Annotated in this window: 52 protein-coding genes (2 of these 52 only partly in view); 27 read left to right on the forward strand and 25 right to left on the reverse strand. The window is 73.4% G+C overall.

Features of this window, described 5'->3' with window-relative positions:
• Positions 1–441 carry the 3' portion of a GtrA family protein gene (locus ABZ793_RS18115; protein ID WP_357458342.1) on the forward strand. Its footprint begins 288 nt before the window's first position, so 441 of the gene's 729 nt are visible here — the last part of the coding sequence; its start codon lies beyond the left edge, outside the window; its stop codon occupies positions 439–441.
• A 64-nt stretch (positions 442–505) separates the two neighbouring features.
• On the opposite strand, the gene ABZ793_RS18120 is transcribed toward ABZ793_RS18115, so the two are convergent.
• Together ABZ793_RS18120 and ABZ793_RS18125 are read right to left on the reverse strand one after the other, a co-directional pair.
• Positions 506–1,078 (reverse strand): PH domain-containing protein, encoded by a 573-nt coding sequence (locus ABZ793_RS18120; protein ID WP_357458344.1) that lies wholly within the window; start codon positions 1,076–1,078, stop codon positions 506–508.
• A 173-nt stretch (positions 1,079–1,251) separates the two neighbouring features.
• A complete protein-coding gene (locus ABZ793_RS18125) occupies positions 1,252–2,127 on the reverse strand; it encodes a biotin--[acetyl-CoA-carboxylase] ligase (RefSeq protein WP_357458346.1) in 876 nt (291 codons plus the stop codon).
• 136 nt (positions 2,128–2,263) lie between these two features.
• On the opposite strand from ABZ793_RS18125, the gene ABZ793_RS18130 reads away from it, so the two are divergent.
• The gene (locus ABZ793_RS18130; RefSeq protein ID WP_350703448.1) at positions 2,264–3,847 is read left to right on the forward strand and encodes an acyl-CoA carboxylase subunit beta; all 1,584 of its coding nucleotides are present in this window, start codon (positions 2,264–2,266) and stop codon (positions 3,845–3,847) included.
• 48 nt (positions 3,848–3,895) lie between these two features.
• Here the strand turns inward: ABZ793_RS18130 and ABZ793_RS18135 are convergent, their stop codons facing one another.
• The 3 genes from ABZ793_RS18135 to ABZ793_RS18145 form a co-directional block, all read right to left on the reverse strand.
• Entirely contained in the window at positions 3,896–4,798 is a 903-nt protein-coding gene (locus ABZ793_RS18135; protein WP_357458349.1) for a hypothetical protein, read from the reverse strand.
• A complete protein-coding gene (locus tag ABZ793_RS18140; protein WP_357458352.1) occupies positions 4,791–5,291 on the reverse strand; it encodes a SigE family RNA polymerase sigma factor in 501 nt (166 codons plus the stop codon). Before ABZ793_RS18140 ends, ABZ793_RS18135 begins: the two co-directional genes overlap by 8 nt.
• A gap of 253 nt (positions 5,292–5,544) precedes the next feature.
• Positions 5,545–6,288 (reverse strand): M50 family metallopeptidase, encoded by a 744-nt coding sequence (locus ABZ793_RS18145; protein ID WP_357458354.1) that lies wholly within the window; start codon positions 6,286–6,288, stop codon positions 5,545–5,547.
• Between the two features lie 101 nt (positions 6,289–6,389).
• On the opposite strand from ABZ793_RS18145, the gene ABZ793_RS18150 reads away from it, so the two are divergent.
• Positions 6,390–6,959, forward strand: a complete 570-nt coding sequence (locus tag ABZ793_RS18150; RefSeq protein WP_357458357.1) for a Uma2 family endonuclease — start codon at positions 6,390–6,392, stop codon at positions 6,957–6,959.
• 81 nt (positions 6,960–7,040) lie between these two features.
• A complete protein-coding gene (locus ABZ793_RS18155; RefSeq protein WP_357458359.1) occupies positions 7,041–7,796 on the forward strand; it encodes a GH25 family lysozyme in 756 nt (251 codons plus the stop codon).
• A gap of 125 nt (positions 7,797–7,921) precedes the next feature.
• On the opposite strand, the gene ABZ793_RS18160 is transcribed toward ABZ793_RS18155, so the two are convergent.
• Positions 7,922–8,152 (reverse strand): hypothetical protein, encoded by a 231-nt coding sequence (locus tag ABZ793_RS18160; protein ID WP_357458362.1) that lies wholly within the window; start codon positions 8,150–8,152, stop codon positions 7,922–7,924.
• A gap of 90 nt (positions 8,153–8,242) precedes the next feature.
• A complete protein-coding gene (locus tag ABZ793_RS18165) occupies positions 8,243–10,168 on the reverse strand; it encodes a protein kinase (RefSeq protein ID WP_357458365.1) in 1,926 nt (641 codons plus the stop codon).
• Between the two features lie 92 nt (positions 10,169–10,260).
• Here ABZ793_RS18165 and ABZ793_RS18170 point away from each other — a divergent pair, with 92 nt between their 5' ends.
• From ABZ793_RS18170 to ABZ793_RS18190, 5 genes are all read left to right on the forward strand, one after another.
• Positions 10,261–10,473 (forward strand): acyl-CoA carboxylase epsilon subunit, encoded by a 213-nt coding sequence (locus ABZ793_RS18170; protein ID WP_357458368.1) that lies wholly within the window; start codon positions 10,261–10,263, stop codon positions 10,471–10,473.
• Positions 10,474–10,619: 146 nt separating this feature from the next.
• Positions 10,620–11,081 carry a hypothetical protein gene (locus ABZ793_RS18175; RefSeq protein WP_357458369.1) on the forward strand — a complete coding sequence of 154 codons (462 nt, stop codon included), beginning with the start codon at positions 10,620–10,622 and terminating at the stop codon, positions 11,079–11,081.
• A 1,525-nt stretch (positions 11,082–12,606) separates the two neighbouring features.
• Positions 12,607–13,662: a type VII secretion-associated serine protease mycosin gene (gene mycP, locus ABZ793_RS18180; RefSeq protein WP_357458503.1), complete on the forward strand. Its 1,056-nt coding sequence runs from the start codon at positions 12,607–12,609 to the stop codon at positions 13,660–13,662.
• A gap of 10 nt (positions 13,663–13,672) precedes the next feature.
• Positions 13,673–14,329: a nucleoside triphosphate pyrophosphatase gene (locus ABZ793_RS18185; RefSeq protein ID WP_357458372.1), complete on the forward strand. Its 657-nt coding sequence runs from the start codon at positions 13,673–13,675 to the stop codon at positions 14,327–14,329.
• Between the two features lie 9 nt (positions 14,330–14,338).
• On the forward strand, positions 14,339–14,992 hold the full coding sequence (locus ABZ793_RS18190; protein ID WP_357458375.1) for an O-methyltransferase: 654 nt from the start codon (positions 14,339–14,341) through the stop codon (positions 14,990–14,992).
• A 79-nt stretch (positions 14,993–15,071) separates the two neighbouring features.
• Here the strand turns inward: ABZ793_RS18190 and ABZ793_RS18195 are convergent, their stop codons facing one another.
• From ABZ793_RS18195 to ABZ793_RS18210, 4 genes are all read right to left on the reverse strand, one after another.
• Positions 15,072–16,328 carry an MFS transporter gene (locus ABZ793_RS18195; protein WP_357458378.1) on the reverse strand — a complete coding sequence of 419 codons (1,257 nt, stop codon included), beginning with the start codon at positions 16,326–16,328 and terminating at the stop codon, positions 15,072–15,074.
• An 89-nt stretch (positions 16,329–16,417) separates the two neighbouring features.
• On the reverse strand, positions 16,418–17,173 hold the full coding sequence (locus ABZ793_RS18200; protein WP_350703478.1) for an ABC transporter permease: 756 nt from the start codon (positions 17,171–17,173) through the stop codon (positions 16,418–16,420).
• A 21-nt stretch (positions 17,174–17,194) separates the two neighbouring features.
• Positions 17,195–18,154 (reverse strand): ATP-binding cassette domain-containing protein, encoded by a 960-nt coding sequence (locus ABZ793_RS18205; protein ID WP_357458381.1) that lies wholly within the window; start codon positions 18,152–18,154, stop codon positions 17,195–17,197.
• 132 nt (positions 18,155–18,286) lie between these two features.
• Positions 18,287–18,913, reverse strand: a complete 627-nt coding sequence (locus ABZ793_RS18210; protein WP_357458384.1) for a PadR family transcriptional regulator — start codon at positions 18,911–18,913, stop codon at positions 18,287–18,289.
• 133 nt (positions 18,914–19,046) lie between these two features.
• Between ABZ793_RS18210 and ABZ793_RS18215 the strand changes: the two genes are divergently transcribed.
• The gene (locus ABZ793_RS18215; RefSeq protein WP_357458388.1) at positions 19,047–20,798 is read left to right on the forward strand and encodes a biotin carboxylase N-terminal domain-containing protein; all 1,752 of its coding nucleotides are present in this window, start codon (positions 19,047–19,049) and stop codon (positions 20,796–20,798) included.
• Between the two features lie 33 nt (positions 20,799–20,831).
• On the opposite strand, the gene ABZ793_RS18220 is transcribed toward ABZ793_RS18215, so the two are convergent.
• A complete protein-coding gene (locus tag ABZ793_RS18220) occupies positions 20,832–21,722 on the reverse strand; it encodes a LysR family transcriptional regulator ArgP (protein ID WP_357458391.1) in 891 nt (296 codons plus the stop codon).
• Between the two features lie 96 nt (positions 21,723–21,818).
• Here ABZ793_RS18220 and ABZ793_RS18225 point away from each other — a divergent pair, with 96 nt between their 5' ends.
• Both ABZ793_RS18225 and ABZ793_RS18230 read left to right on the forward strand, forming a co-directional pair.
• The gene (locus ABZ793_RS18225) at positions 21,819–22,415 is read left to right on the forward strand and encodes a LysE/ArgO family amino acid transporter (protein WP_357458505.1); all 597 of its coding nucleotides are present in this window, start codon (positions 21,819–21,821) and stop codon (positions 22,413–22,415) included.
• 125 nt (positions 22,416–22,540) lie between these two features.
• The gene (locus ABZ793_RS18230) at positions 22,541–23,980 is read left to right on the forward strand and encodes a GuaB1 family IMP dehydrogenase-related protein (protein WP_357458394.1); all 1,440 of its coding nucleotides are present in this window, start codon (positions 22,541–22,543) and stop codon (positions 23,978–23,980) included.
• An 18-nt stretch (positions 23,981–23,998) separates the two neighbouring features.
• On the opposite strand, the gene ABZ793_RS18235 is transcribed toward ABZ793_RS18230, so the two are convergent.
• Positions 23,999–24,565 carry a TetR/AcrR family transcriptional regulator gene (locus tag ABZ793_RS18235; protein ID WP_357458397.1) on the reverse strand — a complete coding sequence of 189 codons (567 nt, stop codon included), beginning with the start codon at positions 24,563–24,565 and terminating at the stop codon, positions 23,999–24,001.
• Between the two features lie 85 nt (positions 24,566–24,650).
• On the opposite strand from ABZ793_RS18235, the gene ABZ793_RS18240 reads away from it, so the two are divergent.
• From ABZ793_RS18240 to ABZ793_RS18270, 7 genes are all read left to right on the forward strand, one after another.
• Positions 24,651–25,097: a DoxX family membrane protein gene (locus tag ABZ793_RS18240; RefSeq protein WP_357458399.1), complete on the forward strand. Its 447-nt coding sequence runs from the start codon at positions 24,651–24,653 to the stop codon at positions 25,095–25,097.
• A 25-nt stretch (positions 25,098–25,122) separates the two neighbouring features.
• A complete protein-coding gene (locus ABZ793_RS18245) occupies positions 25,123–25,587 on the forward strand; it encodes a MarR family transcriptional regulator (protein WP_357458401.1) in 465 nt (154 codons plus the stop codon).
• The gene (locus ABZ793_RS18250; RefSeq protein WP_357458404.1) at positions 25,581–27,314 is read left to right on the forward strand and encodes an ABC transporter ATP-binding protein; all 1,734 of its coding nucleotides are present in this window, start codon (positions 25,581–25,583) and stop codon (positions 27,312–27,314) included. The genes ABZ793_RS18245 and ABZ793_RS18250 overlap by 7 nt, the downstream gene beginning before the upstream one ends.
• A 76-nt stretch (positions 27,315–27,390) precedes the next feature.
• Positions 27,391–29,412, forward strand: coding sequence for an ABC transporter ATP-binding protein (locus ABZ793_RS18255; RefSeq protein ID WP_357458406.1), 2,022 nt, complete (start codon positions 27,391–27,393; stop codon positions 29,410–29,412).
• Positions 29,413–29,553: 141 nt separating this feature from the next.
• Positions 29,554–30,192 carry a hypothetical protein gene (locus tag ABZ793_RS18260; protein WP_357458409.1) on the forward strand — a complete coding sequence of 213 codons (639 nt, stop codon included), beginning with the start codon at positions 29,554–29,556 and terminating at the stop codon, positions 30,190–30,192.
• Positions 30,193–30,265: 73 nt separating this feature from the next.
• Positions 30,266–32,245 carry a GAF domain-containing sensor histidine kinase gene (locus ABZ793_RS18265; protein WP_357458412.1) on the forward strand — a complete coding sequence of 660 codons (1,980 nt, stop codon included), beginning with the start codon at positions 30,266–30,268 and terminating at the stop codon, positions 32,243–32,245.
• Positions 32,242–32,886 (forward strand): response regulator transcription factor, encoded by a 645-nt coding sequence (locus ABZ793_RS18270; protein WP_357458415.1) that lies wholly within the window; start codon positions 32,242–32,244, stop codon positions 32,884–32,886. Before ABZ793_RS18265 ends, ABZ793_RS18270 begins: the two co-directional genes overlap by 4 nt.
• Before the next feature lie 26 nt (positions 32,887–32,912).
• Here ABZ793_RS18270 and thrS read toward each other — a convergent pair whose 3' ends face one another.
• On the reverse strand, positions 32,913–34,130 hold the full coding sequence (gene thrS, locus ABZ793_RS18275) for a threonine--tRNA ligase (protein ID WP_357458418.1): 1,218 nt from the start codon (positions 34,128–34,130) through the stop codon (positions 32,913–32,915).
• 547 nt (positions 34,131–34,677) lie between these two features.
• Between thrS and ABZ793_RS18280 the strand changes: the two genes are divergently transcribed.
• Together ABZ793_RS18280 and ABZ793_RS18285 are read left to right on the forward strand one after the other, a co-directional pair.
• Positions 34,678–35,328 (forward strand): DedA family protein, encoded by a 651-nt coding sequence (locus ABZ793_RS18280; RefSeq protein WP_357458420.1) that lies wholly within the window; start codon positions 34,678–34,680, stop codon positions 35,326–35,328.
• Between the two features lie 90 nt (positions 35,329–35,418).
• Positions 35,419–36,066: a DUF998 domain-containing protein gene (locus ABZ793_RS18285; protein WP_357458423.1), complete on the forward strand. Its 648-nt coding sequence runs from the start codon at positions 35,419–35,421 to the stop codon at positions 36,064–36,066.
• Here the strand turns inward: ABZ793_RS18285 and ABZ793_RS18290 are convergent.
• The gene (locus tag ABZ793_RS18290) at positions 36,044–37,447 is read right to left on the reverse strand and encodes an NAD(P)H-quinone dehydrogenase (RefSeq protein WP_357458426.1); all 1,404 of its coding nucleotides are present in this window, start codon (positions 37,445–37,447) and stop codon (positions 36,044–36,046) included. The genes ABZ793_RS18285 and ABZ793_RS18290 overlap by 23 nt on opposite strands.
• A 106-nt stretch (positions 37,448–37,553) precedes the next feature.
• On the opposite strand from ABZ793_RS18290, the gene ABZ793_RS18295 reads away from it, so the two are divergent.
• Positions 37,554–38,009 carry a gamma-glutamylcyclotransferase gene (locus tag ABZ793_RS18295; RefSeq protein ID WP_350703507.1) on the forward strand — a complete coding sequence of 152 codons (456 nt, stop codon included), beginning with the start codon at positions 37,554–37,556 and terminating at the stop codon, positions 38,007–38,009.
• 91 nt (positions 38,010–38,100) lie between these two features.
• On the opposite strand, the gene ABZ793_RS18300 is transcribed toward ABZ793_RS18295, so the two are convergent.
• The 4 genes from ABZ793_RS18300 to ABZ793_RS18315 form a co-directional block, all read right to left on the reverse strand.
• On the reverse strand, positions 38,101–39,063 hold the full coding sequence (locus tag ABZ793_RS18300) for a GNAT family N-acetyltransferase (RefSeq protein ID WP_357458429.1): 963 nt from the start codon (positions 39,061–39,063) through the stop codon (positions 38,101–38,103).
• 131 nt (positions 39,064–39,194) lie between these two features.
• Positions 39,195–39,938, reverse strand: coding sequence for a hypothetical protein (locus ABZ793_RS18305; RefSeq protein WP_357458432.1), 744 nt, complete (start codon positions 39,936–39,938; stop codon positions 39,195–39,197).
• A gap of 37 nt (positions 39,939–39,975) precedes the next feature.
• Positions 39,976–40,926 (reverse strand): hypothetical protein, encoded by a 951-nt coding sequence (locus tag ABZ793_RS18310; protein ID WP_357458435.1) that lies wholly within the window; start codon positions 40,924–40,926, stop codon positions 39,976–39,978.
• A 5-nt stretch (positions 40,927–40,931) separates the two neighbouring features.
• Positions 40,932–41,561: an MBL fold metallo-hydrolase gene (locus ABZ793_RS18315; RefSeq protein ID WP_357458438.1), complete on the reverse strand. Its 630-nt coding sequence runs from the start codon at positions 41,559–41,561 to the stop codon at positions 40,932–40,934.
• Between the two features lie 117 nt (positions 41,562–41,678).
• On the opposite strand from ABZ793_RS18315, the gene ABZ793_RS18320 reads away from it, so the two are divergent.
• The gene (locus ABZ793_RS18320; RefSeq protein ID WP_357458441.1) at positions 41,679–42,674 is read left to right on the forward strand and encodes a DUF4349 domain-containing protein; all 996 of its coding nucleotides are present in this window, start codon (positions 41,679–41,681) and stop codon (positions 42,672–42,674) included.
• On the opposite strand, the gene ABZ793_RS18325 is transcribed toward ABZ793_RS18320, so the two are convergent.
• Both ABZ793_RS18325 and ABZ793_RS18330 read right to left on the reverse strand, forming a co-directional pair.
• Entirely contained in the window at positions 42,631–43,890 is a 1,260-nt protein-coding gene (locus ABZ793_RS18325; protein ID WP_357458444.1) for an amidohydrolase, read from the reverse strand. The two genes, ABZ793_RS18320 and ABZ793_RS18325, sit on opposite strands and share 44 nt — an antisense overlap.
• Positions 43,891–44,528: 638 nt before the next feature.
• Positions 44,529–46,112, reverse strand: coding sequence for a methylmalonyl-CoA mutase family protein (locus ABZ793_RS18330; RefSeq protein WP_357458447.1), 1,584 nt, complete (start codon positions 46,110–46,112; stop codon positions 44,529–44,531).
• 207 nt (positions 46,113–46,319) lie between these two features.
• On the opposite strand from ABZ793_RS18330, the gene ABZ793_RS18335 reads away from it, so the two are divergent.
• Positions 46,320–48,473: a protein kinase gene (locus ABZ793_RS18335; protein ID WP_357458450.1), complete on the forward strand. Its 2,154-nt coding sequence runs from the start codon at positions 46,320–46,322 to the stop codon at positions 48,471–48,473.
• Positions 48,474–48,520: 47 nt separating this feature from the next.
• Positions 48,521–50,245, forward strand: coding sequence for a phospho-sugar mutase (locus tag ABZ793_RS18340; RefSeq protein WP_357458452.1), 1,725 nt, complete (start codon positions 48,521–48,523; stop codon positions 50,243–50,245).
• A gap of 181 nt (positions 50,246–50,426) precedes the next feature.
• On the opposite strand, the gene ABZ793_RS18345 is transcribed toward ABZ793_RS18340, so the two are convergent.
• From ABZ793_RS18345 to upp, 4 genes are all read right to left on the reverse strand, one after another.
• Complete coding sequence (locus tag ABZ793_RS18345) at positions 50,427–51,104, reverse strand: GPP34 family phosphoprotein (protein WP_350703520.1); 678 nt, start codon at positions 51,102–51,104, stop codon at positions 50,427–50,429.
• A gap of 142 nt (positions 51,105–51,246) precedes the next feature.
• Complete coding sequence (locus ABZ793_RS18350; protein WP_357458456.1) at positions 51,247–52,308, reverse strand: hypothetical protein; 1,062 nt, start codon at positions 52,306–52,308, stop codon at positions 51,247–51,249.
• Between the two features lie 10 nt (positions 52,309–52,318).
• Positions 52,319–52,858, reverse strand: coding sequence for a sigma-70 family RNA polymerase sigma factor (locus ABZ793_RS18355; protein ID WP_357458459.1), 540 nt, complete (start codon positions 52,856–52,858; stop codon positions 52,319–52,321).
• A gap of 174 nt (positions 52,859–53,032) precedes the next feature.
• The gene (gene upp, locus ABZ793_RS18360) at positions 53,033–53,665 is read right to left on the reverse strand and encodes a uracil phosphoribosyltransferase (protein ID WP_357458462.1); all 633 of its coding nucleotides are present in this window, start codon (positions 53,663–53,665) and stop codon (positions 53,033–53,035) included.
• Positions 53,666–53,799: 134 nt separating this feature from the next.
• Here upp and deoC point away from each other — a divergent pair, with 134 nt between their 5' ends.
• Both deoC and ABZ793_RS18370 read left to right on the forward strand, forming a co-directional pair.
• On the forward strand, positions 53,800–54,759 hold the full coding sequence (gene deoC / locus ABZ793_RS18365) for a deoxyribose-phosphate aldolase (RefSeq protein ID WP_357458465.1): 960 nt from the start codon (positions 53,800–53,802) through the stop codon (positions 54,757–54,759).
• A gap of 6 nt (positions 54,760–54,765) precedes the next feature.
• Positions 54,766–56,100, forward strand: partial view of an aldehyde dehydrogenase family protein gene (locus tag ABZ793_RS18370; RefSeq protein WP_357458467.1) — the 5' portion only. The gene runs 96 nt beyond the window's last position; only the first 1,335 of its 1,431 coding nucleotides appear in the window; its start codon is at positions 54,766–54,768; the stop codon falls past the right edge of the window.

Below are 56,100 nucleotides of genomic sequence, written 5' to 3' on the forward strand. Positions count from 1 at the left end.
ATCGAGCTGGGCGTCCTCGCCGCCGCCAAGTACGGCCTGGGCGTGACCAGCCTGCTGGCCCTGAACGTGGCGAAGACCGGCGGCGTGCTGCTCGCGACGCTGTTCCGGTTCTGGTCCTACCGGACGTTCGTCTTCCAACCGGCACCAGCCCACGCCGCCGAGACGTGGCACAGCATCCCGCGCGACGAGTGGGACACGATGGCCGAGATGGACCCGGTGGCGGAGCTGGCCGAATCCATCTCCGAGCTGGAGGAGGCGCAGCCACCACCGGGCGCCGAACGGCGCGGCCCGGCCCCCGTGCCGGCGACCGGCCAGAGCGCCCCGCTCCAGGGCCGCCCCGTGCCGCTCGACGCCGGCATCGGCGGCTCCCTCGACCGGGAGCTGGAGGCCGAGCTGGCCGCCGAACTCCAGGCCAGCACCCGCCGCACCCCGCGCCGCTGACCCGCCACGCCCCGCGCCGCCGCGCCGTTACCGGGCGGGCGGGCGGACGGGCGTGGGGCCGGACTCAGGCGGTGGGGTCGCGCAGCGGCTTCCCCTCGTTCATGTCCGCCAGGATGTCGCGCATCTCGGCGTCGCCGAGGGAGTGCTTGTCGTGGTGGGCCTCGACCAGCTCGTAGAGCTTGGTCTGGACCTGGCCGACCCCAGGCACGTCGTGCAGGACGGACTGCCCGCGCTCGCCGGCGGACTCGATGGTCAGGGTGCCGCAACCGAGCAGGCGCTCGACGAACCGCTGGTTCATCGCGTGGTCGTTGACCCGGGTGAGCGGGATGTCCCGCCGGTCGCGGGAGAGCACGCCGTGCTGGAGCAGCACCCGCTCGTTCGTGAAGAGGTAGTGGGTGGTCCGCCAGACCAGGAACGGCCAGAGCGCCAGCCAGAGCACCGCCACCAGGGCCAGCACCCCGATCACGGCGAGCGCGATCGAGCCGCCCCCGCCGGACGGCAGCAGGACCATGCCGGCCACCACCGCCGCGACGGCGAGCACGAGCACCGCGACCGGCCGGATCAGCGCCTTCCAGTGCGGGTGCAGGTGCAGCACGACATGCTCGTCCTCGGTGAGCACGTCATCGGGGAACGCCACGGGAACCTCCTCGCAGAAACGGACGCGCTGACCGTAACCGCTCTCCCTCCCGCCGCGACATCAGCCGCGCGGCGATCCCGCCCCCGCGATCTTGCGGTGTCGGCCCCCGTCTCGCGGCTTTCGCCCCGTTCGCCAGGGCAAAGTGCAAGCTCGCGGGAAGGAGAGGCCGGGGGTCAGCGGAGGTGGAGGACGTCGCCGGCGGCCAGGGCGCGCACGCCCGTGGGGGTGGTGACCAGCAGTCGGCCGTCGGCGTCCACGCCGGTCGCGGCGCCGGTGATCTCCCCGCCGCCGGGCAGCAGTACGCGTACCTGGCGGCCGATCGTCGCGCAGGCGGCCAGGTAGGCGTCGCGCAGCCCGCTGGCGACCGCGTCCCCGCCGGCCGAACGCCAGCGGGCGTACCAGTCGGCGACCGAGCGGAGCAGGGCCCGCAGCAGCGGATCGCGGTCGGTGGCCGCCGCGCCGGCCAGTTGCAGCGAGGTCGCCGGCAGGCCGGTCGGGTGCTCCGGCAGCTCGTCGGCGCGGAGCGTGACGTTGAGGCCGATGCCGAGCACGATCGCGGGCGGCTGCGCCGGCGAGTCCCCCGGCACCGCCTCGGCGAGGATCCCGGCGCACTTCGCGTCGCCGATCAGCAGGTCGTTGGGCCACTTCAGGCCGGCGTCCAGCTCGGCCAGCCGGGCCACCGCCTCGACCAGGGCCACGCCGGCGAGCAGCGGCAGCCAGCCGTACCCCGACGGGGGCACCGGCGGCCAGCCACGGTCGGTGACGGCCTCCCCCGGCCGGAGCAGGACGCTGGTGGCGATGCCCGCCCGCGCCGGTGACTGCCACGCCCGGCCGCGCCGGCCGCGTCCGGCGATCTGCCGCTCCGCGACCACCACCAGCCCCTCCGGCTCGCCGGCCCGGGCCGCCTCGGCGACGTCCGCGTTGGTCGAGCCGGTCTCGACACGCAGCTCCAGCCGCGCCCACGGCCCGTGCGGGGCGACCAGCGCCCGCCGCAACCGGGCCGCCGACAGCGGCGGACGGTCCAGATCGGTGTACGGCGAGCCCGGCATCCCGTCAGCCTACGGCCCGCCCGACGCCCACCCGCCGGCCGCCGGGCGGGCGTCCGTGGGCGTCGTCGCCGAGCGGTCGCCGGGCTGAGGCGAACTGCACAGGGGCGACGGCCTGAACCATCGTTATATTCCCAGGGTGACTACCGAGACCGGGATCAACATCCACAGCACCGCGGGAAAGCTGGCTGACCTGGAGCGACGGGTCGATGAGGCGGTGCACGCCGGGTCGGCGCGCGCGGTCGAGAAGCAGCACGCGAGGGGCAAGAAGACCGCCCGCGAGCGGATCGAGATGCTGCTCGACGAGGGCTCCTTCGTCGAGTTGGACGAGCTGGCCCGGCACCGGTCCACCAACTTCGGGCTGGACAGGACCCGCCCGTACGGCGACGGCGTGATCACCGGCTACGGCACCATCGACGGCCGCCAGGTCTGCGTGTTCGCCCAGGACTTCACGGTCTTCGGCGGCTCCCTCGGCGAGGTCTTCGGCGAGAAGATCGTCAAGGTGATGGACCTGGCCATGAAGATCGGCTGCCCGGTCGTCGGCATCAACGACTCCGGCGGTGCCCGCATCCAGGAGGGCGTGGCCTCGCTCGGGCTCTACGGCGAGATCTTCTTCCGCAACGTCCGGGCCAGCGGAGTCATCCCGCAGATCTCCCTGATCATGGGCCCGTGCGCGGGGGGCGCCGTCTACTCCCCGGCGGTCACCGACTTCACCGTGATGGTCGACCAGACCTCGCACATGTTCATCACCGGCCCCGACGTCATCAAGACCGTCACCGGCGAGGACGTGGCGATGGAGGAGCTGGGCGGCGCCCGTACGCACAACTCCCGCAGCGGCAACGCGCACTACCTCGCCAGCGACGAGGAGGACGCGATCGAGTACGTGAAGGCGCTGCTGTCGTACCTGCCGTCGAACAACCTGGACGAGCCGGTGGTCTACGAGGCCCCCGCGGACCTCTCCGTGAGCGACGAGGACCGGGAGCTGGACACGCTGATCCCCGACTCGGCGAACCAGCCGTACGACATGCACCGGGTCATCGAGCACGTCCTGGACGACGGCGAGTTCCTGGAGGTCCAGCCGCTCTACGCGCAGAACCTGATCATCGGCTACGGCCGGGTCGAGGGGCGCCCGGTCGGCGTGGTCGCCAACCAGCCGATGCACTTCGCGGGCACCCTGGACATCGCCGCGTCGGAGAAGGCCGCCCGGTTCGTGCGCACCTGCGACGCGTTCAACATCCCGGTGCTGACCTTCGTGGACGTTCCCGGCTTCCTGCCCGGCACCGGCCAGGAGTGGGACGGCATCATCCGCCGCGGCGCGAAGCTCATCTACGCGTACGCCGAGGCCACCGTCCCGAAGGTCACCGTCATCACCCGCAAGGCCTACGGCGGGGCGTACGACGTGATGGGCTCCAAGCACCTCGGCGCGGACCTGAACTTCGCCTGGCCGACCGCGCAGATCGCGGTGATGGGCGCGCAGGGCGCGGTGAACATCCTCTACCGGCAGGAGCTGGCCGCCGCCGAGGACCCGGCCGCCGTGCGGGCCGAGAAGATCACCGAGTACGAGGACACCCTCGCCAACCCGTACATCGCGGCCGAGCGCGGCTACGTCGACAGCGTCATCCCGCCGCACGAGACCCGCACGCAGATCGTCCGCGCCCTGCGGGTGCTGCGTACCAAGCGCGAGACCCTGCCCCCGAAGAAGCACGGCAACATCCCGCTGTAAGGACATTTCCGGAGGTCCCCGCGTCCTCGTGGAGGCGGGGACCTCCGTTCAGCAGCCGGGGTTCGCCGCCGCGCACATCCGGTGCGCCGCGGTCCTGCCCAACGCCTCCAGCTCGGCGTGACTCAGGCCACGGCCGGGACGGACGCCGTCGACCGTGTCCGCGACGGCGCCCGGGCCGGTCGCGACCACGGTGACCAGGTCACCGACCCGCACCACCATGGTGACCTCGACCGCCGGGGTCGCGGCCACCACCTTCCCGTCGCCCGCGCTGCGGGGGGCCAGCGACACGTGGCGCAGCATCACGGACTCGTCGCCGGCGAAGCCGCTGGCCGGCGTTTCCCACCGGTGCGTCTGGACGGTCGGCACCGTGCGGCCGTCCACGAACGCGGAGCCGGCGAGCTGCCATTCCGCACAGGCGTTGAGCAGCAGCCCGACGAGGCCGAAGACCAGCCGCCCCTGGCCCGGGTCGACCCGGTACACGTCCTGGGTGAGCACCGGTTGTCGCGTCGTCGGGTCCACCGGCGCCCGGAGCAGGGTCCGGGACCGCGAATAGCGGGACGTGGCCGGGCCCGACGGCACACCCCGTTCGCGGCCGCAGGACTCCAGCACCGGGTCGACCCGTACCGGCTCCACCACGCCCGTCTCACCGAGCTGCACACCCGTCTTCAGGGGCACGTCCCGGGGGGTGAGCAGGGCCTCCTGCGGGACCTCGGCCGACGCGGCGTGCGCCGGAGACACCAGGGTGGCGGCGACCGGGGGCGGCGGCGACACCGGCCGCCCGGCCACCGCGTACGCGGAACCCGACATCACGGCGAGCACCGCGACCGCCGCCGTCAGCGCCGTACGCCGGCTGCGCCGGCGGGCCCGGGCACGGATCTCGGCGGGCTCCGGCCAGCGGACGTCCCGCAGGTCCCGGTGCAGCCGGTCGACGAACCTCGTCTCGTCACGCATCGGCGGCCTCCTTCAGATCAGAGACGGCGAGCAGCCCGGCCAGCGCGGCGCGCCCACGGGAGAGTCGGGCCTTGACCGTGCCCACGGGGGCGTCGGTCTGCCGGGCCACCTCGGCCACCGGCATGCCGACCAGGTAGTACAGGGCGATCGCGGTGCGCTGCTCCTCGGGCAGCCGGCGCAGCGCGGCGACCACGTCGACGGTGTCGGGATCCGGGCCGGGAACGGTATCGGTGGCGCCGTGCCGCAGGTAGGCGCGGGCGCGGCTGCGCAGGCTGCGCCAGCGGCTGACCGCGATCCGACTGGCCACCACCCGCACCCACGCCTCCGGCTCCTCGTACGCGCTCACGGTCGACCAGCGCTGCCAGGCGCGCACGTACGCCTCCTGCACGGCGTCCTGCGCCTCGGCGAGGTCACCGGTGAGCACGTAGACGAAGCCCAGCAACCGTTGCCGGCTGCCCCGGTAGAACTCGTCGAAGCCGTCGACGTCCGGCACCCTGCTACCTCCCCCGTGACGGTCGCAGGGAACACGCGCCGGCCGGGGCCGTCGGTTGCCCGGTCAACCGATCATTTTCGCCAGCTCCGCCGACCGGAACCCGCCGGCCGGAACCCGATCCCGCAGCGCGCGGCGGACCGCAAGCTCGGGCCCATTCTGCCCGCTCGCGCTTCCGCGCCCTCCCCGGCGACGGCGGACGGCCTGGTCAGGCGTGGTGTCTCCCCGTACTTTCCCCGTGCCGGGTCGGCGCCGCTCAGAGCGTGATGCCGGCCTCGGCGAGGATCGGGCCAGCGAGCAGCAGCGCGCCCGCGCCGAGGGCGACCAGGTTGACCAGGGCGAACACGGTGACCCAGAAGAACGCCGGCAGCGGAGTGATCCCGGCGAGCTGGTCGGCGTCGGAGGCGGGCATCCGTCCCCGGGAGCGCAGCCGTTGCAGCTCCACCACGGGTCGCACGCCGCCGAGCAGCAGGAACCACACCCCGGTGTACGCGAACGCCGCCTGCACCTGCGGCGTGGCGTACCAGGAGACGGCGAGCACCACCCCGCCGGTGACCAGCAGCGAGAGCACGCCGAAGACGTTGCGGATCATGACCAGCATGGCCAGTAGCAGCGCCACGGCGACCCAGAGCAGCAGGGTGATCCGGTTGCCGCCGAGCAGCCACGCGCCGGCCAGCCCGACCAGCGGGGGGGCGACGTAACCGGCCAGCAGGGTGAGGATCATCCCCGGGCCGGCGGGCCGGCCGGCGGAGAGGGTGAGCCCCGAGGTGTCCGAGTGCAGCCGGATGCCGTGCAGCCGGCGGCCGGTGAGCAGCGCGACCAGCGCGTGCCCGCCCTCGTGGGCGATGGTGACGGCGTTTCGGGCGATCCGCCAGGGCAGCCGGGTGGACACGACCACCAGCGCGACGACGGCGGTCAGCAACACCAGCAGGGGCGGTGGGTCCGGCTGCGCCGCGAACAGCTTGTCCCAGAGACCGCCGAGCCCGTCGATCGACACCATGGGGCGCGAGCCTACCGGCCCGGACCTGTGTCGCTACGCCCTCGTCGGTCCGTATCGTGTGAAGCTGACCTGGTGGCGATCGGAGCGGGACGTGGACGCCGGTGAGCGCGACACCCCTGGAACCCCACGTCGGCCTGTGGACTGAGGCCGAGTACCTCGCCATGGGCGAGACTTCGAACCGGGTCGAACTGCTCGACGGGAGCCTGATCGTGAGCCCTGCCCCGAGCAAGCGACACCAGTCGGTGTCGAGGCTGCTGGCCAACAGCCTCGACGGCGCGGCCGGCGCCCTCGCGGTCTTCGAGGCGGTGAACGTCCGCCTCGGGGTCGACCGGATCGTCATCCCGGACGTTGTCGTCGCCGACACCGACGACGAGGGCACCGTGGTCGAGGCGGGCGAGGTCGTCCTCGTCTGCGGGATCGTCTCTCCGGGGAACGCGGCGGCCGACCGACTGGTCAGGATGCCGCTCTACGCCATCGCCCGGATTCCCTGGTATCTGCTGGTCGAGCAGGACGGCCAGACCCACTCGTTGCGGCTGTTCCGGCTGGACGGTGCGCACTACGTCGAGGACCAGGTCGCCAAGGCGGGCGAGCGCCTCACCCTGACCGAGCCGTTCCGCTGGGGTGTCGACCCGGCTTCGCTGCGCCGAGTCCAACGTCAGTCGTCAATGTAAATTTGTTTAGCGCCCCTTGTGATCGAGGACGCTTATCTTCAAAGATGGTCGTCAATTCCATCGGCGTCCTTGGAGGCATCCATGACCCGTACCAGACCATCGCTGCGCAGAATGCTCGCCACCGGCCTCACCGCGCTCGCCACCGTGGCGGCGGGGCTCGTCGCCACCAGCACCCCGGCGGCCGCGGCCACCACGCCCGGCATCGACGTCTCCCGCTACCAGGGCAGCATCAACTGGACGAGCGTGCGCAACGCCGGGATCCAGTTCGCCTTCATCAAGGCCACCGAGGGCACGAGCTACAAGGACCCGAACTTCAATAGCAACTACACCAACTCGTACTACGCGGGGGTGATCCGGGGGGCGTACCACTTCGCCCGGCCGAACATCTCCTCCGGGGCGATCCAGGCGAACTACCTGGCCTCCAACGGCGGCGCCTGGTCGGCCGACAGCCGCACCCTCCCCGCCGCGCTGGACCTGGAGGCCAACCCGTACAGCGGAGGGTACTGCTACGGCCTGAGCACGTCCGGGATGCGCAGCTGGGTCCAGGACTTCCTCAACACCTACCGCTCGCGTACCGGCCGCTACGCGGTCATCTACACGACCACCAGCTGGTGGAACACGTGCACCGGCAGTTGGACCGGCCCGTGGGCGAACCACCCGCTCTGGATCGCCCGCTGGTCCACCTCCCCCGGCACCCTGCCGGCCGGGGCGCCGTTCTGGAGCTTCTGGCAGTACACCGACAGCGGCAGCGTCGCCGGAATCAGCGGCCCCGTCGACCGCAACTACTGGAACGGTGACCGTACCCGGCTGATCGCGCTGGCCAACAACACCGCCTGAGCCTGACTCGCCTGGGGAGGCAGTTGGCGGCAGCGGGATCGGCTGTCACCGTACGGTCGACAACTGGTCCGGCTGCCGCCACGCCACCAGCGCCGGTGTCAGGCCCACCGTCGGGCCTGCGGGCGTCAGGCCCGCCGTCGGGCCGCCACCGGAACGGTCACCGCGTTGTCGCGGGCGAGCCCACCACGCCGCGTGATCCGCCAGGCCGCCACTGCGGCGAGGGCGACGGTGACGACGCTGAGCAGCGCGAACAGTGCCGACAGGCCGGCGCCGACGAGCAGCAGGACGACGTCGCCGAGGGCCACGAGCATCCACAGTGCCACCCGGGGCCGGGCGTCCTTCCGTCGGTAACCCATGTCGTGCCTCCCTTCCGTCGTGAAGGGTCAGATACCCCGTACGACGGAAGGTCATGCGAATCAACCTCGCAGCGGCACGAATCCCGCGGATCAGTCCTTGCGGTCGGGCACGAACCCGCTCGCGATCCGGTCGAAGTTGGGCAGGTTGGCCTGCCAGTCCGCCGCGGCGACCTCCCACCGAAGGGCGTAGCCGCGGTTCTTGGCCGTCACGAAGCCCCGGTTGCGGACGTGGATCCGCGTGCCGTCGCGGGTCTCCAACCACTCCCAGTCCGCGCAGGTCTTCCAGTAGTCACAGCGCTCGATGCTCAGGTACTGGTAGTTGTTGACGATTTTCTTGCGGGCCGACTCGATTCGCCTCCATTCGGCGGCCGCGTCCGACTTCGGCGTGCTCGTCCACTGGACGAGCAGTTCGCCGACACCGCCGGGCTCGTCGAAGATGACGGTGTCCGCTCCGCCGCTCCGGCGCACCCAGCCCTCCGGCAGCGGCAATTCGAACCCGGCCGGGTCCTTGTGCAGCTTCCAGCCGGCCGGCAGTTCCGCCGCCGAGGGGGTGGCGGACGGCGTCGCTCTGGGGGCGGCGCTGGTCGGTGGGGGCGCGGCGGGCCCCGACGTCTGCGGTGCCTGCGAGGCGGCAGTGGTCGGGTCGGCCTGCGGGGTGTCGCCGTCGCCGTCGCCGCTGGTCAGCATCGGCACGACCAGCACCAGGCCGACCAGCAGCAGCGCCACCAGCACCCCGATCAGCACGTTGCGCCGGGTGTTGTCGGGCTTCGTACCGTCGGGAGACACCACCGTGGCGCGGCCGGACGGCGGGCTCACCGGCGCGGGCATCACTGGCGCGGGCATCACCGACGTGGGGTTCACCGGCCTGGGCGGCGCGGGGCTCACCGGCTCGGCCGACGAGGTGCCAGCCGCCGGCTTCGGTGCCTCGACCTTCGCCGTCGGCGCGGTGTCGGACGTCGACGGCTCGACCTTGGCGGTCGGCGCGGCATCCGAGGCGGCGGACGCGCTCTCGGCCGCCACGGTGACACTGGCGGAGGCGACCGCCTCCTGCGGCGCGCGGGGCGTCGGCGGGCTGACCGGCCTGGCCGCCGGGTCCTCGGCCGGTCGCGGCGCCGGCACCAGCGGCGGGCGCGGCTCGCGCGGGCCGTTCGGCCCCGGCCGGCGTACGCCGTCGAGCAGCGGGATGGTGCGGGTGCGCTTGCCGCCGGCACGGCGCAGCAGCTTCTCCGCCACCTCGGCGGTGATCCGCTCGTTCGGGTCCTTGCGCAGCAGGCCGTTGAGCACCGGCTTGAGCGGGCCGGCGTTCTTCGGCGGCGGGGGTGCCTCGGTGGCGAGCGCCGCCAGGGTGGCGATCGCCGACGGCCGGGCGTACGGCGACTTGCCCTCGACCGCGGCGTAGAGGGTGGCGCCCAGCGACCAGAGGTCGGCCTCCGGCCCGGCGGTGCCGTCGCGGGCCCGCTCCGGCGCGATGTACGCGGGCGAACCGAGCACCATGCCCGTCCGGGTCACGTTCGGGTCGCCGGGGATCGTGGCGAGACCGAAATCGGTCAGTACCACCCGGCCGTCGTTGCCGAGCAGCACGTTGCCCGGCTTGACGTCGCGGTGCATCACGCCGGCCTTGTGCGCCGCCTTCAGCGCGCCCAGCACGCCGAGCCCGATCTCGACCGCACGCGCCGGCGGCACCGGACCGTCCTCGGCGAGGGTGTCCTGCAACGACTTCGACGCCACGTACTCCATGACGATCCACGGGTCGCCGTCGGTGCGCAGCACGTCGAAGATGCGGACCACGTTGATGTGGTTGAGCCGGGCGATGGCCCGGGCCTCGCGCAGCGACCGCTCCCGCATCTCGCGGCGCTCGTCGTCGGTGAGGCTGGGCGGCGGGACGAGCTCCTTGATCGCCACGTCCCGGTGCAGCACCTCGTCGCGCGCCTTCCACACCCGACCCATGCCGCCCTGACCGAGCGGCGAGAGGAGCCGGTATCGGTCAGCGACGAGTTGGGGCAGCGCGTTAGACATCGCCCAGACGGTACCCGGCGGGCACGACGCTCACACCGCCGGCACGCCACTGTGCGGTTCAGGTCAAGCTTGCCGCCGCGTACGCTGACGCCATGTCTGCCGAAGAGCCGCTGTTCCGGGTCGTCCGCGGGGTCCCCACCGCCGAGGAGCTGGCCGCGCTGGTGGGCGCGATCGTCGTCCGGTCCCGTCCGGCCGCGGCACCCTCGCCGGCCGCCGCGTCCGCCTGGGCGCGCAGCGGGCGACCGGCCACCGCGACGCCCGTCGCCGGTCCCGGCGGGTGGCGCGCCTCCGGCCTGCCCCGCTGACCTTTTCCCGGTACGGATCACCCCAGCTCGGTGCCCCTGCCCACCCTGCCGAACGGCTCGAGTGTGCGAGGTTGGGGCTGCCGACAGCGTCGGACACCCATTAACCTCACTCAGGGAAACGGCGCAGTGACGGATAGGGAGGGCCGATGATCCCCGAGGAGGACCGTCCAGCGTCCTGGCTCCGCGGTTACGGCGGCATCGAGGCCGACATCCGCCGGTTACGCGAGTTCGCCGACAAGCTCCAGGCCGAGGTGGAACGCAACTACGCCCCCCACCTGTCGTACATCGCCGAGGACATGAAGGCGCCGGTGCCCAACCCGGCCGACGCCTTCATCGAGCTGGTCAACTTCCTGCGCGCCCACCACGAGACCCAGCAGGCCACCGCCGACATGGTCTGGGGCGTCCGCGACGCCACCGGCCACCTGGCCGGGGCCGCCAGCGTCGTCGCCGCGCGCTACACCGACTCCGACGCCTTCTCCTCCGCGCGGGTGGCCGACGTCGAGCGGGCGCTCGCCAACCCGGCGACCGCCGCGTCACGCGGCCCGTCACCCGTGTTGCACGATCCCACCGGGCCGGAGACGGGGCCGGGGCGGGTGGTGCTGCCGTGATCGAGCGGGGCAGCGGCCGCACGTCCGGCCTCACCGACTGGCGGCTGATGGACGTGGCCAGCATGTGGGCCTGCCTCCAGGACCACGACACCACCAACCACTGGAAGCAGGTCGCCGGCTGGCGCAAGGTCTGCGACCTTGCCCGGACCCACCTGAGCCGGCTCCAGGAATACCGGCGCGGGCTGGCGGAGGCATGGCCCCCGGAGACCAACGAGGCAGCCCGGGCGTACGTCCGCGAGCTCGACGAGCTGATCGACAAGGTGCAGCGCACCCACGACGCGGCCAGCGCCAACTACACCGTGCTCTCCGCCGCGACACAGGCCATCGGGACCACCCGCGCCGAACTCAAGAAAATCTACGACGAGTACGCCGTCAAGCTCCAGGAGAAGCGGACGTACGAGGCGACGCTCGCGGACCCGAAGGCGGCCATGGGCAGCCGCGTCCCCGACCGCCCCGTGACGGACGCCGACCTGGAACGGCTCAACGTCCAGGCACGGGGCATCATGTACGGCCTCAGCGGCGAACTCCAACACGCCCAAGTAATGCTCCAAAAGCCCCCTCCCGTTAGGCCGCCGAAACACACAGATAATCCGGATATCTATGGCGGCTCGGATATCGCACCGATCATTCCCCCGATCGTTCCGGCACCAGTGCAAGGAAAATCTGAGGCGCTCTCGCCGGGGCCAAGTCGCACCCTTAAGCCTGTCTCCACTCCGACAGCGCCTGGCAGCGGGCCAGTCCTTGGAGGCGCCGGCGTTGGGCTAACTCCGACGCCAGCCAATCCCGCGTTGCCCGCCACGGCACCTTCATCCCCTTCGACCGGGCCAAACCTCGGAATGCCGTCAGGACTCCCCCCGCGCGCTCCGAGCCGGCCGTTTCCAACTGGTTCAACATCCGGTCAGCCAGGTCAGGCGAGGCCGCCCATTGTGGGCGGCGTGAACGGCCAACCAAGTGCCGCTTCACCATCTCAACCAAGGCCGATGCCGCCGGGCGGCCTTATCGGCGGAGCACCTGGGATGGGTCTCAGCCAGCCGGGGGCAACTAATAGCCAGCCACGTCGGGTCAACCCGATCGGTGGGGTGATCGGTGGAGGAGGCGCTGGCACCGCGCCAACGGGTGGAGCCGGTTCTCGACCAGGTGGCGGACGAAGTTTTGGTTCGACGCATGGGGCACCCCCCTTCGGCGGTTCCCCAGGCATGGGTAGCTACGCCGGCACAGGAAGCACTAGCAGCATCGGCGCGACACCCGGACGGTCTGCGCATTCCGATAAGAGCGATGACGAACTGCGTCGGTGGGATCCCGACCATCCTTGGGAAGTGGACCAAGGAGTGACCCCAGTGGTCCGTCCGCCAGACGAGGAAGGCCCAATCGATCCAGGGCCTGCCATCGGCTTCAACAGGTGAGAATACGGCCAGCCGGCAAAATGCTGGCGGTACTAACGCTATGGGTTACAACGCTGTGGACGTTCAATGCAGCTGCGGCCGTATCGAGTTCCACAGCACCACATCCCACAGAGTCCGTCCAAATCCGAGGCGACCAGTGGCATTTGCGCTACCTAAATGCAACTGACGCGCACCGGATCACGCAAGGCGAGGGTGTGGTAGTCGCCGTTCCGGACACTGGCGTGGATCCACACCCGGACCTGCGGAACAACTTACTTCCCGGGGTTGACCTAATTCCCGGGGGCGTTGGCGACGGCCGGCAAGACCTAGACGGTCACGGCACATCCATGGCTGGCCTCATCGCTGCTCACGGCCGGAGTCCAACCGAAGGAGCGCTAGGCGTCGCCCCGAGGGCGAAGATTCTGCCGATATTCGACTCCCCACCGAACGACGATGGTGAGCCAGATGCGCTCGCTCAAGGAATCGAATACGCGATATCACAAGGCGCTGAGGTCATAAGCATTTCTAGCGGCGGCACGTCTAGCCCTCGCCTCGATCAGGCGGTCGGCACCGCTTTGGCCTCGAATATCGTCGTGGTAGCGGCGGCGGGCAACAGTCCCGAGGACGCACGCGTAAGCTACCCTGCGTCAAAGGAGGGCGTAATAGCTGTCGGTGGAATCGATCGCGTAGGAAGACATGCGGCCGTCTCCGTGACCGGTCCAGAGATTGATGTAGTTGCGCCTGCCGTTGATATCTATAGCACCAGCTACGACGGAAAATACTCGAAGGGCGCTGGCACATCGGGAGCTACAGCGATCGTGGCCGGGGCTGCTGCACTGATTCGGTCGAAGTACCCGTACCTCCCGGCCTCCGAGGTAGTGCATCGGCTCACGGCCACCGCCGTCGACAAGGGACCACCGGGACGGGACGACGAGTACGGCTACGGGGTCATCGACCTCGTAGCGGCGCTGACGGCAGACGTACCCCCGCTGGGCTTCGGTTCGGCGACGGCGAGCGGCCCGGCGCCCACCGCCTCGACCACGACGGCGGTCGCGGAGCCCGCCGGCGACAGCGACGGCGGAGCGACAGCCCGTGGCCTGGTCACCCTCGGTGTGATTGTGGCTGCCGGTGGCGCCTGGGTCCTGGTTGCGCGTCGCCGGCGCCACGGCGACGACCCACCTCCCCGGATCAGCCGGTAACGTCGGCGACGTGCCAGAAACGATGCCGCTCCGCCTCGTGCTCGCCTCGGCGAGCCCCGCCCGCCGCAAGATTCTCCAGGCCGCCGGGATCGAACCGGACGTGCTGGTCAGCGGCGTCGACGAGTCCCTGGTGGTCACCGAGCAGGCCGAGGATCTCTGCCTGGAACTGGCCCGGTTGAAGGCGGAGGCGGTGCTCACCCGGCTCCGGCCGACCGACGACCAGCGGACGCTGGTGATCGGGTGCGATTCGGTGCTGGCCTTCGACGGGGAGATCCTCGGCAAGCCGGCCGACGCGGCGGACGCCACCCGGCGCTGGCAGCGCATGCGCGGGCGCAGCGGCGTGCTGCACAGTGGGCACTGCCTCATTGACATCGTGACGGGGCGTCGGGCCGAGGCGGTCGCCTCCACCGTCGTGCACTTCGCCGACGTCAGCGACAACGAGATCGCCACGTACGTGGGCACCGGCGAGCCGCTCGCGGTGGCCGGCGCCTTCACGATCGACGGGCTGGGCGGGCCGTTCGTGGAGCGGATCGAGGGCGACCCGAGCACCGTCATCGGGCTCTCGCTGCCGATGCTGCGCCGCCTCCTGGCCGAGCTGGATCTGCGAATCACCGATCTGTGGACAAAGGTCGCGCCCGGCAACCAGTCGGTCGAACCGCTCGGCTAGCGTCCGTTCATGACCACGAAGTCGATCCCGCTCACGTCGGAACTGCACGCGTACCTGGTGACGCACGGGTCGCCGCCGGACGAGATCATGCGGGACCTGGCCGAGGAGACCCGCGCCGCCCTGCCGGACAACGCACAGATGCAGGTCGCGCCGGAGCAGGCCGCGTTCCTGACCTTCCTCACCCGGCTGCTCGGCGTGCGGCAGGCCGTAGAGGTGGGCACCTTCACCGGCCTCTCCTCACTGGCGATCGCCCGGGGGCTGCCCGAGGGCGGGCGGCTGACCTGCTTCGACATCTCCGAGGAGTTCACGGGCATCGCCCGGCGGTACTGGGCCCGCGCCGGCGTGGCGGATCGCATCGAGCTGCGCATCGGCCCGGCCGGCGACACGCTGCGCGAGCTGCCCCACGAACGTCATCTTGACTTCGCGTTCATCGACGCGGACAAGACCGGGTATCCGATCTACTGGGCGGAGCTGGTGCCTCGGATGCGTCCCGGCGGGGTGATCGCGGTCGACAACGTGCTGCGCGGCGGCCGGGTGATCGCGCCGCAGAACGCCGACGACCGGGCCATCGCCGCGTTCAACGACGAGGTGCTCGCCGACGTCCGGGTGGACGCGGTGATGCTGCCGATCGCCGACGGCCTGACCCTGGCCCGGGTGCACTGACCGCCCCGCCCCTGCGGATCTTGGTACGAAACGACCCTGGACAGGCCGTTCCGTACCAAGATCCAGTGCCCGAAGGGGGTCAGACGGGGGTCGGGGTCCGGACCTCGTCGGGGGCCGGGCGCAGGGCGCGACCCAGGCGGGCGGTGAGCAGCGCGGCCGCCGCGATGAAGCCCGGCAGCAGCAGGAACGCCAGGTGCGGCCCCACCCCGTCGGCCACCCAGCCGAGCGCGACCGGCGCGATCCCGAAGCCGACCCCCATCGAGTACGACGCCCAGCCGGCCGCCCGGTCCGCGGCCGGCCCGGCGACGGCGAGCGCGATCGAGATGGCCAGCGGGTAGTGCAGCGCGTTGCCGAGGCCGAGCACGACGAGGCCGGCGACCGCGAGCCAGCCGACCGGGGCGACCCAGAACAGCGCGAACCCGGCCAGCGACACGCCCAGCGCGGCCAGCAGCAGCGGCACCGGCCGGTACCGCAACGCGAACCGGCCCCCGACGAGCCGGCCGACGAACATGCCGCAGACGATCGCCGCGACGGCGGCCGAGGCGGCGCCGGCTGCCATTCCGGCGTGCGAGCGGAGCACGTCGGCGGTCCAGAGGGACAGGCAGACCTCGATCGAGCCGGTGACCGCCATCAGCACCCAGGCGATCCAGTACGTCGGGGGCAGCCGCCGCGCGGCCCCGGCGACGGGCGCAGCCCGACGCGCGCCGGCAGGCGGGACGGTGTCGGCCGGGTCACCGGCCGGGAGATCCCCGGCAGCCGCAGCGGGGGCGGCGCGCGGCAGGCGTACGCGGAAGGTCACGGCGGCGAGCGCGACCAGCGCGATCAGGCCGGCCTCGACGGCCATCACGGGCCGCCAGCCCCAGCCGGCGTCGACGCTGGTGCCGATGACCAGCGGGGCGAGGATGCCCATGCCGGCGCAGGCGGCGTTGGCCTCGGTCAGCGCGGCCGGCGCGCCGGTGCCGTGCCGGTCGGTGAGCACCACCGACACGCCGCTGATCACCAGCATGCCGAAGGTGGCGATCACCGCGACGGCGGTGATCGTGGCAGGCAGTGCCCGCAGGGTGCCGAGTGCGGTGACGCCGAGCGCCACCCCGGCCAGCCCGGTCCAGACGGCACCGCCACGGCCGACCCGGCGGGCCAGCGGCGCGAAGAGCGCCCCGCCGGCCAGCGCGCCGACGGCGATGCCGGTGCTGTGCAGGCCGGCGACGGCGGCCGAGGTGCCCTGTTCGTCGCGGAGCAGCGGCACGACCGGCCCGAATCCGTAGAGGAAGAAACCCCACAGGCCCAACTGGGCATAGGTCAGCCAGGTAATCCGGTCACGGGTGAGGCGGGGCACCGGCCTTACGGTACAAGCGTCCGGCCGGTGCCCCACCGCAGTGCGACGCAGGTCTCCGGGAGCGCCGCGCTGTCGCGGTGCCCGGCCGTTCAGCGGACGGTGCGCGCGAACTGCCGGGCCGCCCAGACGACGCCGGCCGCGGCGAGCACCGCGATGATGCCGAGCCCCTGCCAGACCTTGTCGTCGCCGAGGTCGCCGTTGAAGAGGGCGCGGGTGCCGTCGACGGCCCAGGAGAACGGGTTCCACTCGGCGATGCCCTGGAGCCAGCCGGGGGCGAACGTGAGCGGCAGCAGGATGCCGGAGAGCAGCAGCACCGGCTGCGCCACGGTGTTCATCAGCGGGGCCAGCGCGTCCTCACTCTTGACCTTGAGCGCGACGCCGTAGGAGACGGCCGAGGTCATCAGCGCGATCAGGGCGAGCATGAGGTACGCCAGGAGCAGGTCGACGATGAAGACGCGCAGGTCGAACAGGAGCGCGAGCAGGGTGATGATGACCGCCTGCACGATCAGCGACACCACGTCGCGCAGGGAGCGGCCGAGCAGCAGGGCGAGCCGGCTGACCGGGGTGACCCGGGAGCGTTCGATGACGCCGGCGCGCAGCTCGGCGATCAGACCGAAGCCCTGGAACAGGCCGCCGAAGATGGCCAGCAGTACCAGCAGGCCGGGCACGAAGATCTTGTAGGCCTCCGCCTGGGTGGGGGCGTTCAGGGCCGGCTTGAGCAGCGGGGCGAACAGCAGCAGGTACATCACCGGCTGGAAGATGCCGACGAAGACCCAGACGGGGTTGCGCAGCAGCAGCTGGAGCTGGCGCTGGAAGATCAGCCAGGTGTCACGGGCGAGTTTCATGCGGTCTCTCCGGTCTGGGGGTCAGGACTCGCGCAGCGAGCGGCCGGTCTTGGTGAGGAAGACGTCGTCGAGGCTGGGCCGGTGCAGCTCGATGGAGTCGAGCGTGAGGCCCGCCGTGTCGACGCGGCGCAGGATCTGCGGGATGGCGGTCGCGCCCTCGTCGACGTAGAGCCGCAGGCCGCCCTCCTCGACGGTCTCCAGCTTGTTGACGTACGGCTCGCTGTCGAGCAGCTTCGCGGCCTGCGGGGTGGCCGCCGCGTCCAGCCCGACCAGCACCACGTCGCCGGAGATCTCGCGCTTGAGGCCCGCCGGGGTGCCCTCCGCGACCACCTCGCCGTGATCCATGATCGCGATCCGGTCGCAGAGCGCGTCGGCCTCGTCGAGGTAGTGCGTGGTGATGAAGACCGTCATGCCCTCGGCGCGCAGCCGGCGGATCTCGTCCCACATGTGCGCGCGGCTCTGCGGGTCGAGGCCGCTGGTCGGCTCGTCCAGGAAGACGATCTTCGGTTCGTGGATGATGCCGAGGGCGATCTCCACCCGTCGCCGCTGGCCGCCCGAGTAGGTCTTGCACTTGCGGTCCGCGTACTCGGTGAGCTGGAAGGCGTCGAGGGCGCGGACGGCGCGCCGCTGCGCCTCGGCCTTGCCGATGCCGTACATCCGGGCCTGGAGGACCAACTCCTCGCGGGCGGTCGACTCGTCCCAGGTGCTGCCGCCCTGGGCCACGTAGCCGATACGGCGGCGCACCTCGGCCGGGTCCTTGCGCAGGTCGGCCCCGGCGATGGTGGCCTCGCCGCCGTCCGGCTCGATCAGGGTCGCCAGCATCCGCAGGGTGGTGGTCTTGCCGGCGCCGTTGGGGCCGAGGAAACCGAAGATCTCCCCCGCGGCGACCTCCAGGTCGACCCCGCGCACCGCGTCGACGGTCCTCGTCTGGCGACCCTCGCGGGAGCGGAACGACTTCCGCAGCCCTCTGGTCTCGATCATCTCTGCTCCTGGTCGTCCGGGCCGGTGCGACCGGCCACCTGGTCTGTCCCTCGGGGACGACGCCGGACGGCGTGCTCCCCCCGTCGCGCCGCGAGCAGGCTAACGCGATATAGCTCCAGTGGTCAATGTTGATTATTCGGTTGTGTCGCGAGGTGTGGTCTCGCCGTCGGACCACCCGTTCCAACCCTCCGCCCCGACCAGCCCGTCAGGCAGGTACGACACACCGGAGTCGATGCGTTCGGCGATCCGTTCGCACCAGCCGACCTCGGCCTCCGCCCGCGCGGCCCAGAGTTCGAACATCCACCCGACGTGCACCGGCTTGGAGTTGCGCATCCAGTCGGAGGCCAGCGCCGCGCGCATCGACTCGACGCCGGCGCGCAGCAGGTTCGCCCGGTTGCGCAGGGCCGCCGACGCCTCCTCGCGGGGCAGCGCGGGCAGGAACGAGAACGCCGCCGCGAACGGGTCGGGCGGCTCGTGCAACTGCCACCAGTGCCCGCGCAGCAGCGACTCGAACTCGTCCTCGCCCTTGGCGGTGACCTCGTACGTGGTGCGCGCCGGCCGGGCGCCCACCTGCTCGGTGGCCACCTCGCGCAGCAGGCCCTCCGCGGTCAGCTTGCGCAGGGCGTGGTAGATCGAGCCGGGCTGCACGTTGGCCCACCTGTCGGCGTTCCAACTGAGCAGTTCCCGGCGCACGTCGTAGCCGTGCACGGGCTGCATCCAGCGCACCAGCCCGAGGATCATCATTCGCGTGGCAGACATCGGACAAGCGTAATAAGCAAGTTTGACTAGGGCGCGTCGCGGCAGTGCGGCATCCCACACTGAGCGATCGTTAGGCCCTCTCAGGGTGGCCGATACACTCCCGGTCAGTAACCTCCCGGGAGGAGCCCCCAAGGTGCGCAAGGTACTCATCGCCAACCGCGGCGAGATCGCCGTCCGCGTCATCCGCGCCTGCCGCGACGCCGGTCTGGGCAGCGTCGCCGTCTACGCGGACTCCGACCGGGACGCCCTGCACGCCACGCTGGCCGACGAGGCGTACGCGCTCGGCGGGGACTCCGCGACCGAGACGTACCTGCGCATCGACAAGCTGCTGGCGGTCGCCGCCAAGGCCGACGCCGACGCCGTCCACCCCGGCTACGGCTTCCTCGCCGAGAACGCCGACTTCGCCCAGGCCGTCATCGACGCCGGGCTGACCTGGATCGGTCCCACCCCGCAGGCGATCCGCGACCTCGGTGACAAGGTGACCGCCCGGCACATCGCCCAGCGCGCCGGCGCCCCCCTGGTGCCCGGCACCCCCGACCCGGTGGCCAACCCGGACGAGGTGATGGCGTTCGCCGTCGACCACGGCCTGCCGGTCGCCATCAAGGCCGCCTTCGGCGGCGGCGGGCGCGGGCTCAAGGTGGCCCGCACGATGGAGGAGATTCCGCACCTGTTCGAGTCGGCCACCCGCGAGGCGGTCGCCGCGTTCGGCCGGGGCGAGTGCTTCGTCGAGCGCTACCTCGACAAGCCCCGCCACGTCGAGGCGCAGGTGCTGGCCGACCAGCACGGCAACGTGATCGTGGTCGGCACCCGCGACTGCTCGCTCCAGCGCCGGCACCAGAAGCTGGTCGAGGAGGCCCCGGCGCCGTTCCTCACCGACGCGCAGCGCGCCCAGATCCACGACAGTGCCAAGGCGATCTGCCGGGAGGCCGGCTACCACGGCGCCGGCACGGTGGAATACCTGGTCGGCGCCGACGGCACCATCTCCTTCCTGGAGGTCAACACCCGTCTCCAGGTCGAGCACCCGGTCACCGAGGAGACCGCCGGCATCGACCTGGTCCGCGAGCAGTTCCGGATCGCCGACGGCGAGAAGCTGCGGTTCACCGAGGACCCGACGCCGCGCGGGCACTCCATCGAGTTCCGGATCAACGGCGAGGACCCGGGCCGCAACTTCCTGCCCGCCCCCGGCACGGTCACCGCGCTGCGGCTGCCCACGGGCCCCGGCGTCCGGGTCGACACCGGCATCTCGGCCGGCGACGTGATCGGCGGCAACTTCGACTCGCTGCTGGCCAAGGTGATCATCACCGGCGAGACGCGCACCGAGGCGCTGGAGCGGGCCCGCCGGGCGCTGGACGAGATGGTCGTCGAGGGCATGGCCACCGCGCTGCCGTTCCACCGGCTGGTCATCCGCGACGAGGCGTTCACCGCCGAGCCGTTCACCGTGCACACCCGGTGGATCGAGACCGAGTTCGACAACACCATCCCGCCGTTCACCGCCGCCGCCGGCACCGCCGAGGCGCCGGCCGAGCGCGAGACCGTCGTGGTCGAGGTCGGCGGCAAGCGGCTGGAGGTCAGCCTCCCCGCCGGCCTCGGCGGGGGTACGGCCGCCGCCGCGCCCGCCGCCCGCAAGCCGGCCCGCCGGGGCGGCGCGGCCAAGGCCGGCGCCGCCGTCAGCGGCGACGCGCTCACCTCGCCCATGCAGGGCACCATCGTCAAGATCGCGGTCGCCGACGGGGACACCGTCGCCGAGGGCGACCTGGTCGTGGTGCTGGAGGCGATGAAGATGGAGCAGCCGCTGCACGCGCACAAGGCGGGCACGGTGAGCGGCCTCGCCGCCGAGGTCGGCGCCGTCATCTCCGCCGGCGCGGCGATCTGCACGATCGCCTGACCCTTCTCCGGGCCGACCCGGCCAGCCGCACAGTCAGCGCAGCTCGGTGCCGGCGACCGCCCGGACGGCGGCGGTCAGCGCGTCCAGCGTGGTGGAGTCCACCCGCCAGTGCTGCCAGTACAGCGGGCGGTCCAGGTGACGCCCGGCACCGATGTCGACGCAGCGCCCGGCCGCGATGTCGGCACGGGCGATCCGCTCCGGCACCATCCCCCACCCCAGGCCCAGCCGTACCGCCTCGTTGAAGCCGTCGAAGGACGGGACGTAGTGCACCGGCGGGGCGATCCGACGCCGGGTCACGGTGCGGGCGAACCGGTGCTGGAGCTGGTCCTTGCGGTCGAACGCCATCATCGGCGCCGTCGCGAGGGCGGCCTCGGTGGCGCCGTCGGGGAAGTGGCGGGCCGCGAACCCGGTCCCGGCCAGCGCGACGTACCGCATCGCACCCAGCCGCTCCACCCGGCAGCCCTGCACGGCCTCGCGCTGCGCGGTCACCGCGGCCATCGCCGTGCCGTCGCGGATCAGCTCCGCCGTGTGGTCCTCGTCGTCCCGGCGGACGTCGAACAGGAGCGCCAGCTCGGCGGGCAGCCGCGCCAGGGCGCCGACGAACCAGGTGCCGAGCGAATCGCCGTTCGCCACGATGGTCACCCGGCTGGGGGCGGGCCCGCCGACCGTCGGCGGGCGGGCGGCCTCCAACGCCTCCCGTTCCAGCAGGGCCACCTGGCCGGCGAGCCGCAGCAGCGGCCGGCCCGCGTCGGTGGCCTGGCACGGCTTCGTGCGGCGGACCAGCACCTGCCCGACGGTCTGCTCCAACGCCTTCATCCGCTGGCTGACGGCCGACGGGGTGACGTGCAGCGCGTGCGCGGCCGCCTCGAAGCTGCCCTCGCGGACCACCGCGGCGAACGTCCGGAGCTGCGTGGAGTCAAGCATGATGAAGCTGAGCTTATCTGCCGTGAGAATCTTTAGCTGGGCTGCATCGGCTGCGGCTCGTAGCCTCGGCTCGTGCCCGACATCCTCAGCAGCTCCGTGACAGGTTCCGCCGCCGCCGGCTTCTCCCTCTCGATCGCGCTCATCGCCGCCATCGGCGCGCAGAACGCCTTCGTCCTGCGGCAGGGCCTGCGCCGGGAGCACGTCCTGCCCGTGGTCGCGGTGTGCGCCGCCTCCGACGCGCTGCTGATCTCGGTCGGCATCGCCGGAATGGGCACCGCCACGGCGGAGCACCCCGCCGTCCTGACCGCCGTCCGCTGGCTGGGGGCCGCGTTCCTGCTCGGGTACGCCGTGCTGGCCGCCCGCCGCGCGCTGCGCCCCGGCGCGCTCTCCCCCGCCGACCGGCCGCCGGCCACGCTCGGGGCGACGCTGCTGGCCTGCCTCGCCTTCACCTATCTCAACCCGCACGTGTACCTCGACACCGTCCTCCTGCTCGGCGGGGTGGCCCGCCAGCACCCGCACCACTGGGTCTTCGGCGCGGGCGCGGCGCTCGCCAGCGTGGTCTGGTTCACCACCATCGGCGCCGCCGCCCACCGGCTCGCGCCCGTGCTGGCCCGCCCGACGGCCTGGCGGGTCGTCGACGGTGCGATCGCCCTCGTGATGACCGCGCTCGCGGCGGGGCTGCTGTTCGGCTGACCCGGCGACGCCGGGGCGCGCGACCTCTTCCCGGCCGAGCTGGTGGTCTTCGGCGACGCCCGGCCCGGGGGTGTTTTCGGCGACCACCGGGGGCGCGGACGGCGGCCGACGGGAATGATGGCGGGGTGCGGTTCCTACACGGCGCGGTTCCCGCGCACGACCTGACCTACAACGACGTCTTCATGGCGCCGGCCCGCTCCGAGGTGGGCTCGCGGCTCGACGTCGACCTGTCCGCCAGCGACGGCACGGGCACCACCATCCCGCTGGTCGTGTCGAACATGACCGCGGTGTCCGGCCGCCGGATGGCCGAGACGGTCGCCCGGCGCGGCGCGATCGCGGTCATCCCGCAGGACATCCCGATCGAGGTGGTGGCGAACGTCGTCGCCTGGGTCAAGCGGCGGCACCTGGTGCACGACACCGCGATCACGCTCGGCCCGACCGACACCGTCGGGGACGCGATCCACCTGCTGCCGAAGCGGTCGCACGGCGCCGTGGTGGTGATCGACGACGAGGGCCGGCCGCTGGGCGTGGTGACCGAGGCGGACACCGTGGGCGTGGACCGCTTCGCCCAGCTCCGGCACGTGATGTCCACCGAGCTGCACACCGTGCCGGCCGACGCGGATCCGCGTACGGGCTTCGACCGGCTCTCGGCCGGCCGGCGCCGGCTCGCCCCGGTGGTCGACGCCGAGGGCCGCCTCGTCGGGGTGCTCACCCGGCAGGGCGCGCTGCGGGCGACCCTCTACAAGCCGGCGGTGGACGACCGGGGCCGGCTGCGCATCGCCGCCGCCGTCGGCATCAACGGCGACGTGACCGGCAAGGCGGCTGCGCTGCTGGACGCCGGGGTGGACACGCTGGTCGTGGACACCGCGCACGGCCACCAGGAGCGGATGATCTCCGCGCTGCGGGCCGTCCGCGCGCTGGACCCGGCGGTCCCGGTCGCCGCCGGCAACGTGGTGACCGCCGAGGGCGTACGCGACCTGGTGGAGGCGGGCGCCGACATCGTCAAGGTGGGCGTCGGCCCGGGTGCGATGTGCACCACCCGGATGATGACCGGGGTGGGCCGGCCGCAGTTCTCCGCCGTGCTGGACTGCGCCGCGGCGGCCCGCCAGCTCGGCCGGCACGTCTGGGCCGACGGCGGCGTACGGCACCCGCGGGACGTGGCGCTGGCCCTGGCCGCCGGCGCGTCGAACGTGATGATCGGCTCCTGGTTCGCCGGCACCTACGAGTCCCCCGGCGACCTCTACACCGACGCCGACGGCCGGCGCTACAAGGAGAGCTTCGGGATGGCGTCGGCGCGGGCGGTCAGCGCGCGGACGGCCGACGACAGCGCGTACGACCGGGCCCGCAAGGCGGTCTTCGAGGAGGGCATCTCCTCGGCCCGGATGTACCTGGACCCGGCCCGCCCCGGCGTGGAGGACCTGATCGACGAGATCATCGCCGGGGTGCGCAGCGCCTTCACCTACGCCGGCGCCCGGGACCTGGCGGAGTTCCACGAGCGGGCCGTCGTCGGGGTGCAGAGCACGGCCGGCTACACCGAGGGGATGCCGCTGCCCACGAGTTGGTGAGACGACCCCCGCCGGCCGTCACTCCTCGGGGAAGAGGCGTCGGATGACCTCGCGGGCGGCGGCCCGGGGGTCGTCGCCCACCCGCTCGGGCAGCGCGCCGGCGAGCCAGAGCGTGGCGAAGCCGTGCACGATCGACCAGGCGGCGAGCGCGTCGCCCTGCGGATCCTCCGCCGTCGGGCGCCCCTGGGGCAGCCCGGCGACCCCGGCGTGCAGCGCGTCGCCGGCGCGCCGGCGGGCCGCCGCCACGTCGTCGGCGTCGGCCCGGTAGAGGTCCGGGCGGAACATCACCTCGAAGTGCGCGCGGTGCCGGACGGCGAAGTCGACGTACGCGACGCCGCTGTCCAGCAGGTCCTCCGCGCCGCCCAACGCCTCGGCGAGCAGGTCGAAGCCCTCGGCGGCGAGGGCGGTGAGCAGGCCAGCCTTGTCGCCGAAGTGGTGCGCCGGGGCAGCGTGCGAGACACCGGCCCGGCGGGCCAGGTCGCGCAGGCTCAGCGCCCCGGGGCCGGATTCCTCGATCACCGACACCGCCGCCGCGAGCAGGGCGCGACGCAGGTCGCCGTGGTGGTAGCCGCGTGTTCCGGTCATGCCGTGATCCTATCTTGCCATTGACAAGATGCCACCCCGGGGCGCAATCTTGTCGGCGACAAGTTCACCCGCTCGGGAGGTATCGATGGCTCCGCTGATCGCGCTCGTGGCCGGCACCGCGCTCGCCCGGCTGGCCGGCCTGGCCGGCGTGGCCGCGCTCGACGGCTGGCACCCCGCGCTGCGGGTGGGGCTGGCGCTGATGTTCGTGGTGACCGGCCTCGCACACTTCGCCGCCACCTACCGGTCGGACATGATCGCGATGGTGCCGCCCGCCCTCCCCCGACCCGACCTGCTGGTCACGGCCACCGGTGCGCTGGAACTGGTGGGCGCGGCCGGGCTGCTCGTGCCGGCGACCGCCCGCTGGGCCGCGGCCGGGCTGGCCCTGTTGATGCTGGCCATGTTCCCGGCGAACGTCTCGGCGGTGCGGCGCGGGCTGACCCTCGGGGGCCGGCCGGCGACCCCCCTGGGACCACGGACGGCGGAACAGCTCCTCTTCGTCGGCGTGGCCGTCGCTATTTCGTTTGGGGCCTGACGTTCAGGGGGCTAACCTAGCCACCATGAAACTGATCGAGCTGCGGGACGTGCCCCTCGGGCGACTGCTCGTGGTCGCCGGGCACGTCACCGGGCAGCGGTGGAACCGCTACCTCGCCGAGGAGCACGGGCTCACCCAGGCCGGGATGGCCACCCTGATGACCCTCGCCGAACACGGCGGGCTGCCGCACCGCACGGTGGCCGAGCACTGCTTCGTCCGGCCGGCCACCCTCACCGGCATCGTGGACACGCTGGAACGCGACGGCCTGGTCGAGCGGCAGCGCGACGAGGCCGACCGGCGCAGCATCCGGATCGCGATCACCCCGGCCGGCCAGGCCCGGATCGACGCGCTGACCGCCGTGATCCGGTCCGGCGCTCCGCTGACCTCGGTCGACGCCGACCCGGCGAAGGCGGCGGTGATCCGCCAGTTCCTCCTGGAGGTCATCGGCGGCGGGGATGCCGGCACGCCGGAAGGGGCGCCGACATGCTGATCCGGCTGCTGCGCACACACCTGCGCCCCTACCACCGGGCACTGGCGGCGGTGCTGCTGCTCCAGTTCGTCGGCACGATGGCGTCGCTCTACCTGCCCAGTCTCAACGCCGACATCATCGACCTCGGCGTGGCGCGGGGCGACACCGACTACATCATGCGCACCGGCGGGTGGATGCTCGCGGTCAGCCTGGTGCAGATCGTCTGCTCCGTCGCCGCCGTCTACCTCGGCGCACGCACCGCGATGGGATTCGGGCGGGACGTGCGGGCGGCGGTGTTCGGGCACGTGAACCGCTTCTCCGCCCGCGAGGTGGCCCGGTTCGGCGCGCCCTCGCTGATCACCCGCAGCACCAACGACGTGCAGCAGGTGCAGATGCTCGTGCTGATGAGCTGCACCATGCTGGTCGCCGCGCCGATCATGAGCGTCGGCGGCGTGGTGATGGCGCTGCGCGAGGATCTCGGGCTCTCCTGGCTGATGCTGGTCAGCGTGCCCGTGCTGGCCGTCGCCCTGGGGCTGATCATCCAGCGGATGGTGCCGGGCTTCCGGCTCATGCAGACCCGGATCGACGCGGTCAACCGGGTGCTGCGGGAGCAGATCACCGGCATCCGGGTGGTCCGGGCGTTCGTCCGGGAGCCGTACGAGACGGAGCGCTTCGCCACCGCGAACGCCGACCTCACCGCGACCGCCCTGCGCACCGGCCGCCTGATGGCGTTGATCTTCCCCGTGGTGATGCTGGTGCTCAACGTCTCCAGCGTCGCGGTGCTCTGGTTCGGCGCCCAGCGCGTCGACGCCGGGGCGATCCAGGTCGGCGCCCTCACCGCCTTCCTGCAGTACCTGATGCAGATCCTGATGGCCGTCATGATGGCCACCTTCATGCTGATGATGGTGCCCCGCGCGGCGGTCTGCGCGGAGCGGATCGTCGAGGTGCTGGACACCGACTCCTCGGTGGTGCCGGCGCCCCGCCCGGTCACCGAGGTGTCCACGCGCGGCGAGCTGGAGCTGCGCGACGTGTCGTTCCGGTATCCGGGGGCGGCCGCACCGGTGCTGCGGGACGTGTCCTTCCGGGTGACGCCGGGGACCACCACGGCGGTCATCGGCAGCACCGGCGCGGGCAAGACCACGCTGCTGTCGCTCGTCCCCCGGCTGGTCGACGTGACCGCCGGCACCGTGCTGGTCGACGGCGTCGACGTCCGCGACCTGGCGCCGGACGAGCTGTGGCGCCGGATCGGGTTGGTGCCGCAGAAGCCCTACCTCTTCACCGGGACGGTGGCGAGCAACCTGCGCTACGGCAACCCGGACGCGACCGACGCGGAACTCTGGGACGCGCTGGAGATCGCCCAGGCGCGGGACTTCGTCGAGGCGATGCCCGAGGGGCTGGCGTCGCCGATCGCGCAGGGCGGCACGAACGTCTCCGGCGGGCAGCGACAGCGGCTCGCGATCGCCCGGGCCCTGGTGCGCCGGCCGGAGATCTACCTCTTCGACGACTCCTTCTCCGCGCTCGACCTCGGCACCGACGCGCGGCTGCGGGCGGCGCTGCGGCCGGTCACCGCGGACGCCGCCGTGGTGATCGTGGCGCAGCGGGTCTCCACGATCGTCGAGGCCGATCAGATCATCGTGTTGGAGGACGGGGGCGTGGTCGGGATGGGCCGACACGACGAGTTGCTGGACACCTGCCCGACGTACGCCGAGATCGTGGCGTCGCAGAACACGACGGGGGTGGCCGCGTGAGCGAGCGGAGCGAGCGAACCATCAGGCACAGCAGCGTGGCGCCTCGCGCCGCCGCCGAGCGGAGCGAGGTGGCCGCGTGAGCGCCGTACCGCAGCAGAAGCCGGCCGCCGACGCGCGGACGCCGAAGCGGCTGCCGGGCGGCGGGCAGCGTGGCGGCCCGCCGTGGGCGGGGGCCGGGATGCCCGCCGAGCGGTCGATGAACTTCGGGCCGTCGGCCCGGCGGCTGCTGCGCCGGCTGCGCCCGGACCGCCTCGCGCTCGTCGCGGTGATCGCGCTGGCGGTGGTCAGCGTCGGGCTGAGCGTGGTCGGGCCGAAGGTGCTCGGGCACGCCACCGACCTGATCTTCACCGGGGTGATCGGCCGGCAGCTGCCGGCCGGCACCACCGCCGACCAGGCGGTGGCCGCGGCCCGGGCGGCCGGCAACGACAGCTTCGCCGACATGCTCGCGCGGATGGACGTGGTGCCCGGAGTGGGCATCGACTTCGCCGCGCTGGCGCGGGTGCTGCTGCTGGCGCTCGGCCTCTACCTGGCGGCCAGCGCGCTGATGTGGTGGCAGGGCTGGCTGCTCACCGGCGTGGTGCAGCGGACCGTGCTGCGGCTGCGCGCCGACGTGGAGGACAAGCTCAACCGGCTGCCGCTGCCCTACTTCGACCGGCAGCCCCGCGGCGAGCTGCTCAGCCGGGTCACCAACGACATCGACAACATCTCGACCAGCCTCCAGCAGACGCTGAGCCAGTTGCTCACCTCGCTGCTCACCGTGGTCGGCGTGCTGGCCATGATGTTCTGGATCTCGCCGCTGCTGGCCCTGGTGGCGCTGGTCGCGGTGCCGGTGTCGGTCGTCGTCACCGGCGCGATCGCCAAGCGGTCGCAGGCGCAGTTCATCGCCCAGTGGACGCACACCGGTGAGCTGAACGGCCAGATCGAGGAGGCGTTCACCGGCCACGAGCTGGTCAAGGTCTTCGGCCGGCAGCGCGAGGTGGAGGCCGCCTTCACCGCCAAGAACGAGGAGCTGTTCCAGGCCAGCTTCGGCGCCCAGTTCATCTCCGGGATCATCATGCCGGCGATGATGTTCGTCGGGAACCTCAGCTACGTGGCGATCGCCGTGGTCGGCGGCCTGCGGGTGGCGTCGGGGTCGATGAGCCTCGGCGACGTGCAGGCGTTCATCCAGTACTCCCGGCAGTTCACCCAGCCGCTCACCCAGGTCGCCTCGATGGCGAACCTGCTCCAGTCCGGGGTGGCCTCCGCCGAGCGGGTCTTCGCGGTGCTCGACGCCGAGGAACAGAGCCCCGACCCGGCCGAGCCGGCGCGGGTGACCGACCCGCACGGCCGCGTCGAGTTCCAGCACGTCTCCTTCCGGTACGCCCCGGACAAGCCGCTGATCGAGGACCTGTCGCTGGTCGCCGAGCCCGGGCACACCGTCGCCATCGTCGGGCCGACCGGGGCCGGCAAGACCACCCTGGTCAACCTGGTCATGCGCTTCTACGAGCTGGACGCCGGCCGGATCACCCTGGACGGCGTGGACATCACCACGATGCGCCGCGACGACCTGCGCGGCCGGGTCGGGATGGTGCTCCAGGACACCTGGCTCTTCGGCGGCACCATCCGCGACAACATCGCCTACGGCCGGCCGGGCGCGACCGAGGAGGAGATCCTGGCCGCGGCCCGGGCGACCTTCGTGGACCGGTTCGTGCGCAGCCTCCCCGACGGCTACGACACGGTGATCGACGAGGAGGGCAGCAACGTCAGCGCCGGCGAGAAGCAGCTCATCACCATCGCCCGGGCGTTCCTCGCCGAGCCGTCGCTGCTGATCCTCGACGAGGCGACCAGCTCCGTGGACACCCGCACCGAGGTGCTGCTCCAGCGGGCGATGGCCGCCCTGCGCTCGGACCGCACCAGCTTCGTCATCGCGCACCGGCTCTCCACCATCCGCGACGCCGACCTGATCCTGATGATGGAGGACGGCCGGATCGTGGAGCAGGGCACGCACGACGAGCTGCTGGCCGCGCGGGGCGCGTACCACCGGCTGTACCGGTCGCAGTTCACCCGCCCGGTGACGGAAGAGGAGCCGATGGGTGTGGAGGCGGGCGTCGCGGGGTGACCCGCGGCGGCCCGCCGCCGCCCGTGAGCGCTCCCGCATGGTCGGGAAATCCGCCTCATGCCTCCGGGAAGGCCGGCGACCGACGATCGTTCCCGCACGCGGCACCCGCCGCGCCCCGCCGGAAGGATTGTGAGTACGCCGATGACCACTGACCCGACGTCGTCCCTGGAACCGTCCGCGTTGCACGGGCTGGCCCGCCCCCTGATGGTGCTCTCCGGGCTGGCCCTGCTGGTCGGCACCCCGTTCGAGGTGATGACCGCGTTCGACGACCGACCGTTCGCCGAGGTCGCCGCGGGCGGGCCGCACCGCACGGCGGCCTGGCTGATCCTGCTCGGCTTCGGCGCGCTGCTGCTCGCGGTTCCCGCCCTCGCCACCCACGTCGGGCCGGCCGGCCGCCGGTTCGGGCGTACCGTCACGCTGCTGGCGATGCTCGGCGCCGCCGGCGGCATGGTGTCGCAGTGGTACATCGGCACGGTGCTGCCGTGGCTGGCCGGCTCCGCGCACCCCGACCTGACCGGCGAGATGGGCGGTCTCCCCCTCTACGGGAGCATGCTGCTGCTGGTCGTGGGCCTGCTCGCGCTGGGCATCGGCAGCGTGCGTACCCGGCTGCTGCCCCGGCCCGCCGCGGTCATGCTGATCGTCGCGGCGGTCGGCGGCATCTTTCCCTTCGTCCTCGTCCCCCTCGCCGGTGCGGCGCTGCTCTGGGGCGGGACGGCCGGGCTGCGGTCGCCGGCCCCCGCCGCGTACGACCCGGCGCCGGCCGTCCCGGCGGCCAGCTGACACCGGAGGGCGGCCGGTCGCGGCTACCCTGTCGCGACCGGCCCTCGATGGCGGCGATCCGGAGGTCGAGATGATGGACAGACGCGCCGGCCGAGCGGCGCTGGCGGCGCAGTCCGCGCTGACGGTCTGGCTGGTCCTGTCCCTGTGGGTGCTGCCCGGCGCCTCGGCCCTGCCCGACCGTCCGGCGGTGAGCCTCTACGCGGTCGCGCTCGGGCTGCTGGCCGGCACCGGCGTGGTGCTGGCACGACGGCAGCGACACCCGCTGGCGGCGGTCCTGATCGCGACCGGGCTCGGTGGCACCGGCTTCTTCGCCGCCTCGACGGCGGTCGCGCACGGCCACCACCGGCTGCCGGTGGTCGGGCCGGTGCTCGCCTGGCTGCCGACGTGGCTGTGGCTGGCCGTCCCGGTCGGCATCGTCACGCTGCTGCTGCGGTTCCCCACCGGCACGCCGCTGGGCCGCTGGTGGCGGCTCGCCGAGCGGGTGGCCGCCGCGCTCGCCCTCTGCCTGGCCCTGCTCGCGGGGTTCATGCCGGGTGGTGAGGGCACGGTGACGGGCGAGCCGAACCCGTTCGGGGTCCCCGCGCTGGTGACCCTGACCCCGCTGCTCAACGCCCTGTTCACGGTCCTGCCGGGCGCGTTCCTCCTCGGCGCCGCGGCGCTCGTGGTCCGGTACCGGCGCGGCGGACCGGTCGAACGGCAGCAGATCCGCTGGGTGGTGGCCGCGGCGGGGATCCTCGCGCCCGTCAGCGTCGGGACGGCACTGCTCGGGACGGCCTGGATCGCCGAGGCGGCCGCGGTCGTCCTCCTGCCGGGCGCCATCGCCGTGGCCGTGCTGCGACACCGGCTGTGGGACCTCGGCCTGGTACTCCGCCGCACCCTGCTCTACGCCCTGCTCACCGCGGTGCTGCTCGGCGCCTACGTCGGCGGGGTGCTCAGCCTCGACGCGGCGCTGCCCACGGCGCCCGAACTGCTGCCGGAGGTACTGGTCACGGGGGTGGTCGCGATCGTCGCGCTCCCGCTGCGCGAGGTTTTACAGGCCGCGCTCGAACGGGTGCTCTTCGGCGCCCGGCGCGACCCGCACCAGGTCGTACGCACGCTTGGCCGGCTGCTGGAGTCGAGCCGGGAGCCGCTGCTGGAACGGGTGGTGGCCGAACTGTCCGCCGCGCTGCGGCTGCCCCGGGTGGCCATCGAGCTGCCCGACGGTTCGGTGACGGCGGCGGCGGGCACCGGCGGGCCGACCGGGAACGGGCTGCGGATCCCGCTCCAGGTCGGCGGGCAGACCGTCGGCGCGCTGGTCACGTCCCGGCGGCATCCGGCCGAGCCGCTGTCCCCCGCCGACCGGCGCCTGCTCACGGACCTGGCCGGCCATCTCGGCGTCGTGGTGCAGAGCGCCAGCCTCGACACCGCCCTGCGGCGCAGTCACGAGCGGCTGACCCACATCCGCGCCGAGGAGCGCTCCCGGCTCCAGCGGGACCTGCACGACGGCCTCGGTCCGCTGCTCAGCGCGGCGAACATGCGGGTGGCGGCCGCCCGGAACCTGCTGGCCGACCCGGCCGATGTCGACCGTGCCACGACCGTGCTGGACACCGCCACCGGCGACCTGGCCGGGGCGCTGGAGGAGGTCCAACGCATCATCGCCGACCTGCGGCCCGGCCAGCTCGCCGAGCGGGGCCTGGTAGCCGCGCTCCGCGACCAGGTCGACCACTGGGCCGGGCGGCTGACCGTGACCCTGGAGGCGCCGGACCCGCTGCCTCCGATCGAACCGGCCACCGAGACCGCCGCGTACCGGATCGTGCTGGAGGCCCTGCGCAACGCGGAACGGCACAGCGGCGGAGGATCGGCGCGGGTGCGGCTGGCGATCTCCGACGGCACCCTCACCGTGGACGTCCGCGACGACGGCGCCGGGTTGCCCGCGACGCCGGTGCGGGTCGGCGCGGTCGGGCTGCGCTCGATGGCCGAGCGGGCCGAGGCGCTCGGCGGGGCGGTGCGGGTGGAGTCGCCGGCCGAGGGCGGCACGGTGGTGCGCGGCGTGCTGCCGGGGGTGCGGGCGTGAGCATCCGGGTGCTGATCGCCGACGACCATCCGGTCTTCCTCGAAGGGCTCCGCACCATGCTCGACACGGTGCGGGGCGTCCAGGTGGTGGGGGTGGCGCCGGACGGGGCGGAGCTGCTCCGGCAGGCGGAGCGGATCGAGGCGGACGTCGCCGTCGTCGACCTCGACATGCCGGTGCTCGACGGCGCCGGGGCGGCGGCCGAGTTGCTGGACCGCCGCCCCGAGCTCGCTGTCGTCGTGCTGACCATGCACGCCGGCGAGGAGAGCGTGCTGAAGGCCCTGCGCGCCGGCGTGCGGGGATACCTGTTGAAGTCGTCCGGGCCCGCCGCCATCGCCCGCGCCCTCGTCGCGGTCGCCGAGGGCGACGTGGTGCTGAGCGGACCCGTCGGGCGGATGGTCGCCGCGGCGGCGCTGCGCCAGGCCGACGCGCGGCCGTTCCCCCAGCTCTCCGCGCGGGAGACCGAGATCCTCGACCGGATCGCCCGCGGCATGTCGAATCCGGAGATCGCCCGCGAGCTGTTCCTGTCGGTGAAGACCGTGCAGAACCACACCAGCGCCGTGCTGGGCAAGCTCGGGGTGGCGTCCCGGGCCGAGGCCGTCGCCCGGGCCCGGGACGCCGGCCTCGGCACCGACCGGCGGTGACGGCGCCGGCCGGTGCCGGGCCTCGGTCAGCCGACCGGCAGCAGGTCGTGGGCGCGCTCGGCCACCACCGCGCCGATCAGCCGGAGGGCGTCGGCGGCGGGCATCGGGTCCAGGGCGCGGCCGCCGCGCAGGCGCAGCGAGACGTCGCCCTCGGCCGCCTCGCGGGGACCGATCACGGCGGCGTACGGGACCCGGGCGCGGGCGGCGTCGCGGATGCGGGCGCCCAGCGAGCCGGCCGACTCCACCTCGACCCGCAGCCCCGCCGCGAGCGCGTCCCGGGCGAGCCGGGCCGCCGCCCCGGCCTGGTCGTCCCCGACCGGCAGCACGACCACCTGCACCGGGGCGTACCAGGCGGGAAAGGCGCCCTCGTGCACCTCGATCAGGTACGCGAACAGCCGCTCCATGCTGCCGACGAGGCTGCGGTGCACCATCACCGGCCGGCGCCGCCCCCCGGTCGGGTCGGTGTACGACAGGTCGAACCGCTCCGGCTTGTCGAAGTCGAGCTGGACGGTGGAGAGGGTGGACTCCCGCCCGGCGGCGTCCAGCACCTGGATGTCGATCTTCGGCCCGTAGAACGCCGCCTCCCCCGGGGCCTCGGTGAACTCCACCCCGTCGAGCGCGGCGCGGAGCAGTTCCTCGGCCCGCGCCCACTGGCCGTCGTCCCCGACGTACTTCTCCCCCGGCCCGCGCAGCGACAGCCGGAACCCCGCCGGCCGTACGCCGAGCGCGGCGTGCGCCTCGCGGATCAGCCGGAGGATCTCCGCCACCTCCTCGCCCACCTGCTCCAGGGCGCAGAAGTTGTGCGCGTCGTTGAGCGAGATGGCCCGCACCCGGGACAGCCCGCCGAGCACCCCCGAGCGCTCGGCCCGGTACATGCCGCCCAGCTCGGCGATCCGCAGCGGCAGTTCCCGGTAGGAGCGGCCCCGGGCCCGGTAGACGAGGGCGTGGTGCGGGCAGAGCGCCGGGCGCAACACGAACTCGTCGTCGGCGGAGAGCTTCATCGGGGGGAACATGTCGTCGGCGAAGTAGCCGAGGTGGCCGGAGAGCTCGAACAGCTCCCGTTTGCCCAGCGGCGGGGTGTGCACGTGCCGGTAGCCGGCCCGGCGCTCCAGGTCGCGGACGTACTCCTCGACGGCGTGCCGGGCGGCGGCGCCGGCCGGCAGCCAGAGCGGCAGTCCGGCGCCGGCCAGCGGGTCGGAGACGAACAGGTCCAGCTCCCGGCCGAGCCTGCGGTGGTCGATCATGTCGCGCTCCTTGATCGGGTACGACCCGGAAGCGACCCGGTCACCGGACGCCACGAGGCCCCGGGGCGGATCGCCCCGGGGCCTCGTCGACGGTCAGGTCAGTGCGGCGCGCCAGGGTCTCCCGGCGTCGTCGTCAGCACCACACTGCTCATGCGGCGACCGTACGCCCGCCCGCGCGGGTTCGGCAGCCGATTTTTCGCGGGCGGCGCGGCACCTCGCGCCCTGCCCGGGGTCGCGGAAGCGGACGGCCCGCGGAACGGGGGCGGGCCGCCGGCACGGGACCTGCCGGCGGCCCGCGGCGGCCCGGTCGTCGAGAACGGGGGACCCGACGGTGGTGGGGCCGCGCGCCGACAACGGTACGCCGACCGACGCGGATCCGCCGACCCTCGGCGGTACGCCGTCGCGTCACCTTCGCCGACGCCCGCTCGTTGGTCCCGGGTAGCCCTGCCGTGTCGGCGGTCACCACGAGCCAGGGCCGTGCCCGGTGACGCCGGACACGCCGTCAGGCTCGACACACCGATCGGCCCCATCCGGCGAGGTGGCAGTGGTGCCCGAACTACTCACTGAGGTCGCGTCGCCGACCTGGGCGTACCTCGCGCTGCTCGGGCTGCTGATCGCCGACGCCTTCGTCCCGGTGATCCCCACCCAGGTCGTCATGATCACCAGCGGCGCCCTGACCGTGTACGGCGGGCTGAACCTGCCGGTGACCATCGCCGTCGGCGCGCTCGGCGTCTTCGCCGGAGACCTCGCCTGCTACCTGCTCGGGCGGGGCGCACCCGACCGCCGGTCGCCGCGCGACGTCGCGCCGGGCCGGGCCCGACGGGTCGCCAGCCGGGTCACCCAGGGGCTGCGCCGGCCCGGCCCGCTCGTCATCCTGCTCTGCCGCTTCGTGCCGGGCGGCCGGATGGCGGCCTGCTTCTCCGCCGGCCGCAGCCGGTACCCGTACCGGCTGTTCCTGCTCTACGAGGGCCTGGCGGCGCTGGGCTGGGCGACGTACGGCGGGCTGGTCGGGCACCTGGGCGGGACGGCGCTGACCGAGTCGGCGTGGCGGCTGGCGGTGATCGCGGCGGTGGCGGCGGCCGGGTTCGCGGCGGCGGGCTGGGCCATGACCGTCGTCGGCGCCCGACGGGCGGCCGGGCCGGATCCGGCGGTGCCGGTCGTCGTCGGGGCGCGGGCGGACGTTCCCGGGGCGGACTGACCCACCCCGGCCGCCTAGGGGTGGTCCCCGGGGCCGATCTCGGTGGCCCGCCCGGATCCGTCTGGGGTCCCCTGCGGAACAGGCTGAGGCATGCCTGGTACCCGGAACAGTGGACTGCTGGCCCTCGGCGGGATCGCCGTGGCGGCGCTGCTCGCCGTGATCGGCCACCTCGAGGTGAACGACGACCTGAACCCCTGGGCACTGACCGTCAGCGACTTCGCGGTCTCCGACCGCGGCGGCGTGATCGACGCGGCCATGGTCGTGCTCGCCGCGGCCACCGCCGTGCTCCTGCCCGCCCTGCGGCGCGCGCACCGCGCCCCCGCCGCCCGCCCGGGGCGGGCCGCCGAACTGCTCCTGGCCGCCTGGATCGGCGGGCTGCTGCTGGCCGCGGTCGTGCCGACGAACGAGCCCGGTCTGCCCATGGACACCGCCGCCTACGTCCACCGGTACGCCTCGGTGGTCGCCTTCCTGGCGCTGCCGCTCGCCGGCTGGCTGCTCGCGGCCCGGCTGCCGGCCGTCGCCCGCGCGGTCCGCGGGCTCACCCTGGTCAGCCTGGCCCTCGCCGCGGCGATGGTCTGGTCGGCCTACCCGGGCGACCGGCTGCTGCTCGGGCTGGTCGAGCGGCTGCTCATCCTCGCCGAGGTCGCCGTGCTCGCCGTCGTCGCGGTCACCCTGCTCCGCCGGTCACCCACGGCCGACCTCCCGGGCGCCCGGGTCACTCCAGCTCGTGGAGCATGAGCTGGCGGGCGGCCTCGGTGATGGAGCCGGAGAGGCTCGGGTAGATCGTGATGGTCTGGGCCAGCTCGTTGACGGTGAGGTTGTTCTCCACCGCCATGGTGATCGGCAGGATCAGCTCGCTCGCCTTCGGCGCCACCACCACGCCGCCGATCACCTGGCCGCTCGCCGGTCGGCAGAAGAGCTTGACGAAGCCGTCGGCGAGGCCGTCCATCTTCGCGCGGGCGTTGCCGTCCAGCGGCAGCATGACCTGCCGGGCCGGCACCTTGCCCGCGTCGACCTCGTCCTGCGAGACGCCGACGGTGGCCAGCTCCGGGTCGGTGAACACGTTCGCCGCGACGGTACGCAGCCGCAGCGGCCGGACGGCCTCGCCGAGCGCGTGCCACATCGCGATCCGGCCCTGCATGGCGGCGACGCTGGCCAGCGGCAGCACCCCGGTGCAGTCGCCGGCGGCGTAGATGCCGGGCACGTTGGTGCGGGAGACCCGGTCGACGGTGACGTACCCGCCCCGGGCCAGCTCGACGCCGTACTCGGCCAGGCCCAGGTCGGCGGTGTTGGGGATCGAGCCGACCGCGATCAGCGCGTGCGAGCCGGACACCTTCCGGCCGTCGGAGAGCTCGACCTCCACCCCGTCGGCGGTGCGGCGCACGGCGTCGGCCCGGGAGTTGTTCAGGATGCTCATGCCCCGGTTGCGGAAGACCCGCTCGATGGCCATCGCCGCGTCGGCGTCCTCGTGCGGCATCACCCGGTCGCGGCTGGAGACCAGGGTCACCTGGACGCCCATCGCGAGGTAGGCGCTGGCGAACTCGGCGCCCGTGACGCCGGAGCCGACCACGACCAGGTGCTCGGGCAGCTCCGGCAGGTCGTACACCTGGCGCCAAGTCAGGATGCGCTCGCCGTCCGGTACGGCGGTGGGCAGTTGGCGCGGGGTGGCGCCGGTGGCGATCAGCACGGTCGACGCGTCGATCGTGTGCTCCCCGCCGCCGTCGGCCGGGGTGACGACCACGCGGTGGGTGTGCCCGAGCGTGTCCTCGCCGAGCCGGGCGGTGCCCGCGACGAAGGTCACCCCCGCCTTGACCAGCTTGGCGTGGATGTCGGCGGACTGGGCCAGCGCGAGGCGCTTGACCCGTTCGTGCACCGCCCGGGCGTCGACGGTGACGGCCTCCAGCCCGTCGGAGTGCACCCCGAACTCCTCGGTGTCCCGGTAGCCGGTCACCACCTCGGAGCTGGCGATGAACGTCTTCGACGGGACGCAGTCGGAGAGCACGCAGGCCCCGCCGGCGCCCTCGGCCTCCACGACGGTGACGTCGGCGTCAAGCTGCGCGGCGACCAGGGCGGCCTCGTAGCCCGCCGGTCCGCCGCCGATGATCACGATCCGGCTCACAGCGCTCGCCCTTCGTCAGTGCTCACAGTGACTTTCTTCTCCCGAACGCGTCCGACACGCACCGTCGTATTCTCCCCCACCCGGCGGGCGGGCTATCGTCATCGCCGTGCGTCATTACGCCGCCTACGGCTCAAACCTCGACCCCGCCCGCATGCGCGCCTACTGCCCGCATTCGCCGATGGTGGGCACCGGCTGGCTGGAAGGCTGGCGGCTCACCTTCGCGGGCGAGGACGTGATCGGCTGGGAGGGCGCGGTCAGCACCGTCGTCGAGTCCCCCGGCGACCGGGTGTTCGTGGCGCTCTACGACATCCACCCCTACGACGCCGCCCAGCTCGACGAGATCGAGGGGGTGACCGCCGGCACGTACCGCAAGCTGCACGTGCGCGTCTCCACCCTCGACGGTGACGTGACCGCGTGGGTCTACGTCTTCGACGGCTACGAGGGCGGCCTGCCCACCTCGTGGTACCTGTCGGAGATCGCGAACGCCGCCGAGAAGGCGGGCGCGCCGGACGACTACGTCACCGATCTGCGGTCCCGCCCCACCGGCACCGCGTCTGCCTGACGCGGCCCGTCGGCCCAGCGCGATTCCCACGGCCCCCAGTCTGCTACCGGGCTGACCGCCGCCACGATCCGGCCCCGGCCGGGGTCGTCAATCACACACCCGTGGCCGGGACGACCAACTCGTACATGTCGGTCCAGCGCACCTCGCGCAGCCCCACGGACCGGTAGAGCGTGACCGGGGCGGTCGGGTTGGTCAGGTCGACGCCCAGCCCGGCGGACTCCCGGCCCTTGGCGGCATAGACGCTGAAGGCCCGCCACAGCAGCGCCGCCCCCACCCCCCGCCGCCGGTACGCCGGCAGCACCGACAGGGCCCGCACGAAGCCCTCGTTCTGCTCCAGCGCCTGGTCGGAGGACTGGAGCGCCCCGGCCGGCACCCCGTCGACCTCGGCGACGAACCACTCGTCCCAGGTGGTGCCGAACGGGATGATCCGCTCCCGCCACCGGTCGAAGCCGACGGGCTCGTAGTCCGGGGTGTCGCGGAACGCGATGTCGTAGATCCGGTGGAACTCGCGCAGATCGGCCTCGTCGTCGCCGCGCAGCGGGCGGACGGTCACCCCGGGCGGGGGCGGCGGCTCGGCGGGCAGCCCGGCCAGCGGCCGGCGCATCCGCACGTACCGCTTGGCGAGGGTGAACCCGGCCTCGGCCAGCTCCGCCGCCCAGCGCGTCTCGGGGGCGAAGCCGGCGGTGCGGACGGTCAGCGCCGGCACACCCCGCTCGGCGGCGCGTTCGGCGACGCGGTCGAGCTGCCGGGCGAGCAGCGGCGCGCGCACGTCGGCGCCGCGCTCCGGGTCCACGTACACCTCGACGAACTCGCGCCCCACGCCGGTCGGGTTGTCCAGCGTCGCCCAGGCCACGACCACGCCGTCCGGGTCGGTGACCAGCCACGAGTCGCGCGCCGGGTCGAAGAACGGCGCGGTCAGCGCAGCCGTCACGTCCTCGGCGTCGAAGTCGGGGTAGCCGACGGCGAAGGTGTCGGCGGCGTGCACCACGGCCAGGATCGCCGGGACGTCGTCCAGGGTGGGGCGGCGGGCGTGCCAGCCGGCGGGGAGAGTCACGGGGGCGATCCTGACAGGCGGGGCGCCGGAACGCCGCCGAATTTCGCGCGGCCCCAGGTCACGCCGGCCGGGCATCGGGCGTCGGCCCGTACCGGTCCGGGGCGCCGGCACGGGTGCGGGCGGAAGCCCGCTCAGCCCCGGCCCGCCAGGTGGGCCCGGGTCGCGAAGAGCAGGTCCACCAGCTCGGCGCCGTCCGCCGGGCCGAGTGCCGCGAACGCCGGCGAGGCCAACCGGTCGGTCACCGCCTCGGCCCAGAGGCGCCGCCGCACCAGCGGCCCGACCGGCGGGTACGGCGGCTGCCAGCCGCAGGCCACCGCGCCCGCCTCCCCCTCCGGCCCGGCGAGCACGGCCTCCAGCGGAGTCATCCCGCCGGCCCGGACGGCGAGCAGGTACGCCCCGGCGAAGTGCTCCCGGAGCAGGCGCAGGCCGACGGCCGCCCGGGCGCCGGCGGTGCGCTCCGGCACCGGCATCGCCCGCCACGCGGCGAAGAGCGGCATGCCGCTGGCGTCCGCCGCCTCGACGGCCCGGCCGAGCAGCGCCGCGAGCCGACCCGCCCCGGGGAGGGCGTCGAGGTGTTCGTCGCCCCAGCGGCAGCACTCGGCGAGGGTGGCGGCGGCCACCTCGACCGGCCGGACGGTGCGCAGGGCCGCGTCCCATCCGTCGGCGACCGCGTCGGGGGCGAGGAAGCCGAGGGCGGCGGCGACCGTCTCGGCCCGGACGTCCCCGAGGGCGCCGGCCCGGCCGGTGACGTAGAACGCCCAGCCGGAGATCCCGAGCAGCCGGGCCCGGCGCAGGGTGGCCGGGCAGCGGGTGAACGCGTCACCGAGTTCGAGCACCACGGGCTTGCTGGCCGCGGCGACCTGCTCCGGCGTCATCCGGCCGCTCCCGGGTCGACCCGTCCCTCCACAGGGGTCAGTCTGCCGCGTCGTCGCCCGGCTCGGCATCCCCCTCTTCGGCGTCGAGGGCCTCCACCGCCGCCTCGACCTCGCCGGCGCGGCGGCGGGCGGCGGTGGCCGTCCGTTCCGCCCCGCGGCGGGCGAGCTTCGCCCGGCTCAGGTCCTGCTCGGCGACGGCCCGCCGCCGCTCCAGCTCGGCCAGCTCCGCCTCGATCGCGTCCAGGGCGGCGGCGCCGTCGCGCTCGGCCGCCGTCGCGTCGGCCAGCTCCGCCTCGGCCCGTTCCTGGTCGGTACGCGCCTTCGCCAGTTCCTTCTCCAGCGCCCGCCGCCGGCGGGCCCGTTCCGCCCGGGCCGCTCGTTCCGCCTGCTCGGCGCGGAGGGCGGCCCGGTCGGCGCCGGCCCGCCGCTTCCCGGCCGGCTCGGGCCGGGGCTCCGGTTCCGGCTCCTCGCCGCCGGTCACCAGGCGCAGCTGCGGGCGGGGCACCTCCCCGAACCCGGCGTAGTTGGCGGCCCGCAGCAGCCGGCCGGAGCGGACCTGCTCGGCGACCTCGGTGTCGGAGAGCGCGGCGTTGAGGGTGCCCTCCACCTCGGCCAGCGGCAGCTTCCCGGCCGCCGGCGCCCCCTCGGCCTCGGCCGCCAGCTTGCGCACCTCGGCGACGAGCGCGCCGACCACCGCCCGCCGCTGGGCGGACAGCTCCCGCAGTCGGGGCCCGCGCAGTTCGCGCTGGGCGGACCGCAGCGCCTCGGCGAGCTGGGCCAGGTCGGCGACCAGTTCGGGGCGGCGGATGGCGAGCAGGTTGACCAGCCAGGCGGCCACGGTGGGGCGGCGCAGCCGGGCGATCTCCCGGGCGGTCTTCGGGTCGCCGGCCCGGCGCGCCTCGGCGGCGGCCTCGTCCCGGATCGCGACGAACCGGTCCGGCGGGGTGGTGTAGAGCCGGTGCACCAGCTCTCGGGGCGGGCCGGGCATCGCCGTCAGGCGTCGATTCGCGTGCCCGGTTCGAGCCGGCGGTAGTCGACCTCGGAGAGCCGGGTGAAGTTGCTGTTCAGGACGCCGAGCCCGTGGTCGTTGAGCAGCCCGTCGTGCAGCGCGTACGCCCGGCGCGGGGCGACGGCGCGGAGGAAGTCCAACGACTCGGAGAACTTCGTCCACGGGGCGTGGATCGGCAGGAAGAGCGTGTCGACCTGCACGTCCTCCGGGACGACCAGGGAGTCCCCGGGGTGGTAGACCACGTCGCCGATCAGGTAGGCCAGGTTGTCCACCACCGGGATGTCGGGGTGGATCACGGCGTGCCGGCCGCCGTAGGCGCGCACCGGCACCCCGGCGGCCGTGAACGACTGTCCGGGCTGGACCGGGTCGAGCGCCTCGGCCGCGTCGCCCAGGGTGCCGGCGAGGGAAGCCGGGCCGTGGATGCGGAACGGACGCCGGTCGAGCTGCCGGGTGACCGCCTCGACGTGCACGTGGTCGGGATGCTCGTGGGTGATCAGCACCGCGTCCGCCCCGTCGAGCGCCGCGGGCTCGCTGAACACGCCCGGGTCGACGACGAGCACTCCCCCGTCGTGCTCCACCCGGAGGCAGGAGTGGGCGTACTTGGTGATGTGCATCGTGACTCCAAGATTATCGAATCGTGATGTCCTGAGCGCAGTCTGCCGGAACCGGCGTGTTGGCGCGCCGCGTCTGACGTATCGCCCCACACGGGGGCGAGGACGAGGGGAGCCGGGATGGACGGACGGGAACGACGGCGTCGGGGCGTACGGCTGACGGCCGCCGCGCTGGTCGCGCTGCTGGGGTTGGCGGCCTGCGGCAGCGGCGACTCGGGCGGGAGCAACGACTCGGCCGTCAGCGCGCCGCAGGCCGCCCCGGCGGACAAGGACCGGGCCGGCGGCAGGGCGGAGCAGGGCGGCGGGCAGGCCGAGCAGGGCGGCGGGCAGGCCGAGCAGGGCGGTGCCGGCGCGCCGGACCTGCGGGTGGACCAGCGGTCCATCATCTACACCGGCACGATGCGGGTGCAGGTGGACGATGTGGACGCCGCTTCGCGGAGCGCGATCGCCACCGTGACGGCGGTCGGCGGCTTCGTCGGCGGCGACCAGCGGCGCAGCGCCGACGCCGACGCGACGGCGCAGCTGGAGCTGCGGGTGCCGGCGGCGAAGTTCCACGAGGTCGTCGACGAGTTGGCGAAGCTGGGCCGGCAGCAGCGCCGGGAGATCCACACCGAGGACGTCACCGAGCAGGTGGTCGACCTGGACGCCCGGATCACCACCCAGCGCGCCCGGGTGGAGAGCGCCCGCCGGCTGCTGGCCCGGGCCACCACGATCACCGATCTGGTGTCGCTGGAGAACGAGCTGTCCCGCCGGGAGGCCGACCTCGCCTCGTTGGAGGCGAAGAAGAAGCGGCTGGCGGACCTGACCAGCCTGTCCACGATCACCGTGTCGCTGGTCGGGCCGGACGTCAGCACCGCCGACGAGGAGACCGAGATCGGCTTCCTGGTCGGGCTCAAGGGCGGCTGGCAGGTCTTCCTTACCTCGATGACCGTCCTGCTGACCGTGCTGGGCGCGGTGCTGCCCTGGCTGCTGGTGTTCGGCGTACCGCTGGTGGTGCTGCTGGTGGTGCTGCGCCGGCGGCGGCGCAGGGGCCCGCCGCCGGTGACGCCGACCGGGCCGGCGGCGCCGCTGCCTACCGCGCCGCCGCCAGTGCCCGCAGCGCGGTCTGGACCATGAGCCGCACGCCGACCGGGATGGCCCGCTCGTCGACGTCGAACGAGGCGCGGTGCAGGTCCACGTTCGGGCCGGAGCGGCCCACGCCGAGCCGGGCGAGCGCGCCGGGGACGTACTCCAGGTACCAGGAGAAGTCCTCGCCGCCCATGCTCTGCGGGGTCTCGGCGATGCCCTCCGGCCCGAGCGCGGCGGCGGTGGCGGCGTTCAGGATCTGGATGGCCCGCGAGTCGTTGCTGACCGGGGGGCGACCGCGCAGGTACTCCAGGTCGACGGTGGCCCCGGTCGGCGCGATGACGTCGCGGACGACCTGACCCACGATCTTGGGGGCCAGCTCCCAGGTGTCGCGGTCCATCACCCGCAGGGTGCCGGAGGCGCACGCCTCGGAGGGGATGACGTTGTAACGGGTGCCGGCCGAGGCGTGGCCGAACACCAGCAGCAGCCCGCTGTTGGCCGGCACCCGGCGGCTGACCAGGGCCGGCACCTCGGTGATCAGGCGGCCCAGCGCGTCGACCAGGTCGACGGTCAGGTGCGGCCGGGCGGTGTGCCCGCCGGGGCCGGTGAGCCGGACGGTGACGTTGTCGGCGGCGGCGGTGATCGGGCCGACCCGCAGGCCGACCTTGCCGACCGGCTGGTTCGGGTCGCAGTGCAGCGCGAAGATCTGCACCACGTCGTCGAGGCCGCCGGCCTCGATGACCTCCAGCGAGCCGCAGGGCAGGATCTCCTCGGCCGGCTGGAAGATCAGCCGGACCCGGCCGGGCAGTTCGCCGAGGTCGGCGAGCTGCGCCAGCAGCATGCCGACGCCGAGCATGACGGTGGTGTGCACGTCGTGGCCGCAGGCGTGGCAGACGCCGTCCACGGTGGAGCGGTACGGCACGTCCTTCGAGTCGGTCAGCGGCAGCGCGTCGATGTCGGCGCGCAGCGCGACCACCGGGCCGTCGGGGCGGCCGTCGATGTCGCAGATGACCCCGTTGCCCTTGGGGAGCAGTCGCGGGCTCAGCCCCGCCAGGGAGAGCTCCCGGGCGATCAGGGCGGCCGTCTCGAACTCCTCGCCGGAGAGCTCCGGATGCGAGTGGAGGTGACGGCGGGTGGCGATCAGCCCGGGCACCCGGAGGGCGAGCAGGTGGTCCAGCTCGAACGGCAGGGGCTGGGACCCGGACGGCGCCTCCGGCCAGGACGACGCCAGCTGGTTGCCGGTCGGCAGCGTCAACGCACTCGTCACGTCGAATTCTCGTTCACTAGAGATGGATGGATCATCAGGAACAGCAGACAGCCTAGACCTCCGGCGGTGACGCTGCGCAACGTCGTTCCGGTGATGATCAGAGCGCGCAGCGTCACGAATGCCCTGCTGGGAGCGTTCGTAGATCTGCGGGACAGCAGGTAGATCGCGTTCGAACGCCGTCATCTGCCCCACACCTCCTACACCGCGTAACCGACCCGGTCGTCACCGAATCGACGCCGATCTCGGGAGCCGTCGTTCCGAATTGTCGCATTAGTCGGTCCGGTGAACTGACACTCCGACAATTACGCGACCGCTGTCGGCGGCGAGGCCCCGAAGACGGTCACACGGCCGAGCACGGAACGACCGCACACCCTGTGCGTCCGGTTCCACCCCGTCGGGATACCCCCGAACCCATCCGGCAACCGCCGTGACCGGTGGGCCACGCCGCCCCGCCGCACGCGGAAGCCCCTCCGGCGGCGTCGCCGGGCCTGCTCCGCGGTCTGCGTCGCCGATCGGCGACGGGAACTGACTCCGACTGTAGCGCTCGCCCGGCACGCGGCGCGACCTGCGCAAACGCCCCGACCGACCGGCCTGCGGAATCCGCCGGAACGGCCGACGGCCGGTGAGGTCAGAAGCGGTCAGAAGCGGTCGGCCGGGCGGTGCAGCCCCCACACCTGGCGCAGGGTGCCGCAGACCTCGCCGACGGTGGCGCGGGCCCGCAGCGCCTCCTTCATCGGGTAGAGCACGTTCTCCGTGCCCTCGGCGGCGGCCCGCAGCTCCGCCAGCGCCCGCTCGACCGCGCCCGCGTCCCGCTCGGCGCGCAGCCGGGCCAGCCGGTCGGCCTGCGCCGCCTCGATCGCCGGGTCGACCCGCAGCGGCTCGTACGGCTCCTCCTCGTCGATGGCGAACCGGTTGAGGCCCACCACCACCCGCTCGCCGGAGTCGATCTCCTGCGCGATCCGGTACGCGGACTGCTCGATCTCCCGCTTCTGGAAGCCCGCCTCGATGGCGTCGACCGCCGAACCGTGGTCGAAGACCCGGTCCATCAGCTCGGTCGCCGCCGCCTCGATCTCGGCGGTCATCGCCTCCACCACGTACGAGCCGGCGAACGGGTCGACGGTGGCGGTCAGGTCGGTCTCGTACGCCAGCACCTGCTGGGTACGCAGCGCCAGCCGGGCCGCCTTCTCGGTGGGCAGCGCGATGGCCTCGTCGAAGCTGTTGGTGTGCAGCGACTGCGTGCCGCCGAGCACCGCGCCGAGCCCCTGCACGGCCACCCGGACCAGGTTCACCTCGGGCTGCTGGGCGGTGAGCTGCACGCCCGCCGTCTGGGTGTGGAAGCGCAGCATCATCGACTTCGGGTCCTTGGCGCCGAAGTCGTCGCGCATCAGCCGGGCCCAGATCCGCCGGGCGGCCCGGAACTTCGCCACCTCCTCCAGCAGCGTGGTGCGGGCGACGAAGAAGAACGACAACCGGGGTGCGAAGTCGTCCACGGCCAGCCCCGCCGCGAGCGCGGCCCGGACGTACTCGACGCCGTTGGCCAGGGTGAACGCGATCTCCTGCGCGGGCGTCGCGCCGGCCTCGGCCATGTGGTAGCCGGAGATGGAGATGGTGTTCCACTTCGGCACCTCCTTGCGGCAGTAGCCGAAGGTGTCGGCGACCAGCCGCAGCGAGGGCTTCGGCGGGAAGATGTACGTCCCCCGGGCGATGTACTCCTTGAGGATGTCGTTCTGGATCGTGCCGTTCAGCGCCGTGCCGGGGACGCCGTTCTCCTCGGCCACGAGCTGGTAGAGCAGGAGCAGCACCGAGCCGGGCGCGTTGATGGTCATCGACGTGGAGACCTTGTCCAGCGGGATGCCGTCGAAGAGCAGCCGCATGTCCTCGATCGAGTCGATGGCCACCCCGACCTTGCCCACCTCGCCGTGCGCGATCGGGTCGTCGGAGTCGTAGCCCATCTGCGTCGGCAGGTCGAAGGCGACCGAGAGGCCCATCGTGCCGGCCCGCAACAACTGGTGGTACCGCGCGTTGGACTCGGTGGCGGTGCCGAAGCCGGCGTACTGGCGCATCGTCCAGGGGCGGGAGGTGTACATGGTGGGGTAGACCCCCCGCGTGTACGGGAACTCGCCCGGGCCGCCCAGCCGGGAGTCCAGGTCCTCGGGAAGGTCGGCGGCCGTGTAGACGCCCTTGATCGGGAAACCGGACTCGCTTGACCGCCGTTCGCTCATTAGCGGATGGTAGGACGCGCGACGGCGTCGGCGGGTGAGGGATAGCGCACACCCCGACCCGTGGACATCGACAAGAGGTGAACGTCAAGGCACGTATGGTCCAGTTCGGTAAACGTCCGTCGCGTCGGGTTTCGCATCGGGCGTCGGAACCAGCAAGATAGGGGAGTTGTGTCCCAGCCCCCCTCGATTTCCCCCGGTGGCTTTTCTGTGACTCAGATCCCGACGTGGAGCGGCGGACCAGTCAGTCCCCCCAACGGACGCGCGACCCCCGGCACGACCATCGGTGGTCGTTACTCGCTGCGTTCCGCGGTGGGCAACGGCGGCATGGGCACGGTCTGGCGTGCCACAGACACGCTCCTGCGGCGGGACGTCGCCGTCAAGGAGGTCGTCCTGCCCCCGGGTCTGGCCCCCAGCGACCGCGACGCCATGTACGAGCGCACCCTGCGCGAGGCCCGCGCGGCGGCCGCGATCCAGCACCCGGCCGTCGTGCAGGTCTACGACGTGGTCACCGAGGGCGGCCGGCCCTGGATCGTGATGGAGCTGCTCGACGCCCGCAGCCTCGCCGACATGGTGATCGAGGACGGGCCGGTCGCGCAGCGGGTGGTCGCCAAGATCGGCATAGCGCTGCTCGGCGCGCTGGAGGTGGCGCACGCGATCGGCGTGCTGCACCGCGACGTCAAGCCGGCCAACGTCCTGATCTGCGCCGACGGCCGCTGCGTGCTGACCGACTTCGGCGTGGCCCGGATGCCCACCGACGTGCAGCTCACCACCCCCGGGATGGTGCTCGGCTCGCCGCACTTCATCTCCCCGGAGCGGGCGATGGGCCAGGAGTTCGGCCCACCGAGCGACCTGTTCTCGCTGGGCGTCACGCTCTACACGGCGGTGGAGGGGCGGCCCCCGTTCGACAAGGGCGACCCGATCGAGACCATGCACGCGGTGGTCGAGGACCCGCCCGCCCCGCCGCAGCGCAGCGGGCCGCTGACCCGGGTGCTGATGGGCCTGCTGGAGAAGGACCCGGCCCGCCGCCTCGACGTGCACACCGCCCGGGCGATGCTGCGCGAGCTGCTCGCCGGCCCGCTGACCAGCAACGCCGCCGCGGTGAACTCGATGACCGACCCGTACTCGGTCGTGCCGGTGCAGCAGCGGCCGCTGCCCGCCCCGCCGGCCGCCCAGCCCGAGCAGCCGAAGCCGACCGGGCAGATCGGCGGGCGGGCGATGCTCAACCCCGGCGAGTCGCTCACCGACCGGCTGGCCGCGCTGCGCCGGGGCGAGCGCCCCGCGCAGGCCGCCCTCCCCGCCAGCCCCACCGCGATGGAGGACACCAGCGCCGACGCGCTGGCCGGGCCGCTGCACACCCCCACCGGCGCGATGCCGGCCCCGGGCACCCCCGCGCCGGCCGGCCGCACCTACGGCGGCCCCGAGGCCACGCCGCAGGTCGCCGGCTCCGACGCCACCCAGCAGCTGCGCACCAACGCGGCCGGCCTGGTCGGGTTCGGCGGCCAGCCGGACGCCACCCAGCGGATGGGGACCGGCGCGCCCGCCTTCGGGCAGCCGGACGCCACCCAGCGGGTGGGCGTGGGCGCCCCCGTCTTCGGCGGCCCGCCGGAGGCCACCCAGCACCTCGGCGGCACGTACGGCGGGGGCCAGTGGTCGGTGCCGGGCACCGGGCAGCCCTGGGCGACCCCCGCCACCGCGCCGGCCGCGGGCGGTCCCGGCGGCGGGCTCGGCGGCCGGGTGGGCGCGATCGGCAACCAGGTCGTCGGCACCGTCAAGGGCTGGCCCCGCAAGGTGCAGCTCGCCGCCGCCGGCGGCCTGGCCGTGGTGCTGCTGATCGGGGCGGTCGTCCTGTTCACCGGCGACGACACGCCGACGGTTCCGCAGACCGCCCCGACCACGGCGGCCCCGGCCGGCGGCGCGCCCGAGATGAAGGAGCACTCCGGCAAGGGCGTGCGGGTCATGGTGCCGCAGGGCTGGGAGCGCAAGAGCGCCGGCAACTGGGTCGACTACGTCGACCCGCAGGACGAGGGCCGCAAGGTGCGGATCCTGGTGGAGGACTTCCGCACCACCTCGATCCGCTGGGCCGAGGTCGCCGAGGACGGTCTGAAGAACCGCTCCAAGTCCTGCGCGAAGCCGTACGCCCAGCTCGCCATGAACGAGATGGAGTGGGTCGGCAAGCAGGCGGCCGAGTTCGAGTACACCTGCGGCGAGGGCGAGGCCAAGCGGCACGGTGTCTGGCGCGGCGTGGTCCACGACGGCAAGTCGTACTCGTTCTACCTCACCTCCACCGACGCCAAGTTCGCCGAGAGCAAGCCGATCTTCGACGAGATGGTGAAGACGTTCCAGCTCACCGACGCCGGCTGATCACAGGGGAAGAGAAGCGGTGATCCGCCGGCGTGCTATCAAGAGGCATGCCGGCGGAAACCACTGACATCGACGACATTCGCGAGCAAGCACGGCGCTGGCTCGACGACGACCCCGACCCGGCCAGCCGGGACGAGCTTCGGGCGGTGCTCGACCGCCTGCCGGCGAGCGCCCCGGAGCTGGCCGACCGGTTCGCCGGCCCGTTGACCTTCGGCACCGCCGGGCTGCGCGGCCCGCTGCGCGCCGGCCCGAACGGGATGAACCTCGCGGTGGTCACCCAGGCCGCCGCCGGCCTGGTCGCCTGGCTCGCGGCCCAGGGCGGCTCCGGCCCGCTGGTGATCGGGTACGACGCCCGGCACGGCTCCCGGCAGTTCGCCGAGCGGACGGCCCAGGTCGCCACCGGCGCGGGGCGCCCGGCGCTGCTGCTCCCCCGCCCGCTGCCCACCCCGGTGCTCGCGTACGCGGTGCGGCACCTCGGGGCGGTCGCCGGGGTGATGGTGACCGCCAGCCACAACCCGCCGCAGGACAACGGCTACAAGGTCTACCTCGGCGCGGAGCTGGGCGGGGCGCTCGGGGCGGGCGCGCAGATCGTGCCGCCGGCCGACGCCGGCATCGAGGCCGCGATCCGGTCGGTCGGCCCGCTGGCCGAGGTGCCGCTCGGCCCGGCCGGGCAGGTCCTCGGCGACGACGTGGTGGCCTCCTACGTGGAGCGGGCCACCGGAGTGATCGACCCGGACGGGCCGCGCGACCTGGCAGTGGCGTACACGCCGCTGCACGGGGTGGGGGCGGCGGTGCTCACCGCGGCCTTCGCCCGGGCCGGCTTCCCGGTGCCGGGGGTGGTGCCCGAGCAGGCGGAGCCGGACCCGGCGTTCCCGACCGTCTCCTTCCCCAACCCGGAGGAGCCGGGAGCGGTGGACCGGCTGGTCGCCCTCGCCGAGTCGACCGGCGCGGACATCGCCATCGCCAACGACCCGGACGCGGACCGCTGCGCGGTCGTCGTCCGGGACACCGGCCCGGCGGCGAGCGCCCGCGGGGAGGTCGCCGGTCCCACGGAGCCGGACGCCGACCGGCCCGGCTGGCGGATGCTGCGCGGTGACGAGGTGGGCGTGCTGCTGGCCGACCACCTGATGAGGCGCGGCGTCACCGGCCTGTACGCCACCACGATCGTGTCGTCGTCCCTGCTGCGGGCCATGTGCGCCGCCCGGGGCCTGCCGTACGACGAGACGCTGACCGGGTTCAAGTGGATCGTGCGGGCCGGCGGCGGGGCCGAGCCGCTGGTCTACGGCTACGAGGAGGCGCTCGGCTACTGCGTCGCCCCGGAGCACGTCCGCGACAAGGACGGCATCACCGCCGCGCTGACGGTGGCCGAGCTGGCCGCCGGGCTGAAGACGCAGGGACGCACCCTGACCGACCGGCTGGACGAGCTGGCCGCCGAGTTCGGCGTGCACCACACCGACCAGCTCTCGGTGCGGGTGGACGACCTGCGGGTGATCGCCGACGCCATGGCCCGGATCCGCGCCGCGACGCCGACCGCGCTGCTCGGCCACCCGGTCACGGAGGCGCAGGACCTGCTTCCCGAGGCGGACGTGGTGATCCTGCGCACCGGGGCCGCGCGGGTGGTGATCCGGCCGTCCGGCACCGAGCCGAAGCTGAAGGCGTACCTGGAGGTGGTGGAGCCGGTGGCGGACGGCGACGTCGCCGCGGCCCGCGCCCGGGCCGCGGAGGCCGTCGCGGCCCTGCGCGCGGAGATCGCGGCCGCTCTCGGTCTCTGATCGGGCTTCCGGGCACCCGCCCCCTGCGCCCTTTGCTCTGCTTCACCCGACGCAACGGAAACGCGCCACACGTGTTGCGTGGGTTGAAGCAGAGCAAAGGGGCCGGGGGTGGTGTCGGATCGGGGCGTGCGCGTGGCATCAGCGGCGCGGGCAGAGCCGGATCGCTGGCGTGCGCGTCGTGTCAGCGGCGCGGGCCGAGGGCGGCGTCCACCGCGCTCCCCAGGGCGGCCACGACCAGGCCCACCGAGGGGCGGACGACCGAGTCGTCGAGGCTGACGTTGCCGGAGAAGCCGGCGCCGCCGGCGATCTCCTCCAGGCGGCGGCGGGCCTCCCCGGCCGCGTCGCCGGTCAGGCCCAGGGCCGGCTCCATCCGCAGCACCGCGACCAGGGTGGCCAGGGCGGCGGTCCGCTCGTCGGGGAGCTGCCCGTCGGCCAGCGCCTCGGCGAGCCGGCGCCGGGTGTCCGCCTCGACGGCGGGATCCACCGTCGGGTAGCGGTGCACGTGGATGAAGCCCAGCTCGGTCTCGTCGACGTCCCGCACCACGCCCTGGGTGCACAGGGCGTCGAGGATCTTGTCGCGCAGGCCGTGCCGCAGCCGCTGCACCCAGGACGACGGGCTGTGCGGGGTGTCGGCGGCGATGCGGGCGAGCACCCCGTCGACGAGCGGCTCGCCGGTGGGCGTCGGGTCGGCCACCGTCAGGGCCCCCTCGGAATACACGATCCGCCCGGCCAGGGCCAACTCGATCAGCACCGCGGCGGCCATCCCCAGGTCGAGGCTGATCCGCGGCATGGTCGCCTTGCCGGTCTCGTCGTCGTACGCGAGGAGAAGCAGCTCTTCGGCGAGAGCAACACCAGTCATGGCCGGAGACGCTAGCGGGTGCGCGCATTCCGCGCACCAACTCGACGTCGATGGCGCGCCGCCGCCCCCGTACGCCTCCTCGCCTCCGCCGTCGTCGGGGCAGGTGAAGTGCCTGCTCCACCCGCCCGGACGATCGTGGTGGTCAGCCGAGCGTGTCGGTACGAGTGGCCTCGATCAGCAACGCGTAGTGCAGGACGCGCCGCCGTGGGGCCAGCTCCAGGTACTCGTGGGCGAGCAGGTCACCGGTTGACGAGTCGAAGACCAGCAGCATCTGCGCCCGCTGCGGGATCTGCGGCCCGTCCGCCGGTGGGGTGAGGTCGGCGGTGACCGCCACGCCCGAACGGCCGGCCCGGTCGACGACCCGGCCGCGCCACACGAAGCCGGGCTTGTCCGCCAGGAGGGTGAGGATGTCGGCCCGGGTCCGCCGCGGCACGAGGTGACGGGCGAAGGTGTCATAGACCCTCTTGGCCACGTCGCCGGCCGGTTGACCGGTCAGGAGTTCGCGCGCAAGCGCCCGCCGATCGTTCGGCAGCCGTCGCTCCTCCCAGCCGCGTGGCTCCTCCACAGGCCTTCCCTGGGGCGCGGACGACCCGCTGGGGCTGGGCCGGGTCGCGGTCGCCCGCATCCGGGTGGACCAGTACTCCCGGGACGCCGCGTCGGGGAACTCGACGTCCAGGACTCTCGTGTCCGACCACCGGCCGCCGTCGTGCGCCGCCCAGCTGCGGCGTTCCTGCACGTAGCTCATCATGTGACCCTCGGGAGACTCCGTGATCATGCCTCCCCAGGACTTGACCCGGTGGTAGGCGTAGCGGCCACGGGCTCCGTCGTGCGGCGCGTCCGCGAGGCGCGCGGCAAGTGCCCGCAGGTGCGGCCCGGCTGGTTCGGCGCCAGCGGCGACCTCGTAGGCCACCGGTTGGAGCACGGCCCCATCGACCGGCTGCGGCAGGGTCGGGTCGGCGGGCACCGTCCCATCCCGCAGCACACGCACCATGCCGGCGGAGCCGAGCGCGGCCACCGTGGCGGCTGCGCCGACCAGCACGGCGCGCCGGGGCGTCACCGACCGAGCCGGCCCGGCCGGCGTCGCGGTCGCGTCCTCGGCGCGGAGGATCACGTCGTGTGCGGAGAACGGTGCCGGCGGTACGACGACGTCACGCGCCGGGTCGGCCGGCTGAAGAAGCTCCCGGACCTGCTGCTTGGTGCGCATGCTGCTCCTCTCAGACGTGGGCGGACGCCGGCCGGGCGCCGCGGGCGGGGGTGGGGGCGGCCAGGGCGGTGCGCAGTCGGCGCCGGGCCCGGTAGAGCCGCACGGCGGCGGCGGACCGGGTGCAGCCCAGGACGACGGCGGCATCCGCGACGCTCAGGTCCTCCCAGCCGACCAGCCGGAGGATCTCCTGGTCTGCTTCGGGCAGCGTGCGCAGCGCCCGGTGCAGGTCGAGCACCGGCGCGACGGCGTCGGGCTCGACGATTCGTGCCGGTACGTGGTCCGCCTCGGCGAGCGGGAGCAGGCTCGGACCACCGCGCCGGGACCGCCACCGGTTCGCCACCACGTGACGCGCGACGGCGTAGAGCCACGGAAGGGCGCGTTCGGGCACCTCGCCGCGCCGCCGCCAGACGACGACGAACACGTCCTGGGCGAGTTCGACTGCCGCGTCGGCATCGGGAAGCCGGCGCAGGCCGTACCTGACGATGTCCGGGTAGTGCGTGGCGTAGAGGCTGGTGAACCAGCCCTCGTCCCGCTCACCCACGGGTTTCATCTGATCGATCTCCCGACCGCAGTTCCTGACAGGGACACCAGGTATGTGTCGCGGGCGGGGCGGATCGTTACCGGCGACCGGGCGGGAAGTCACCGGCCGGGTGGGACGGCCCTGTCGGCCGGGGGCACCCGCCCCGGCGATACCGGGGCGGGTGGCGTGGTGTGGGGGCTCCGCCTAGAAGCGGGGCATGCCGCCGAACTGGCGGTCGCCGGCGTCGCCGAGGCCCGGCACGATGAACATCCGGTCGTTGAGGCCCTCGTCGATCGAGGCGGTGACCAGGCACAACGGCAGGCCGGAGCGCTCCAGCCGCTCGATGCCGACGGGCGCGGCGAGCACGCAGAGCACGGTGATGTCGGTGCAGCCCCGGTCGGCCAGCAGCCGGCAGCAGTGCTCCAGCGAGCCGCCGGTGGCGAGCATCGGGTCGAGCACCAGCACCGGCAGGCCGCTCAGGTCCCGGGGCAGCGACTCCATGTAGGCGCGCGGCTCGTACGTCTCCTCGTCGCGGGCCAGGCCGACGAAGCCCATCGAGGACTCCGGCAGCAGGCCGAGCGCGGCGTCGGCCATGCCCAGGCCGGCCCGCAGCACCGGCACGAGCAGCGGCGGATTGGCCAGCCGGGTGCCCTCGGTGCCGGTGACGGGGGTCTGCACCGGGTACTTCTCGATCGGGAACGAGCGCGCGGCCTCGTACACCAGCATGGTGGTGAGTTCGTGCAGCGCCGCCCGGAACGAGGAGGAGTCGGTGCGCGCGTCCCGCATGGCGGTCAGCCGCGACTGGGCGAGCGGATGGTCAATGACGTGTACGTCCACGATCGCTCAACCTACCGGTCCGCCCGCGCCCGCACTGCGAGTGCGGGCGGAGCAGCGACGTCGCTCACCACCCGGATCGACCGACGGCACCGTGACCAAGATCACGCATCGGTCGGATGCGTAGACTTCGGAGCATGACGGCGACAGCGACGTCGGCCCGGTCGGAACTCTCCGAGCTGGGACGATCCGAGACCGCTCTGCGGACCTTCCTGCACGGCCTGCCCGGCGTGGACCAGGTCGGCGCGGAGCAGCGGGCGGCGCAGCTCGGCACCCGCTCCATCAAGACCACCGCCAAGGCGCAGGCCATCGACCTGGCGATCCGGATGGTCGACCTGACCACCCTGGAGGGGGCGGACACCCCCGGCAAGGTGCGGGCGCTGGCCGCCAAGGCGCTGCGCCCCGACCCGGCCGACCCGTCCTGCCCACACGTCGGGGCGGTCTGCGTCTATCCCTCGATGGTCCCGCACGTCGCCGAGGTGCTGCGCGGCAGTGGGGTGCACCTGGCCAGCGTGGCGACCGCGTTCCCGTCGGGTCAGGCGCCGCTGGAGGTCAAGCTCGCCGACACCCGGGCCGCCGTCGCGGCCGGCGCCGACGAGATCGACATGGTGATCAACCGGGGCGCGTTCCTCGCCGGCCGCTACAAGGAGGTCTACGACGAGATCGTGGCCACCAAGGAAGCCTGCGGGGACGCCCACCTCAAGGTCATCCTGGAGACCGGCGAGCTGGCCACGTACGACAACGTGCGCCGCGCCTCCTGGCTGGCGATGCTTGCCGGCGGCGACTTCATCAAGACCTCCACCGGCAAGGTCCCGGTGGCCGCCACCCCGCCGGTGACCCTGGTGATGCTGGAGGCGGTCCGCGACTTCCGCGCCGCCACCGGCCGGCAGGTCGGCGTGAAGCCGGCCGGCGGCATCAAGACCACCAAGGACGCGATCAAGTACCTGGTGATGGTCAACGAGACCGTCGGCGCGGACTGGCTGGACCCGGACTGGTTCCGGTTCGGCGCCTCCAGCCTGCTCAACGACCTGCTCATGCAGCGCACCAAGCTGACGACCGGCACCTACTCCGGTCCCGACTACTTCACCCTGGACTGAGAGCCGATGTTCGAATACGCACCCGCCCCCGAGTCCCGCTCGGTGGTGGACATCAAGCCCTCGTACGGGCTCTTCGTCGACGGGAAGTTCGTCGACCCGACCGACGGCGGCAGCTTCAAGTCGATCAACCCGGCCTCCGAGGAGGTGCTCGCCGAGGTCGCCGAGGCCGGCGCGCAGGACGTGGACCGCGCCGTCCGCGCCGCCCGGCAGGCGTACGAGAAGGTCTGGGGTCCGATGCCGGGCCGGGACCGGGCCAAGTACCTGTTCCGGATCGCCCGGATCATCCAGGAGCGCTCCCGCGAGCTGGCGGTGCTGGAGTCGCTGGACAACGGCAAGCCGATCAAGGAGTCCCGCGACGTCGACCTGCCCCTGGTCGCCGCGCACTTCTTCTACTACGCCGGCTGGGCCGACAAGCTCCCGTACGCCGGCTTCGGCGCGAACCCGCAGCCGCTCGGCGTGGCCGCGCAGGTCATCCCGTGGAACTTCCCATTGCTGATGCTGGCCTGGAAGATCGCCCCGGCCCTCGCCGCCGGCAACACGGTCGTGCTGAAGCCGGCCGAGACCACCCCGCTGACCGCCCTGCTCTTCGCCGAGATCTGCCAGCAGGCCGACCTGCCCGCCGGGGTGGTCAACATCGTCACGGGCGCCGGCGAGACCGGCCGCGCGCTGGTCGAGCACCCGGGCGTGGACAAGGTCGCCTTCACCGGCTCGACCGAGGTGGGCCGGGCCATCGCCCGCGCGGTGGCCGGCACCCGCAAGAAGCTCACCCTGGAACTGGGCGGCAAGGCGGCCAACATCGTCTTCGACGACGCCCCGGTCGACCAGGCGGTCGAGGGGATCGTCAACGGCATCTTCTTCAACCAGGGGCACGTCTGCTGCGCCGGCTCCCGACTGCTGGTGCAGGAGTCGGTCGCCGACCGGGTGCTGGAGTCGCTGAAGCGGCGGATGGCCCAGCTGCGCGTCGGCGACCCGCTGGACAAGAACACCGACATCGGCGCGATCAACTCCGCCGCCCAGCTCGCGCGGATCCGGGAGCTGTCCGAGGCCGGATCCGCCGAGGGCGCCGAGCGCTGGTCGCCGCCGTGCGAGCTGCCCGAGCGCGGCTTCTGGTTCGCGCCGACGATCTTCACCGGGGTCACCCAGGCACACCGGATCGCCCGCGAGGAGATCTTCGGCCCGGTGCTGTCCGTGCTGACGTTCCGCACCCCGGCCGAGGCCGTCGAGAAGGCCAACAACACGCCGTACGGGCTGTCGGCCGGGATCTGGACCGACAAGGGCTCCCGGATCCTGTGGATGGCCGACCGGCTGCGCGCCGGCGTGGTCTGGGCCAACACGTTCAAC

This window comes from Micromonospora sp. NPDC047465 (assembly GCF_040643125.1).
Taxonomy (GTDB): Bacteria; Actinomycetota; Actinomycetes; order Mycobacteriales; family Micromonosporaceae; genus Micromonospora.

What these genes read in the sequence shown, in the direction of transcription:
- ABZ793_RS18125 (WP_357458346.1), bottom strand. Translation starts at nt 2,127, where the DNA reads ATGCCGGGCTCGCCGTACACCGATCTGGACCGTCCGCCGCTGTCGGCG.
- ABZ793_RS18220 (WP_357458391.1), bottom strand. Translation starts at nt 21,722, where the DNA reads ATGCTTGACTCCACGCAGCTCCGGACGTTCGCCGCGGTGGTCCGCGAG.
- ABZ793_RS18205 (WP_357458381.1), bottom strand. Translation starts at nt 18,154, where the DNA reads ATGATCGAGACCAGAGGGCTGCGGAAGTCGTTCCGCTCCCGCGAGGGT.
- ABZ793_RS18135 (WP_357458349.1), bottom strand. Translation starts at nt 4,798, where the DNA reads ATGCGTGACGAGACGAGGTTCGTCGACCGGCTGCACCGGGACCTGCGG.
- ABZ793_RS18200 (WP_350703478.1), bottom strand. Translation starts at nt 17,173, where the DNA reads ATGAAACTCGCCCGTGACACCTGGCTGATCTTCCAGCGCCAGCTCCAG.
- ABZ793_RS18265 (WP_357458412.1), top strand. Translation starts at nt 30,266, where the DNA reads ATGGACAGACGCGCCGGCCGAGCGGCGCTGGCGGCGCAGTCCGCGCTG.
- ABZ793_RS18315 (WP_357458438.1), bottom strand. Translation starts at nt 41,561, where the DNA reads ATGCACATCACCAAGTACGCCCACTCCTGCCTCCGGGTGGAGCACGAC.
- ABZ793_RS18305 (WP_357458432.1), bottom strand. Translation starts at nt 39,938, where the DNA reads ATGACGCCGGAGCAGGTCGCCGCGGCCAGCAAGCCCGTGGTGCTCGAA.
- ABZ793_RS18330 (WP_357458447.1), bottom strand. Translation starts at nt 46,112, where the DNA reads ATGAGCGAACGGCGGTCAAGCGAGTCCGGTTTCCCGATCAAGGGCGTC.
- ABZ793_RS18340 (WP_357458452.1), top strand. Translation starts at nt 48,521, where the DNA reads ATGCCGGCGGAAACCACTGACATCGACGACATTCGCGAGCAAGCACGG.
- ABZ793_RS18190 (WP_357458375.1), top strand. Translation starts at nt 14,339, where the DNA reads ATGACCACGAAGTCGATCCCGCTCACGTCGGAACTGCACGCGTACCTG.
- ABZ793_RS18235 (WP_357458397.1), bottom strand. Translation starts at nt 24,565, where the DNA reads ATGACCGGAACACGCGGCTACCACCACGGCGACCTGCGTCGCGCCCTG.
- ABZ793_RS18160 (WP_357458362.1), bottom strand. Translation starts at nt 8,152, where the DNA reads ATGGGTTACCGACGGAAGGACGCCCGGCCCCGGGTGGCACTGTGGATG.
- ABZ793_RS18250 (WP_357458404.1), top strand. Translation starts at nt 25,581, where the DNA reads ATGCTGATCCGGCTGCTGCGCACACACCTGCGCCCCTACCACCGGGCA.
- ABZ793_RS18260 (WP_357458409.1), top strand. Translation starts at nt 29,554, where the DNA reads ATGACCACTGACCCGACGTCGTCCCTGGAACCGTCCGCGTTGCACGGG.
- ABZ793_RS18155 (WP_357458359.1), top strand. Translation starts at nt 7,041, where the DNA reads ATGACCCGTACCAGACCATCGCTGCGCAGAATGCTCGCCACCGGCCTC.
- ABZ793_RS18285 (WP_357458423.1), top strand. Translation starts at nt 35,419, where the DNA reads ATGCCTGGTACCCGGAACAGTGGACTGCTGGCCCTCGGCGGGATCGCC.
- ABZ793_RS18350 (WP_357458456.1), bottom strand. Translation starts at nt 52,308, where the DNA reads ATGCGCACCAAGCAGCAGGTCCGGGAGCTTCTTCAGCCGGCCGACCCG.
- thrS (WP_357458418.1), bottom strand. Translation starts at nt 34,130, where the DNA reads ATGATCGACCACCGCAGGCTCGGCCGGGAGCTGGACCTGTTCGTCTCC.
- ABZ793_RS18245 (WP_357458401.1), top strand. Translation starts at nt 25,123, where the DNA reads ATGAAACTGATCGAGCTGCGGGACGTGCCCCTCGGGCGACTGCTCGTG.
- ABZ793_RS18320 (WP_357458441.1), top strand. Translation starts at nt 41,679, where the DNA reads ATGGACGGACGGGAACGACGGCGTCGGGGCGTACGGCTGACGGCCGCC.
- ABZ793_RS18310 (WP_357458435.1), bottom strand. Translation starts at nt 40,926, where the DNA reads ATGCCCGGCCCGCCCCGAGAGCTGGTGCACCGGCTCTACACCACCCCG.
- ABZ793_RS18345 (WP_350703520.1), bottom strand. Translation starts at nt 51,104, where the DNA reads ATGACTGGTGTTGCTCTCGCCGAAGAGCTGCTTCTCCTCGCGTACGAC.
- ABZ793_RS18175 (WP_357458369.1), top strand. Translation starts at nt 10,620, where the DNA reads ATGATCCCCGAGGAGGACCGTCCAGCGTCCTGGCTCCGCGGTTACGGC.
- ABZ793_RS18240 (WP_357458399.1), top strand. Translation starts at nt 24,651, where the DNA reads ATGGCTCCGCTGATCGCGCTCGTGGCCGGCACCGCGCTCGCCCGGCTG.
- ABZ793_RS18210 (WP_357458384.1), bottom strand. Translation starts at nt 18,913, where the DNA reads ATGTCTGCCACGCGAATGATGATCCTCGGGCTGGTGCGCTGGATGCAG.
- ABZ793_RS18145 (WP_357458354.1), bottom strand. Translation starts at nt 6,288, where the DNA reads ATGGTGTCGATCGACGGGCTCGGCGGTCTCTGGGACAAGCTGTTCGCG.
- ABZ793_RS18165 (WP_357458365.1), bottom strand. Translation starts at nt 10,168, where the DNA reads ATGTCTAACGCGCTGCCCCAACTCGTCGCTGACCGATACCGGCTCCTC.
- ABZ793_RS18355 (WP_357458459.1), bottom strand. Translation starts at nt 52,858, where the DNA reads ATGAAACCCGTGGGTGAGCGGGACGAGGGCTGGTTCACCAGCCTCTAC.
- ABZ793_RS18170 (WP_357458368.1), top strand. Translation starts at nt 10,261, where the DNA reads ATGTCTGCCGAAGAGCCGCTGTTCCGGGTCGTCCGCGGGGTCCCCACC.
- deoC (WP_357458465.1), top strand. Translation starts at nt 53,800, where the DNA reads ATGACGGCGACAGCGACGTCGGCCCGGTCGGAACTCTCCGAGCTGGGA.